This is a genomic window from Methylocystis sp. MJC1, from assembly GCF_026427715.1.
Lineage (GTDB): Bacteria > Pseudomonadota > Alphaproteobacteria > Rhizobiales > Beijerinckiaceae > Methylocystis.
Genome location: NZ_CP107559.1, coordinates 1 through 56,167 on the forward strand (window position 1 = coordinate 1; position 56,167 = coordinate 56,167).

The 56,167-nt window shown below is 59.1% G+C and carries 50 protein-coding genes and 18 pseudogenes (1 of these 68 cut by a window edge); 40 read left to right on the top strand and 28 right to left on the bottom strand.

The window, feature by feature from the left end; all coding sequences use genetic code 11:
* Positions 1 to 545 precede the first annotated feature (545 nt).
* The 3 genes and pseudogenes from OGR47_RS18830 to OGR47_RS18840 form a co-directional block, all read left to right on the top strand.
* A pseudogene (locus OGR47_RS18830) lies at positions 546 to 1,493 on the top strand (IS630 family transposase).
* Positions 1,494 to 1,580: 87 nt separating this feature from the next.
* On the top strand, positions 1,581 to 2,117 hold the full coding sequence (locus OGR47_RS18835) for a GNAT family acetyltransferase (RefSeq protein WP_206527532.1): 537 nt from the start codon (positions 1,581 to 1,583) through the stop codon (positions 2,115 to 2,117).
* Between the two features lie 305 nt (positions 2,118 to 2,422).
* Positions 2,423 to 2,788, top strand: a pseudogene (locus OGR47_RS18840) (IS6 family transposase); the annotation flags it as partial.
* 159 nt (positions 2,789 to 2,947) lie between these two features.
* On the opposite strand, the gene istB (OGR47_RS18845) reads toward OGR47_RS18840, so the two are convergent.
* Both istB (OGR47_RS18845) and istA (OGR47_RS18850) read right to left on the bottom strand, forming a co-directional pair.
* The gene (istB, locus tag OGR47_RS18845) at positions 2,948 to 3,790 is read right to left on the bottom strand and encodes an IS21-like element helper ATPase IstB (RefSeq protein ID WP_165056347.1); all 843 of its coding nucleotides are present in this window, start codon (positions 3,788 to 3,790) and stop codon (positions 2,948 to 2,950) included.
* Entirely contained in the window at positions 3,787 to 5,325 is a 1,539-nt protein-coding gene (gene istA / locus OGR47_RS18850) for an IS21 family transposase (RefSeq protein ID WP_165056345.1), read from the bottom strand. Before istA (OGR47_RS18850) ends, istB (OGR47_RS18845) begins: the two co-directional genes overlap by 4 nt.
* A 253-nt stretch (positions 5,326 to 5,578) precedes the next feature.
* Here istA (OGR47_RS18850) and OGR47_RS18855 point away from each other — a divergent pair.
* A pseudogene (locus tag OGR47_RS18855) lies at positions 5,579 to 6,233 on the top strand (IS3 family transposase); the annotation flags it as partial.
* Between the two features lie 1,052 nt (positions 6,234 to 7,285).
* Here the strand turns inward: OGR47_RS18855 and OGR47_RS18860 are convergent.
* Positions 7,286 to 7,477, bottom strand: coding sequence for a hypothetical protein (locus OGR47_RS18860; RefSeq protein ID WP_165055927.1), 192 nt, complete (start codon positions 7,475 to 7,477; stop codon positions 7,286 to 7,288).
* Positions 7,478 to 8,252: 775 nt separating this feature from the next.
* Here OGR47_RS18860 and OGR47_RS18865 point away from each other — a divergent pair.
* From OGR47_RS18865 to OGR47_RS18895, 7 genes are all read left to right on the top strand, one after another.
* Positions 8,253 to 8,390: a hypothetical protein gene (locus tag OGR47_RS18865; protein WP_253948139.1), complete on the top strand. Its 138-nt coding sequence runs from the start codon at positions 8,253 to 8,255 to the stop codon at positions 8,388 to 8,390.
* 518 nt (positions 8,391 to 8,908) lie between these two features.
* On the top strand, positions 8,909 to 9,289 hold the full coding sequence (locus OGR47_RS18870) for a PRC-barrel domain-containing protein (protein WP_165055925.1): 381 nt from the start codon (positions 8,909 to 8,911) through the stop codon (positions 9,287 to 9,289).
* Between the two features lie 445 nt (positions 9,290 to 9,734).
* Entirely contained in the window at positions 9,735 to 9,908 is a 174-nt protein-coding gene (locus OGR47_RS18875; protein WP_165055924.1) for a hypothetical protein, read from the top strand.
* 365 nt (positions 9,909 to 10,273) lie between these two features.
* A complete protein-coding gene (locus tag OGR47_RS18880; RefSeq protein ID WP_165055923.1) occupies positions 10,274 to 10,465 on the top strand; it encodes a hypothetical protein in 192 nt (63 codons plus the stop codon).
* Positions 10,466 to 10,467: 2 nt separating this feature from the next.
* Positions 10,468 to 10,779, top strand: coding sequence for a hypothetical protein (locus OGR47_RS18885; RefSeq protein ID WP_216697960.1), 312 nt, complete (start codon positions 10,468 to 10,470; stop codon positions 10,777 to 10,779).
* Positions 10,776 to 11,609: a hypothetical protein gene (locus tag OGR47_RS18890; RefSeq protein WP_165055922.1), complete on the top strand. Its 834-nt coding sequence runs from the start codon at positions 10,776 to 10,778 to the stop codon at positions 11,607 to 11,609. Before OGR47_RS18885 ends, OGR47_RS18890 begins: the two co-directional genes overlap by 4 nt.
* Positions 11,610 to 11,643: 34 nt before the next feature.
* On the top strand, positions 11,644 to 12,300 hold the full coding sequence (locus OGR47_RS18895) for a Crp/Fnr family transcriptional regulator (RefSeq protein WP_253948140.1): 657 nt from the start codon (positions 11,644 to 11,646) through the stop codon (positions 12,298 to 12,300).
* Positions 12,301 to 13,124: 824 nt separating this feature from the next.
* Here OGR47_RS18895 and OGR47_RS18900 read toward each other — a convergent pair.
* A complete protein-coding gene (locus OGR47_RS18900; RefSeq protein ID WP_246729879.1) occupies positions 13,125 to 13,346 on the bottom strand; it encodes a transposase in 222 nt (73 codons plus the stop codon).
* Here OGR47_RS18900 and OGR47_RS18905 point away from each other — a divergent pair.
* From OGR47_RS18905 to OGR47_RS21960, 6 genes and pseudogenes are all read left to right on the top strand, one after another.
* Positions 13,297 to 13,437: pseudogene (locus OGR47_RS18905) on the top strand (IS481 family transposase); the annotation flags it as partial. The gene OGR47_RS18900 and the pseudogene OGR47_RS18905 overlap by 50 nt on opposite strands.
* On the top strand, positions 13,400 to 13,567 hold the full coding sequence (locus OGR47_RS18910) for a hypothetical protein (protein WP_165055920.1): 168 nt from the start codon (positions 13,400 to 13,402) through the stop codon (positions 13,565 to 13,567). The pseudogene OGR47_RS18905 and the gene OGR47_RS18910, both read left to right, overlap by 38 nt.
* 237 nt (positions 13,568 to 13,804) lie before the next feature.
* Entirely contained in the window at positions 13,805 to 15,073 is a 1,269-nt protein-coding gene (locus tag OGR47_RS18915) for a family 1 glycosylhydrolase (RefSeq protein WP_165055919.1), read from the top strand.
* Positions 15,074 to 15,167: 94 nt separating this feature from the next.
* A pseudogene (locus tag OGR47_RS18920) lies at positions 15,168 to 15,866 on the top strand (IS630 family transposase); the annotation flags it as partial.
* Entirely contained in the window at positions 15,835 to 16,179 is a 345-nt protein-coding gene (locus tag OGR47_RS18925; RefSeq protein ID WP_165055917.1) for a hypothetical protein, read from the top strand. The pseudogene OGR47_RS18920 and the gene OGR47_RS18925, both read left to right, overlap by 32 nt.
* 772 nt (positions 16,180 to 16,951) lie before the next feature.
* A complete protein-coding gene (locus OGR47_RS21960) occupies positions 16,952 to 17,506 on the top strand; it encodes a TniB family NTP-binding protein (protein ID WP_165055916.1) in 555 nt (184 codons plus the stop codon).
* Here the strand turns inward: OGR47_RS21960 and OGR47_RS18930 are convergent.
* Positions 17,389 to 17,874, bottom strand: coding sequence for a hypothetical protein (locus OGR47_RS18930; protein ID WP_165055898.1), 486 nt, complete (start codon positions 17,872 to 17,874; stop codon positions 17,389 to 17,391). The two genes, OGR47_RS21960 and OGR47_RS18930, sit on opposite strands and share 118 nt — an antisense overlap.
* Positions 17,871 to 19,658, bottom strand: a complete 1,788-nt coding sequence (locus OGR47_RS18935; protein WP_165055915.1) for a thiamine pyrophosphate-requiring protein — start codon at positions 19,656 to 19,658, stop codon at positions 17,871 to 17,873. The genes OGR47_RS18930 and OGR47_RS18935 overlap by 4 nt, the downstream gene beginning before the upstream one ends.
* A gap of 170 nt (positions 19,659 to 19,828) precedes the next feature.
* Between OGR47_RS18935 and OGR47_RS18940 the strand changes: the two are divergent.
* Positions 19,829 to 20,053, top strand: a pseudogene (locus OGR47_RS18940) (IS6 family transposase); the annotation flags it as partial.
* A gap of 26 nt (positions 20,054 to 20,079) precedes the next feature.
* Here OGR47_RS18940 and OGR47_RS18945 read toward each other — a convergent pair.
* Both OGR47_RS18945 and OGR47_RS18950 read right to left on the bottom strand, forming a co-directional pair.
* Positions 20,080 to 20,318 (bottom strand): annotated as a pseudogene (locus tag OGR47_RS18945) (GDCCVxC domain-containing (seleno)protein).
* A 234-nt stretch (positions 20,319 to 20,552) separates the two neighbouring features.
* Positions 20,553 to 20,831: an IS6 family transposase gene (locus OGR47_RS18950; RefSeq protein ID WP_165055913.1), complete on the bottom strand. Its 279-nt coding sequence runs from the start codon at positions 20,829 to 20,831 to the stop codon at positions 20,553 to 20,555.
* A 305-nt stretch (positions 20,832 to 21,136) separates the two neighbouring features.
* Between OGR47_RS18950 and OGR47_RS18955 the strand changes: the two are divergent.
* The 8 genes and pseudogenes from OGR47_RS18955 to OGR47_RS18990 all read left to right on the top strand — a co-directional run.
* A pseudogene (locus OGR47_RS18955) lies at positions 21,137 to 21,385 on the top strand (Rieske 2Fe-2S domain-containing protein); the annotation flags it as partial.
* A 69-nt stretch (positions 21,386 to 21,454) separates the two neighbouring features.
* The gene (locus OGR47_RS18960) at positions 21,455 to 22,669 is read left to right on the top strand and encodes an NAD(P)/FAD-dependent oxidoreductase (protein WP_246729878.1); all 1,215 of its coding nucleotides are present in this window, start codon (positions 21,455 to 21,457) and stop codon (positions 22,667 to 22,669) included.
* Positions 22,669 to 23,070: a DUF488 domain-containing protein gene (locus OGR47_RS18965; RefSeq protein WP_165055910.1), complete on the top strand. Its 402-nt coding sequence runs from the start codon at positions 22,669 to 22,671 to the stop codon at positions 23,068 to 23,070. The genes OGR47_RS18960 and OGR47_RS18965 overlap by 1 nt, the downstream gene beginning before the upstream one ends.
* A gap of 65 nt (positions 23,071 to 23,135) precedes the next feature.
* A complete protein-coding gene (locus OGR47_RS18970; protein WP_165055909.1) occupies positions 23,136 to 23,759 on the top strand; it encodes a DUF2231 domain-containing protein in 624 nt (207 codons plus the stop codon).
* Between the two features lie 52 nt (positions 23,760 to 23,811).
* Complete coding sequence (locus OGR47_RS18975; protein ID WP_165055908.1) at positions 23,812 to 24,189, top strand: hypothetical protein; 378 nt, start codon at positions 23,812 to 23,814, stop codon at positions 24,187 to 24,189.
* The gene (locus tag OGR47_RS18980) at positions 24,186 to 24,452 is read left to right on the top strand and encodes a DUF1971 domain-containing protein (RefSeq protein WP_306792348.1); all 267 of its coding nucleotides are present in this window, start codon (positions 24,186 to 24,188) and stop codon (positions 24,450 to 24,452) included. Before OGR47_RS18975 ends, OGR47_RS18980 begins: the two co-directional genes overlap by 4 nt.
* A 91-nt stretch (positions 24,453 to 24,543) precedes the next feature.
* Positions 24,544 to 25,197 carry a hypothetical protein gene (locus tag OGR47_RS18985; RefSeq protein ID WP_165055906.1) on the top strand — a complete coding sequence of 218 codons (654 nt, stop codon included), beginning with the start codon at positions 24,544 to 24,546 and terminating at the stop codon, positions 25,195 to 25,197.
* 83 nt (positions 25,198 to 25,280) lie between these two features.
* Positions 25,281 to 25,412: pseudogene (locus tag OGR47_RS18990) on the top strand (IS6 family transposase); the annotation flags it as partial.
* A gap of 310 nt (positions 25,413 to 25,722) precedes the next feature.
* On the opposite strand, the gene OGR47_RS18995 reads toward OGR47_RS18990, so the two are convergent.
* The 5 genes and pseudogenes from OGR47_RS18995 to OGR47_RS19020 all read right to left on the bottom strand — a co-directional run.
* Entirely contained in the window at positions 25,723 to 28,497 is a 2,775-nt protein-coding gene (locus tag OGR47_RS18995) for a tetratricopeptide repeat protein (protein WP_165055904.1), read from the bottom strand.
* Positions 28,498 to 28,579: 82 nt separating this feature from the next.
* Positions 28,580 to 28,951, bottom strand: a complete 372-nt coding sequence (gene sdhD / locus OGR47_RS19005; protein ID WP_253948141.1) for a succinate dehydrogenase, hydrophobic membrane anchor protein — start codon at positions 28,949 to 28,951, stop codon at positions 28,580 to 28,582.
* Between the two features lie 19 nt (positions 28,952 to 28,970).
* Positions 28,971 to 29,372 (bottom strand): succinate dehydrogenase, cytochrome b556 subunit, encoded by a 402-nt coding sequence (gene sdhC, locus OGR47_RS19010; RefSeq protein ID WP_165055900.1) that lies wholly within the window; start codon positions 29,370 to 29,372, stop codon positions 28,971 to 28,973.
* Between the two features lie 22 nt (positions 29,373 to 29,394).
* Positions 29,395 to 30,233: pseudogene (locus OGR47_RS19015) on the bottom strand (succinate dehydrogenase iron-sulfur subunit).
* Positions 30,234 to 30,906: 673 nt separating this feature from the next.
* Positions 30,907 to 31,679, bottom strand: a pseudogene (locus OGR47_RS19020) (lyase family protein); the annotation flags it as partial.
* On the opposite strand from OGR47_RS19020, the pseudogene istA (OGR47_RS19025) reads away from it, so the two are divergent.
* The 3 genes and pseudogenes from istA (OGR47_RS19025) to OGR47_RS19035 form a co-directional block, all read left to right on the top strand.
* Positions 31,605 to 32,597: pseudogene (gene istA / locus OGR47_RS19025) on the top strand (IS21 family transposase); the annotation flags it as partial. The pseudogenes OGR47_RS19020 and istA (OGR47_RS19025) sit on opposite strands and share 75 nt — an antisense overlap.
* A gap of 11 nt (positions 32,598 to 32,608) precedes the next feature.
* Positions 32,609 to 33,355, top strand: coding sequence for an IS21-like element helper ATPase IstB (gene istB / locus OGR47_RS19030; RefSeq protein ID WP_165056380.1), 747 nt, complete (start codon positions 32,609 to 32,611; stop codon positions 33,353 to 33,355).
* Between the two features lie 145 nt (positions 33,356 to 33,500).
* Positions 33,501 to 33,722, top strand: a pseudogene (locus OGR47_RS19035) (hypothetical protein); the annotation flags it as partial.
* A gap of 203 nt (positions 33,723 to 33,925) precedes the next feature.
* On the opposite strand, the pseudogene OGR47_RS19040 reads toward OGR47_RS19035, so the two are convergent.
* Positions 33,926 to 35,081: pseudogene (locus tag OGR47_RS19040) on the bottom strand (IS4 family transposase).
* Positions 35,082 to 35,636: 555 nt separating this feature from the next.
* Between OGR47_RS19040 and OGR47_RS19050 the strand changes: the two are divergent.
* Positions 35,637 to 35,813, top strand: coding sequence for a hypothetical protein (locus tag OGR47_RS19050; RefSeq protein WP_165056297.1), 177 nt, complete (start codon positions 35,637 to 35,639; stop codon positions 35,811 to 35,813).
* Between the two features lie 3 nt (positions 35,814 to 35,816).
* Here the strand turns inward: OGR47_RS19050 and OGR47_RS19055 are convergent.
* Positions 35,817 to 37,388, bottom strand: a pseudogene (locus OGR47_RS19055) (ISL3 family transposase).
* A gap of 274 nt (positions 37,389 to 37,662) precedes the next feature.
* On the bottom strand, positions 37,663 to 38,034 hold the full coding sequence (locus OGR47_RS19060) for a hypothetical protein (RefSeq protein WP_253948142.1): 372 nt from the start codon (positions 38,032 to 38,034) through the stop codon (positions 37,663 to 37,665).
* 217 nt (positions 38,035 to 38,251) lie between these two features.
* Here OGR47_RS19060 and OGR47_RS19065 point away from each other — a divergent pair.
* Positions 38,252 to 38,383 (top strand): annotated as a pseudogene (locus OGR47_RS19065) (IS6 family transposase); the annotation flags it as partial.
* An 86-nt stretch (positions 38,384 to 38,469) separates the two neighbouring features.
* Here the strand turns inward: OGR47_RS19065 and OGR47_RS19070 are convergent.
* Positions 38,470 to 38,883, bottom strand: a pseudogene (locus OGR47_RS19070) (IS6 family transposase); the annotation flags it as partial.
* An 81-nt stretch (positions 38,884 to 38,964) separates the two neighbouring features.
* On the opposite strand from OGR47_RS19070, the gene OGR47_RS19075 reads away from it, so the two are divergent.
* A complete protein-coding gene (locus OGR47_RS19075; RefSeq protein WP_216697963.1) occupies positions 38,965 to 39,645 on the top strand; it encodes an IS6 family transposase in 681 nt (226 codons plus the stop codon).
* 311 nt (positions 39,646 to 39,956) lie between these two features.
* On the opposite strand, the gene OGR47_RS19080 is transcribed toward OGR47_RS19075, so the two are convergent.
* Positions 39,957 to 40,295 carry a hypothetical protein gene (locus tag OGR47_RS19080; protein ID WP_165056365.1) on the bottom strand — a complete coding sequence of 113 codons (339 nt, stop codon included), beginning with the start codon at positions 40,293 to 40,295 and terminating at the stop codon, positions 39,957 to 39,959.
* Between the two features lie 427 nt (positions 40,296 to 40,722).
* On the opposite strand from OGR47_RS19080, the gene OGR47_RS19085 reads away from it, so the two are divergent.
* From OGR47_RS19085 to OGR47_RS19095, 3 genes are all read left to right on the top strand, one after another.
* The gene (locus tag OGR47_RS19085; RefSeq protein ID WP_165056367.1) at positions 40,723 to 41,148 is read left to right on the top strand and encodes a hypothetical protein; all 426 of its coding nucleotides are present in this window, start codon (positions 40,723 to 40,725) and stop codon (positions 41,146 to 41,148) included.
* 116 nt (positions 41,149 to 41,264) lie between these two features.
* A complete protein-coding gene (locus OGR47_RS19090; protein ID WP_165056376.1) occupies positions 41,265 to 42,305 on the top strand; it encodes an IS110 family transposase in 1,041 nt (346 codons plus the stop codon).
* A 300-nt stretch (positions 42,306 to 42,605) separates the two neighbouring features.
* A complete protein-coding gene (locus OGR47_RS19095) occupies positions 42,606 to 43,418 on the top strand; it encodes an IS5 family transposase (protein ID WP_216697958.1) in 813 nt (270 codons plus the stop codon).
* A 539-nt stretch (positions 43,419 to 43,957) separates the two neighbouring features.
* Here the strand turns inward: OGR47_RS19095 and OGR47_RS19100 are convergent.
* From OGR47_RS19100 to OGR47_RS19110, 3 genes are all read right to left on the bottom strand, one after another.
* On the bottom strand, positions 43,958 to 44,629 hold the full coding sequence (locus tag OGR47_RS19100) for an IS6 family transposase (RefSeq protein WP_165056303.1): 672 nt from the start codon (positions 44,627 to 44,629) through the stop codon (positions 43,958 to 43,960).
* 796 nt (positions 44,630 to 45,425) lie between these two features.
* A complete protein-coding gene (gene lysM / locus OGR47_RS19105; RefSeq protein ID WP_216697964.1) occupies positions 45,426 to 45,866 on the bottom strand; it encodes a peptidoglycan-binding protein LysM in 441 nt (146 codons plus the stop codon).
* A gap of 536 nt (positions 45,867 to 46,402) precedes the next feature.
* Positions 46,403 to 47,266: a sigma-70 family RNA polymerase sigma factor gene (locus OGR47_RS19110; protein WP_206527527.1), complete on the bottom strand. Its 864-nt coding sequence runs from the start codon at positions 47,264 to 47,266 to the stop codon at positions 46,403 to 46,405.
* 490 nt (positions 47,267 to 47,756) lie between these two features.
* On the opposite strand from OGR47_RS19110, the gene OGR47_RS19115 reads away from it, so the two are divergent.
* Together OGR47_RS19115 and OGR47_RS19120 are read left to right on the top strand one after the other, a co-directional pair.
* Entirely contained in the window at positions 47,757 to 48,284 is a 528-nt protein-coding gene (locus OGR47_RS19115; RefSeq protein WP_165056300.1) for a Spy/CpxP family protein refolding chaperone, read from the top strand.
* A gap of 309 nt (positions 48,285 to 48,593) precedes the next feature.
* Positions 48,594 to 50,393, top strand: a complete 1,800-nt coding sequence (locus OGR47_RS19120; RefSeq protein WP_253948143.1) for an ABC transporter ATP-binding protein/permease — start codon at positions 48,594 to 48,596, stop codon at positions 50,391 to 50,393.
* A 455-nt stretch (positions 50,394 to 50,848) separates the two neighbouring features.
* On the opposite strand, the gene OGR47_RS19125 is transcribed toward OGR47_RS19120, so the two are convergent.
* Entirely contained in the window at positions 50,849 to 51,040 is a 192-nt protein-coding gene (locus OGR47_RS19125) for a CsbD family protein (protein ID WP_165056309.1), read from the bottom strand.
* Between the two features lie 200 nt (positions 51,041 to 51,240).
* Between OGR47_RS19125 and OGR47_RS19130 the strand changes: the two are divergent.
* Positions 51,241 to 52,054: pseudogene (locus tag OGR47_RS19130) on the top strand (IS5 family transposase).
* An 86-nt stretch (positions 52,055 to 52,140) separates the two neighbouring features.
* Positions 52,141 to 53,208 (top strand): AI-2E family transporter, encoded by a 1,068-nt coding sequence (locus OGR47_RS19135; protein ID WP_216697965.1) that lies wholly within the window; start codon positions 52,141 to 52,143, stop codon positions 53,206 to 53,208.
* A gap of 122 nt (positions 53,209 to 53,330) precedes the next feature.
* Here OGR47_RS19135 and OGR47_RS19140 read toward each other — a convergent pair whose 3' ends face one another.
* The 6 genes from OGR47_RS19140 to dps form a co-directional block, all read right to left on the bottom strand.
* Positions 53,331 to 53,474, bottom strand: coding sequence for a DUF3096 domain-containing protein (locus tag OGR47_RS19140; protein ID WP_165056312.1), 144 nt, complete (start codon positions 53,472 to 53,474; stop codon positions 53,331 to 53,333).
* Positions 53,475 to 53,562: 88 nt separating this feature from the next.
* A complete protein-coding gene (locus OGR47_RS19145) occupies positions 53,563 to 53,718 on the bottom strand; it encodes a DUF3309 family protein (protein ID WP_165056313.1) in 156 nt (51 codons plus the stop codon).
* A gap of 239 nt (positions 53,719 to 53,957) precedes the next feature.
* Positions 53,958 to 54,770 carry an IS5 family transposase gene (locus OGR47_RS19150; protein WP_216697966.1) on the bottom strand — a complete coding sequence of 271 codons (813 nt, stop codon included), beginning with the start codon at positions 54,768 to 54,770 and terminating at the stop codon, positions 53,958 to 53,960.
* Between the two features lie 49 nt (positions 54,771 to 54,819).
* On the bottom strand, positions 54,820 to 55,182 hold the full coding sequence (locus OGR47_RS19155) for a response regulator (RefSeq protein WP_165056225.1): 363 nt from the start codon (positions 55,180 to 55,182) through the stop codon (positions 54,820 to 54,822).
* Positions 55,179 to 55,370 carry a hypothetical protein gene (locus OGR47_RS19160; protein WP_165056223.1) on the bottom strand — a complete coding sequence of 64 codons (192 nt, stop codon included), beginning with the start codon at positions 55,368 to 55,370 and terminating at the stop codon, positions 55,179 to 55,181. Before OGR47_RS19160 ends, OGR47_RS19155 begins: the two co-directional genes overlap by 4 nt.
* Complete coding sequence (gene dps, locus OGR47_RS19165) at positions 55,367 to 55,849, bottom strand: DNA starvation/stationary phase protection protein Dps (RefSeq protein WP_165056221.1); 483 nt, start codon at positions 55,847 to 55,849, stop codon at positions 55,367 to 55,369. The genes OGR47_RS19160 and dps overlap by 4 nt, the downstream gene beginning before the upstream one ends.
* Positions 55,850 to 56,145: 296 nt before the next feature.
* Between dps and OGR47_RS19170 the strand changes: the two genes are divergently transcribed.
* Positions 56,146 to 56,167, top strand: partial view of a chemotaxis protein CheB gene (locus tag OGR47_RS19170; protein WP_165056220.1) — the beginning only. It continues 4,373 nt past the right edge of the window; the window shows 22 of its 4,395 coding nt (coding positions 1-22); the start codon lies at positions 56,146 to 56,148; the stop codon falls past the right edge of the window.

Consider the following 56,167-nt stretch of genomic DNA (forward strand, 5'->3'; position numbering starts at 1 on the left):
AGAGTTTGTGGCCATTGGAAGAACGATATACGAACGAGGGGTCGCGAATACCAATATCGCTTCTTGCCTCGTCTGCCATGGTCCCAACGCCGAAGGGTTTGAGGGTATCCCACGTTTGGGAGGGCTATCTTATTACTATCTCAAGAGGAGACTTGAAGAATGGGTTCGCGGATTTGACGCAGCTGCAGGACCCATGCCACACGTTGCAAACAGTTTGTCGCTGCGCGAGATCGAGATGCTCGCCTCTTACCTGAGTTTTATTAAATGAATCTTAGATGATTTACTGCGACTCAAATCTAAGAGCACGTGGCCAAGGCAGCGGCAACTGCAATGCGGACGTTCGCCGACGAGCAGTGGCGCCGTAAATTGGTTCGACAGAATAACCCAACTCACATCGACTGCGTCAAAGGCATAGCGTCGATCGGCGTTGTGGCCCAATGTCGTTTCGACAGCTAGAGCGGGTTCGTCATTTTCCGATTCAAGACAGGATTCCCGAATCGGCGAGAGCCTGATTCCTTGCGTCATGTGCATGACGGAGGAGAAAGATGGCTCGGGCCTACAGCCAGGATTTGCGTGACCGGGTGATCGACGCCGCGTTGAAGGGGCCTTTCGGCGCGTCAGGCGGCGGCGCGTTTCGGGGGCGGTGATGCGACCGCGATCGTCTGGGTTCGCCGCGCGCGTCAGACCGGCGAGCGCGGCGCGCGCAAACAGGGACAGCCGAAACGCTGCAAGCTCGACCCGCATCGCGAGTTCCTGTTGGCGCTGATCGAGGCGACGCCGGATCTGACCATCAGCGAGCTGTTGGAACGCGTCCTCGCCGAACGCGGGATAAAGGCCAGCCGAGCGACGCTGTGGGGCTTTCTCGACCGCTGCGGTCTGACCTACAAAAAAAGACCGCCCATGCGAGCGAGCAGGACCGGGAGGACGTGAAAGAGCGGCGCGAAGCCTGGTTCGACAGCCAGCTTGATCTCGATCCCGAAAAGCTTGTCTTCATCGACGAGACCTGGACCACGACCAATATGGCGCGCAAGAACGGGCGCGCGCCGAAAGGGGAGCGGCTGCGCGCCGGCGTTCCGCATGGGCACTGGAAGACGACGACATTCGTCGCCGGCCTGCGCCTGACCGGGATGACGGCGCCGATGGTTCTCGACGGCCCGATCAACGGTCAATGGTTCCAGGCCTATGTCGATCAGGTCCTTGTTCCGACGCTGTCGCCGGGCGACATTGTCGTGATGGACAATCTCGGGAGCCACAAGGGCGCGGGCGTGAACAAGGCCATCGAAGCGGTCGGCGCGACGCTGCTCTATCTTCCGCCCTACAGTCCCGACTTCAATCCGATCGAGAAGGCCTTCTCCAAGCTCAAAGCTCTGCTCCGCAAAGCCGCAGAGCGGAACGTCGACGCCCTATGGAACAGGATCGGCGCATTGCTGAAGGAGTTCTCCCCCACGGAATGCGCAAATTTCTTCGCCGCCTCAGGATATGAGCTGGTTTAAGACGAATCCGCTCTAACACCGATTGACCTATCAGCGAGGCTCGGCCAGGAGTCTCGTAAACAACAACGCTTCAAGGATTGAGACAAAATGATGGAAACTTTATCGCGCGCGACCTTCGCGGTCGCAAGCGTCACCTTGATGCTTCTAGCGTTGGCGCTTGTCGGATTCGGAGCGTTCGAGCTGGTCTCCGCGCTAAGCCAAAACTGGCATGAGGGCGGCGACGCGCTTCTTACCGCGATTGGCTACGTCGTTATCGCTCTGGCTGTCTTCGACGTGGCCAAATACTTCGTTGAAGAAGAGGTCCTCCGAAGTCGTTCACCCGTCACCACATCCGACGTGCGGCGCAGTCTTACTAAATTCATTTCGACTATCGCGATCGCGGTATTCATCGAAGGATTGGTCATTGTGTTTCAAGTCAGCAAACACGACGTGGAAAAAATGCCCTACCCGACCGCTCTTCTCGCGACCGCAATTCTCATCGTTCTCGGGCTGGGAGCCTACCAACGACTGAACGTCGAAGTTGAGCGTCAGCTTGGCTGTAAAGACAACGCCGAACAATTGACGGCCAACCTTGACGAAGCGGCTGACAATAGCGCTATGGCGGGCGACACGACGGCAAAATGAGGCTCGACGCAACCTTGTTGCATGGAGGGTTGGGAATCAGGATCTTAAGGAATGGCGGCGCAAAAGGCTTCCGATTTTCATGTCGGGGGCGGCTCATGCCTTTCAAGCTTCGTTCGAAGATGCGGTGCAAGAAGCGACCGGCGAGACGGGTCGAATTGATCTATGTCGATCAGGGGTACACCGGCGCAGACGCCGCCAAAGCGGCGGGGACGCGGGGGATCGAGCTATGGGTTCTGTTGCGTTAGCGGAGGCGGCGCGGTTTGGGTAAGCTGTGGGCCCGCCCAACACCGTTTAGATCGGCCCCCATGATCGACTTCAAAGGACACCGCTTTGAAAAGACCGTCATCCTGCTTTGTGTCCGTTGGTACCTCGCCTATCCCCTAAGCTACCGAGATCTGAAGGACATGATGCTCGAGCGGGGCGTTGAGGTTGACCATTCCAACATTTACCGCTGGGTCCAGAAGTTCACGCCGCAGTTAGAGGCCGCCTTCCGGAAAGGCGAGAAGCGGGCGGTCGGCAACAGTTGGCGGATGGACGAGACCTACATCAAGGTCAACGGTCAGTGGAAATACCTCTACCGAGCCGTCGACAAACACGGGCACACCATCGACTTCTTGTTGGCAGCCCATCGCGACAAAAGAGCCGCTCTGCGCTTTTTCAAGAAAGCGGTGGGGCTGTCAATGGCGGGGACAAAATGTGCATGATGGCGGCGCAAAAGTGTACCGGTCTGGTTTCGAGAAAAGGGCCCTGTGGCCCTTGTAGTTTGCGTTGCCGCGCGCGTTGAGGCGCGCGGAGCGTAGCGAAGCGCGGCTCAACGCGCGCGGCGGCGTTCAGTTCTTCGTGTCGGCGTCTCCTTTGTCGATGGCGGGCGCGTCGGCGAGATCGCGGCCGCGGCGCTGTGCTTTCCTTGCGGTCGCGAGGCGATAGCTCTCGCCGTTCATTTCCAGAATGTGTACGTGATGGGTGAGCCGGTCGAGCAGCGCGCCGGTGAGACGTTCCGACCCAAAGACGGACGTCCATTCATCAAAGGGCAAATTGCTGGTCACCAGCGTCGCGCCGCGTTCATAGCGCTGGCTGAAGACCTCGAAGAGCAGCTCGGAGCCGACCGCCGTGAACGGCACATAGCCCAGTTCGTCGACGATCAGCAGTTTGACGGTGTTGAGATGCTTTTGCAGCGCGCGCAGGCGGCGCTCGTCGCGCGCCTCCATCAGTTCGTGCACAAGAGCCGCGGCGGTTGTGAACGCGACGCTGAACCCTTTCTGGCAAGCGGCGAGCCCCAGGGCGAGCGCGACGTGAGTCTTCCCGGTCCCGGATGGACCGAGAGCGATGCAGTTCTGCCGCTTCTCGATCCATTCGCACCGCGCCAGCTCCAGCACCAGCGGCTTGTTGAGTGAAGGCTGGGCGGTAAAGTCGAAAGTGTCGAGGCTCTTGACCTGCGTAAAACGCGCCAGCCGGATGCGGCGCTCGACATTGCGCCGCTCGCGATCAATGCGCTCCAGTTCGCACAGGCGCAGCAGATAGCGGGGGTAATTGGCGCGGTCCTGCGCCGACTCCAGCGCGACTTTCTCATATTCGCGCGCGAAGGTGGGAAGCTTCAGCGCCTTGAGGTGATTGCCCAGTAGCACCTGCGGCGCGACGATCGTTTGCGAGCCCGGCTCATGCGAGGTGGTCATGCCGGACCTCCCGCGGTCGTCTCCATGACGCCCACAATGACGCTCGCGCCGGCGACGAGCCCGAGATAGGCGCGCGGATCCGTCGCGCCGACCGTGGCCGCCGGCAGGTAGGGGTAGAATGTCAGATCGAGCCGCGCGGGCCGGTTCTCCAGCTTGGCCAGCAGCAGCATCTTCACCGCGTCGAAGCTGATCGCGCCAAGACGCAGCGCCTCCGCAACCGCCTGTTCGACTTGATGCTGGTGAAAATCCTCCATCAGCCGCAGCACCTGGATGAACTCGCGACGCCCGCTATTCCCCATGCGCGCCTCCATCAGCCGCCGCAAGCGATGCACACAGTCGGCCAGACGCCAGTCGTCGAGCGGCGCGGCCTGATCGAGCGCGCGGCTCTTGTGTTCGAGCAAGGCGAGATAATGCAGCGGGTTGTAGATGAACTCGGCCTTGTCGTAGCTGCGCGCATGCACGGCGATCGTCTCCCCGCCGCAGACAATCTCAACCCGATCGACATAGCCCTTCGCCAGCACCTCCCGATGGCCGTAACGCGTCGGGACCGAGTAATCATTGTTGCGGTAGCGCACCAGCGCCATCGACGACACGCGCGTCGCGACTTTGTGGCAGGCGTCATAGGGCGCCGGCGGCGCCGGCAGGAATGCCGCCATATCCGCCTGCATGCGTTCGCCGATCGGCGTCGAATGACCACGCAGGATCGCCTGCCGGCGTTTCGTGCAGGCGTCCAGGAACCTCGCGTTCAGCGCCTCGAAACTCTCCGCCACGGGCAGCGGCGTCATGAAGTTGCGCCGGACATAGCCGACAAGCCCCTCGACCTTGCCCTTGTCGTTCCCCTTACCAGGCCGGCCAAAGCGATCGGCAAAAAGATAGTGGCTCTGGAGTTCCGCAAACATTTGCGAACGCAGACGCTCTCCACCCTTCACGATCCTCGCGACCGCGAGACGCGTATTGTCATACAGAATGGACTGCGGGACGCCGCCGAAAAAGGCGACCGCCGCGACATGGCCGTCGCAGAAGGCTTCCGCCGTCTCTGCCGGATAGGCCTTGACGAAGCAGCCGTCCGAATGCGGCAGGTCCACGCAGAAATAATGAAAGCGGACCTTCCTGCCGGCGATGTAACCGTCCGCCTCGCCAAAATCCGCCTGCGCATGCCCCGGGCGATGGCTGAGCGGAATAAACATCTCGCGCGACCGCAACTGCGCCTGCGCGACATATTCCCGGACGATCGTGTAGCCGCCAGAAAACCCTTCTTCGTCCCGTAGCCGTTCGAATATCCGCTGCGCCGTGTGCCGCTGCTTGGCGTGAACAAGCCGGTCACCCGCCAGGACCTTGTCGATCCAGGCCATATAAGGCCCCAGCTTCTTCGAAATCGGTCGCTCCCGGCGCCGATATCCCGGCGGAACCGAATATTGGAGCATCTTCGTGATCGTATTGCGGTGCACGCCAAAGCGCCTCGCCGCTTCCCGGCGGCTCAGCCCTTCCGCCATCACCGCGCGTCTCACCCGGGCATAGAGTTCCACTGTGAACATCCTTTCGGCCTCTCCATGCCAGTCGATGACATCAAGTTCGGCCTATCAGGACCGGTACAATTTTGCGCCGCCGTCACAGCTGCCCGCAAAGCCGGTTCAGTGGTACACTTTGCCGCCGCTGTTCATAGCAAGTCGACCTGAAGCGGCCGGCTTGCGCAATTGGACAGAGCCGGCCTCGCAAATTCGAACAGTAGCTTAGGTGGATTTTCTGCCTGACAGCGGCGAGGATCTCGCTGCGAATCAGGATCATTCGATGACGAAGAAGTGCCGCCGGACGCATTCTCCGGCGTTTAAGGCAAAAGTGGCTTTGGCCGCGATCAAAGGCGAGAAGACGCTGGGGGAACTGGCGCAGCAATTCGACGTTCATCCGAATCACGACGTGGAAAGGCCAGCTTCTGGAAGGCGCGGCGGGTGTTTTCGGTCAGGAGAAGCCGGAAGCGAAGGAGGCGGCCGTCGATTTGAAGGCGCTGCACGCCAAGATCGGCGAACTGACCCTGACCAACGATTTTTTGTCCGGCACGGTCAGCAAGGCCGGCCTGCTGAGCGCAAAGCGATGATCGATGGCAATCACGAGCTTCCGATCGCCCGCCAGGCAAAGCGCTCGGCGTCGCCCGCAGCTCAGCCTACTACAAGCCACGACCGGTTTCCGTCGAGGATTTGAAGCTGATGCGGCGCATAAACGAGCTGCATCTCGAATTTCCTTTCGCCAGGGCCCGGATGTTACGCGATTTACTGAACCGCGAGGGCGTCGTCGTGGGCCGTCGGCATGTGGCGACGCTGATGAAGCGCATGGGGATCGAGGCGATCTATCGGTGGCCGAACACGAGCAAGCCAGCGCCAAAGATCGAGGGGCCAATCAGGTCTGGGCGACGGACATAAGCTACATTCCGATGCGGCCCGGCTTCGTCTAAGGACACGCGTCGCATCCTGTGGTCTGACGATAAATTGTGGCTGTGGGATGCAGCGACGGGCCGGCAGATCGGCCCCGGCGATGAGGCACGAAGCCCCTTTCTGGGCGCGGCGTTCGACAAGGACGAACGCCCTATGTCGTTGAGGAGCGCAAAAAATGGTGCACTCCCGAACATGTGCAAAAGTTAAGAATTCCGGTGAAAAAGTCTCGGGCGGCGGGTCAAGGACGTCGCGTCGAGCAGGAGATGTCCGCCTGGGTCCGCGCTCTCGGATGTGCCGCCCCCCATTCATGCGCGTGCGGCGCAGAATGTGCGCGTCGATCTTACGACGGTCGAACTGAAGGGCCGTCTTGACGACAAGTCGAATGAACTTGAGATATAGATCATGCGCGCGAAAAAAACCAATTTCCGCCGATGATCTTCGCGAACTTGTGAACCGGCGGTTGTCGAGGCCGGCGTGTCACGCAATGTGGCGTCGACACCGAACGCCGCTGTCGATGCATTCGGACTGCCGCACGTCGGACGTCGCCTTGCTCGAAATAGAATAGCGTCTGGTCGAAACCTGCGGGGGTCACTTCGTTAACGCCACGTCAAAACATGCCATGGCAGAAGGTCCCCGCTAGATTCATGGTCGACCTGGCACGGACGGCCCGCCGTGTAGCGTATTGGCGGGCCGTTTCCTTACGCCTATGGGATGCCAATCCTCAAGAGCGCGAGTTCAAGATTGGGACGCCCGAAACGCATCCTAGGATGTATGGCCGTGCGGACTTACGCGCGCGAGTCTTGGTTTTTCTGGAGGACTCGAGAGTTCACCTTCGCAACCACGCGACGGTGGCCCGCGCGCCGCGCACGACCGCTTGATTTGGTCAAGGTCTGAAAGTCTAAGATCGAAACCCAGTCCTAGCTCTGAGCGCATTGCTGACGAAGATCAGGCGCTTCCAGACCTTTGCCCCTTCGCCGCGCGCTTGGCTGCTTGTCTATCATAGGCGCACTCAACGAAGAGCCCGGATACATGATCCGGGCTCTTTAACGGTCTCAAGCTAGGAAGGTCTTTACGCCAGCCGCTCGACCAGCACCGCTTTGGCGCTCTGCCGGACCCGAAACTTCATACCGTGGCGCTGGCCGAACATTTGAGCGGCACTGCGGATGCGCGCCAGCGGAACATTGTAGTAGCGCCACGCGTCGCCCAGATTGAACTCGCCGAAACCATACTTGAGACGCTTATCGGTGCTCTTCTCGCTCATAGTGAATTGTGCGCCTTTCCTGTTTGAGATTACGGAAGTTATATCTGAGTTGCATTCAACATACGCAAGCGTGGCTGTTTGGCGGCAACTTACAACGCCCGCCTCGTTCTTGGAATTCGCACTGCGCACGACATGGCAAGGACGATCCGCCTGCTGCTCTGCACCGAGAGCGGCCCCCCCAATTTACCCGCTCGGCAGTGTTGGCTTTTCATGGGTGGCCATCATCGTCCATGTCGAAGTCAGGGCCAATACGCTGGCCGCCAAGAAAGGCTTGCTGAGCCCTGAGCCACTCGCTCATCTTCTGCTAGGTGGCGTAAGCGATCGGCCGCGCCGTCCAACAGCCACATTGTTCTCCGTCAAGACGGGGGCCGCTTATTTAGGGTTCCGCGCAGGTTCATCGCGCAGAACTACGTCCCTGGCGACCAGATATTCCTCTTCGGGTTCTCGCGGGTGGAGACGACCCTCGTAGGCTTCGCCAATTCTTTTGCACTAAGCGCTCCCTCCGGGGAGCGCTTCCACCTTCTCCGCCAACGTTTCAAGGACGGAACAAGCGCTAAAACAGGAAGTTCGACTGGAGGGAGCCTGCGCCGCTGTCCGCCCCGGCGAGCGTTGTTCCAAAGGTGCCGCAACATCCGGGCGGGAGGTCGCTCGTTGGGGATAATCGCGCTGCTTGGCAAGCGATCTTCAAAGTCCAGAACATGCGTTCGGGCGTTCGCTTCGGAGGGGGCCAAAGAGCCCCAAACCCCTAGCGTAGCCATTTAAAAAACGGGAGGGCATGATGCCCCGTAGTCCTGACACCGAACACGAAAAGGGAAAGGAGAAGCCCAAGGGCGCGATGACGGTTCAGGAAGCCGGCAAGGTGGGTGGCGAGATTCGCAAGGAGCGACTGGCCACGAGGGCGGCCAACGCGTGAAGCAGCTTGTCGAGGAAGGCAAGCGCGCCGCGGAAAAAGAGAGACCGGCCAAGGACAAGAGTGGCGGACCCAAGCCGCGCCACTGACGGCCCCCCATGGTTGCGAGAGCAGACGGCTCTGGCATCTGGCTGCATACCGGTCCCTTTCTCCGCCAGCCGATCGTTCGCCCTCATGGGAGGGCAGCACGGCGGTGGCAGCCAGAGCAGACACACTGTGCGCCACATGGGACAAGCCGACGGACTGCTTACGAGCGATTTGCCGATAGGTTTCCCGTAATCCCCGATCGCTGAATGATCCTTATCTCACGCGTGATCTGAGAGGCCCGGCATAAAATTCCGGGGCTCAAGATCCGTGGCGAGGTGGTTTAGCAGCATCGACCTAGGAACGATGCGCTGGCCCGCGCGTTCACGGTGCACATGACGCTTGCCTTTGATGCGAGACGCCCAGCCCCACAAAGAGCGTGAGCACGACATATCGCAGGAAGGCGAGGGTGGCCGTCGTACGCATGGGAGAGTGAAATGGCTACCGCCGCTCCTTACTCAAAAATCAACCTGATCTCGAGCCAACACATCGATGGCGCGGCCGTCTTTGACACGGCCGGCAAGGAAATCGGCAAGATAGACCATTTCATGATTGATATGGTCTCGGGCCGAGTGCTTTACGCGGTCGTAAACTTTTGCGGATTCATGTGCCTGCATCCGGGACACCATCCGATGCCTTGGACCTCGCTAAAATTCGACAGAGATCGTCGTGGCTACGTGACGGACGTGAGCCAGGAGTTAGTTGAGGGCGCTCCGGAATATAGCGACGAAAGCTGGACGGACCGTGAGTGGGAAACACGGGTGCATCAACATTATCGCGCTCGGCCTTACTGGGAGGCATCGGCGGCCGCGCAGTAAAATGCTGTGCCGCGCCGCGACGAGAGAGCGCTCGATCGCGTCCAATGACTCCTTGCGACTGTAGGAAAAGCGCCCCGCCGTTACCTCCACGGTCGGGCGTTTCGCTTAGTCAGACAAGCTGCCTCATCCCGCTCCCCCATCCTGCGATCCCGCAAGGAACCTTCGGTGCAGACGGGGAAAGAACTCAAAAAGGTGCCCGGCGAAATCGTCGGGCTAAGTCGGGAGGAAACCGCTGGGAGGGCTCCTGACTACCAACCCAACTGCCAAGCGAGGACATTGTTCCGGCGTCGCGCCGTCCCGCCCGGTGGAACACCACATAATTCCAGCGGTTTGCTTAATGCGGCGTGGCGGTGGCGCGGTCTCCCCTGTTCCGCTCCGCTTCCGCCTCGGGAGCAGCCTTGCCCGTTTTTCGCCGGCTCACGAAGAAGAAACGGAGGATTTGGAAATGTCACTCGCAGTGCATCAGACATCCGAGATCGGCAAGGTCGCCTTGATTGCGATCGGGCTCGTAGCGTTTGTCGTGCTCGCGCTGACCTGGGTCCCAGAAATGATTGCGCCATCAGGAGATAGCGCGCAAGAGGCGCCTAGCGTGGGTAAGACCGTCAGAATGATCCAGTGATCGGCCCGCGACGCTGGAGATGTTTTTCTCCAAGCAGCACACGCCCCACACTTAACTTTTGGGCTCGGCGCGTTTGTTGTCTTGGGTTCTTGGTACCTGTACCAGTCGATTATCAGCGTGTCTTTGGCGATAGCAAAGCGGTCAGGCGTCCCTTTTCAACCCGCCTTGCTCTCCGCGTGTTAATTTCCGCCAGGTGTCTGGGTCGGCTATGCCGCGATCGCCTTTCGCTCTCGGCCTCTTCGAATTCGCGGTCTTCATCTTCGACGTTCTGGTCGCCGTCGACGAATATTATCTTTTCAGGGCATGTTCAGCAGAACCGTGCCACTTATTTTCATCATTGAAGGGGCTGGACACGGAGAACTGAAATGAAACGTACTGCTCTCTTCGCCTTCGCGCTTCTAATCGCCCCAGCTATCGCTCAACCCAGTTTTGCGGCCACTAGCGGCAATGAACCTGCCGCCGCCTCCGAACCAGCAAAGGCGAAACCAGCTAAGCATAAACACATGCATAAGCATGAAAAGCATACGTCCAATACAAAGACCCACAAGGCGACCTGACTTTGCGATATCAGGTTAAGGACCTAGGGCATGAACGCGCCCGCAATTTTTTCGGTGGCGGGCGCGGGAATTCAGGCTTGGCATGGAAACGTTTCAGCGGGCAATCTCCTAATCAACAGCAAGAAACGAACGATCGCATGGTGCGCCGATCGCCGGCGCAGATCGGAGAGATGCGCCGCATCGACACGCTTTTCAAGGTTCTCCGACCAACAGAAGAGGAACAACCTCGCGCGCAGGATGTTAAGGTTAGGGGAACGTCCGGCCTATCTTTTCCGCTCCTGGGCGAGATGGCGTTGGTTGGAGCGACCCTTTGAAGGATGCCCCCTCGAAACCTGTTGGTTCAACGCGCGTCCGTTGGCTAGAGTTCCTGAAGCTCTCGCTTAGGTTCTGGACAGGCCGGACGCGGCGGCGGGCATGGCTGATAACAACCTCGGTCGTCCTTTTGGTCGGCATTCAGCTCGCGACGCAACTTGGGGTCAATTTTTGGAGTCGCTCCTTTTTTGATGCGCTCGAGCGCAAGAACTCCTTGGATCTGGAATGGGCAATCCTCGCCCTCCCCCTCCTCGTTGCTTGCAGCGGCCTTGCGGCAAGCGGTTCGCTCGTAGCCAGCATGAGATTGCAAATGCGTTGGCGAGCCTGGCTGACTGAAACAATCGCAGGCTGGTGGCTCAAGGATCAACGGTACTATCGTCTGGCCATAGCAGTCGACGACATTCACACGCCAGAGTATCGCCTAGCCTGTGATGTGCAGCTTGCAATTGAACTGCTCGTAGAGTTTGCGATCGGTCTTCTCACGGCTATCACCACAGCATTCGCCTTTGTAAGCGTCTTATGGAGAGTTGGTGGTTCGATCGACCTAAGCTTCCCTGGATCCAACGTCGTCGTCATCCCTGGCTATCTTGGGGTGGCCGCTGTCGCCTACACGGTCATAACCGGCTCTCTCGCTTACGTCTCCGGGCGCGGGCTGGTTCGAGCTGTGGGGCAAAAAAACGAGGCCGAGGGGCAGTTTCTAGCTGAGCTGACACGCCTGCGGGACGCCGAAAGCATCGCGCTTATCCGTGGCGATCACCGTGAAGCAAGCTCTATCACGCAGACGTATAAAAAGGTGATCTCTGCATGGGTTAAACAGATACATCACAATTAACTCATCGCGAATGTGCAGAGCGTCAACGGCGTGCTTGTGCCCCTCATTCCACTGGTGCACCCCCCGTAAGGGCCAAGCGATCTTTGCTCAGGGTGACCCTGCCAATGCGCTGTTGTATATTCAGAAAGGAAAAATCAAGGTCACCACTGTCTCAAGGCACGGCAAGGAAGCCGTGGTGGCAATCCTTGGCGCCGGCGATTTCTTCGGGGAAGGATGTCTGACCGGACAACCCCTTCGCATCTCAACCTCAACGGCGATACTCGATTCCACGATATCTCGCCTCGACAAGCCAACGGTGATCCGCGCCCTCCATGAGCAGCCTGCTTTCACAGAGCGCTTCATGGCTTATTTGCTGGCGCGCAACATTCGAATGGAAGCAGACCTCATCGATCAGCTTTTCAACTCGAGCGAAAAGCGTCTCGCTCGGCTCCTTCTTCTTCTCGCTAATTTCGGCAAGGAGGGTAAACCGGAGCCGGTGGTGGCGGAAATCAGTCACGAAACTCTTGCCGAGATGATCGGCACAACTCGATCTCGTGTCAGTTTCTTCAAGAATAAGTTCCGGAAACTGGGTTTCATCGATTATAATGGGCACCTCCAGGTGCACAGTTCCTTGCTGAGCGTCGTGCTGAACGATGGTCCGCGCTCCGTTCGTGGTTACAAAAAAGCTAGCTCCGAACGCGACCTTCAGTGAGGACGCGCACCATCTATGAGCTGCTTTGCACAGACTTTGTCCCTAACGCTTCTTACTTTGCGACTCGATGCAGACGATGCTTCCTCGTGGCACGATGCCCCCTGCTTGCGGACCAAAGCTGACTGGCAGGCGTTTCGTCCCAAGCAATGCCGCGCCGTCTGACGCCTGGTTTGACTTCCTCCTCTCGGACCAGGCGCAACCAAGTTCAACCAAGGGAGCCGAACATGGTAATAGCGTGGCACATGTAAGTTTCTCTCGATCAGGCGATCGACATTCATGCCGGAGTGCTGAAATACTGGTATGACGACAGAGCCCCACACGAAGCGCACACAAAGGCGCTTGAATGCAAGACGGCGGGAGATGTTGAGGGGTTTCATGCTTGGGCAAGAGTAGGCAAAGTCTGTGAGGCGCTCGGCCCCATCAATCGGCCTGCGATTTCCGAAGCTGATAATCCGGCTCGGGTGCATATTCCGTGAATGGATGCGAAACGGCGTTTGGTCGTTCACTTAACAAGGCGGCATGCATGGCGGACCAAATTTCCGGCGCAGTCTTGCCTGCTACTCGAAACCTGCTACTCGAACCTTACCCAATGCGCACTGACGTTTCCGAATCCGTTGCGTGAGCTCGACGCCAGAGATGTGATTGACGCATTACGAAAATTCTTGAAGCCGAGCATTGGGCCCAAACGGAGCTTGATGATCTGTGATCCTGCTCCACCGATTTGTTGAGGTATTTGGACGATCGCAGCTCCGTCCGCGCGCCACCCTGATGTTCAGCGAGGAATTCGCGGGCCGGAGCATTTTCATGATAGATCCGATCAGGCCTTAGCTCTGGCGCAAGGCCACTCGAAAAACCGTTCGCAGAATCAGGGCGATCTCGATCGCCAGATCGGGATAATGGCGCTGTCCACCCAGCGTTGTTCGAGGCTGAGCCTTCCAACCTGCAATCGCTTCCGGCGTAAACCAAATTGTCAGACTGCCGCGACTACGCGACCAGAAGACGATCGCCAAGTGGAAGAAGCGGGCGTCGGTTTGCGACGAGCGCACGGGGCCTAAAGGACCCAGATCCACAATTCTCACGATCGAGGAGGAGGCGATCATTGTCGCCTTTCGCCGTCACACATTGCTGCCTTTGGATGTCCGACGAAGAAATCCAGGACATCGTAATGACCGTCAATCTGACGCCAAGAAAATGCCTCGGCTTCTTGACCCCCTTCCAGGCCATCACCAAAGAGCTTGGAAAAGACGTGCAAATCCGCTTCGCTTAAATCCGTTTCGCTTCGCTCAAGATTCCGCTTGGTCCACAGATGACTCTAAATCTCGACAAATGGCTCACCGCCGTTCTGAACCATCGTCGCCGGTGTGGCAAGAAGGCGGTGCCGCCAAAATGAACGGCAGAGGCTAAAATTGATCCGACCGCAAACGTTCGTGATCACCCTCAAGATGTAAATCGGTCTGAGGCTCCCTAGCTAATCCATTAAAAGGCCAATCGTGGAGTTGGGCGAATGTCGCGCTTCATGTTCAGCACAGGTATAGAAAACAGCAGCCCAACCATTGAGAACGGTCGGAAGCGTATCGACGAGATGGCCACCTGTAAACACTATGACTTGTGGCGTGAGGATTTCGCGCTCGTCCAAGAAGACTTAACAATTCGAACCCTTCGCTATGGGCCGCCACTCTACAAGACCTTTCTGGGTCCCGACCACTTTGACTGGGAGTTCACTGATTTGGCGTTCGGGGATATGAAGGCGCGCGGCATAATCCCTATCGCGGATTTGTGTCACTTCGGTGTGCCAGACTGGCTTGGGAATTTTCAAAACCCCGACTTTCCCAGGCTTTTCGCCTCCTATGCCAGAGCATTCGCGCAACGATTTCCTTGGGTCCAGCTCTACACCCCAATAAATGAGATGTACGTCTGCGCAACCTTCTCCGCCGCCTACGGCTGGTGGAACGAGCAGTTGCGAAGCGATATCGCATTTGTAACGGCGCTAAAGCACATCGTCAAAGCGAACATCCTTGCGATGCACGAGATTTTGACCGTACGCTCGGATGCGATTTTCGTCCAAAGCGAATCCTCGGAATACTTCCATCCTGTTAATCCAAGGGCGATACAGCCTGCGGAGCTTTTGAATGAACGCCGCTTCCTCTCTCTAGACTTAAATTACGGATATCGGGTCAACTCCGAAATGTACCGGTTTCTTATGGACAACGGCATGACGCCTAGGGAATATGATTTTTTCATGAGCGAGCACCTGAAGAGCCATTGCATTATGGGAAACGACTATTACGAAATGAGTGAACACGACGTCGACGCGGACGGACGAACCGCATCCTCTGGTGAGATCTTCGGATATAACGAAATCACCCGACTATATTACGAGCGCTATCGTCTGCCCGTCATGCATACGGAAACGAACACCTGCGAAGGACCGAAGGGCGATGAAGCGGTTCGTTGGCTTCGCAAGGAATGGGCGAATGTTCTCAGAGTCCGTAATAGCGGAATGCCGGTCGTCGGCTTCACATGGTATTCCTTAACCGATCAAGTCGACTGGGACATTGCCTTGCGTGAGGATAGGGGACGCGTTAATCCGCTTGGCCTTTATGACCTCGAGCGCAAACCCCGACCCGTCGGAGAGGCTTATAAGCAACTGATCAGGGACTGGCGGGAGGTTCTACCAGCGCATAGCGTCTGCCTGACAGTTCCATTGGCGGATTACCCTCCGCCCGCCCAGAGAAGTGAAAGCCAAAAGCAGGAGCAGTCTGAGGGCAAGTAATCCCATTTGCGTGAGTCCGCTAGTACCCACTATCGATGATTGATGAGTCATGATTCAAGGCTGCATGAGCAGCCAATTGAAAGCGACGCCGATGAAGGTGCAAATCGTGCTCATGGCGGCCGAGGGCGCCGGGATCCGGGCGATTGGTCGCGCGCTCAGATGCTCGACCGGCACGGCGTCAAAATGGTGCGTGCGCTACGCCGAGGATCGCCTTGCTGGTTTTTCGGAAGTCGGCGAGCGTGGCGCGGCGCCTAAATACGACGAGGAAACCGACCGGCGCATCCTGGCCTTGCTTAATCGCAAACCGCCGGAAGGCTACGCCAACTGGACTGGACCGCTTGTCGCCAAAGCGCTCGGCGACGTCAATGCCCAATATGTCTGGCGCTTTCTACGCAAGCACAAGATCGACCTGTCGGGCCGAAAGTTGTGGTGCGTCAGCAACGACCCTGAGTTCGCGGCCAAGGCCGCTGAGATTGTCGGGCTCTACATGGCGCCGCCCGAGAACGCCATCGTGCTCGCAGTGCACGAAAAACCGTCAATCCAGGCACTGGAGCGCTCACGGGGCTATTTGAAGCTGCCGAACGGACGCGCCCTGATCGGTCAATCGCACGATTACAAAAGGCATGGAACGACGACGCTGTTCGCAGCGCTCGATCTCGAGAGTGGCAAAATCGTCGATAAACATTACAACCGCCGCCGTCGTGTCGAGTTTCTTGACTTTATGAACAAGGTCGTCGCCACCTATCCCGAGAAGGAAATCCATGTCGTTCTCGACAATCTCTCTACCCATAAGCCCAGGCGCAAACTTTTCCTTCGAACGGATCGACCCATCTTATGTCGATAACGCCCGAACCATCGGCCAAACGCCAGGCCATGCGGTTATCGCCGGCAAGAACTACGGGCAAGTCTCCTCGCGCGAGCATGCCGCCGCGGCGCCGCGCTATCTGGGTCTAAGAATGGTGATCGCGAAGAGCTGCGCCCGAATCCATCGCCAAAATCTCATCAATTACGGTGTTCTCCCCCTCGTCTTTATCAATGAGAGAGATTACGACGGTCGCAGTCGGCGATACGGTGTGGGTAAGAAAGACTTGCGAAAAACGCGCTGACAAGCAGCAATAGGATCATGTTGAGATCCGCGAACTCCGCGATTGAGGCGTGTCATGGTCTGACATCCGATCAAGTCGAGTTTATACTCGCCGGGGGAGATCGTGAATCTCCCTCGAGGCAACATGAACGAGGAACGGGAGAGCGTCGTGCTTACACGACTATCTAGGATCTGAGCAACCTTTCCCGGCGGTGCCGTGAACCGCTCGGAAACCTCTCAGCGCCAGCCCCTCGATGTGAAGGGTCGTTTCAAAACGCAGAGACCGGCACTGCAACTGAGACTGACGCAAGAAAACTTGGCAGTCAAATGGGATTAATCGACATCGACCGTAACGTCGGGGGATGGATTTCGACCGCATTGAACCACAAGACGCACGACAGGAAGCCCCGGAAGCGCGAGAGAATTTTCTCCGTCAGCTTCTTCGTCGGTCCAATTGGAAAGTGATGGTCGAAGTCGTGAAATTAGCGCGAACACAACTCGGGATTCCAAGGTCGACGCTTTTTCGTATGGCGTCACGGTTTTGGGCACACGACTTACTTCGAGCCTCGCACAACAACAGCGTGGAACGCCTGATGGCGTATTTCGGCTCGCACCCAAGATTCAGCGTGTTATCGCCGAGCAGATCGAACACTTCTGGCTCAGGAAGGAGAAACTGAAATTCAGCGCCTTAATGGAGCGCATCCGCGAGACCTGCCTTGCCGAAGGCTTACATCCCCCACACTACAGAATGGTACGGCGACGGGTGATGGATTTGACCTCAAATCCTCAAACTGTTGCGATATCTGAGCAACGAACTCGAAACGTCGCTCGTATGCCTCGGCGTGATGGATGCCCGCGTTGCTATCGCAGGCGATACTCAACTCTCGCGGCATCTCGATCAGATCGTGCTGCCGCGATGGAAAGTGGACGAAGAATTTCACGAGCTCGTCAGCGCAGTTTGCGGAGTTTGCCCATCAAGCAACCTACGGCCCTATCAAGCCAGGGCTTGCGTCATCTGCCGCGCATCAGCGACGGGGTCACTGCGCGCGTTTTCGCCATACTCAACGAATTGGCAATCGAAGCGATCCGAGCGGGCGCGGAGCCCATCACCGATGTGGACATCGAGTCATGAAAACATGTTCTTGAGAAGGAAACCATGTTCGCTTGACGGCCCGGCCGAAAAAGGCATTTCAAACGAGACTCGGTCCAAAATAGCCTCACGTGAAATGCCTCAGATCGGACCATTCATCCCGAGTCCCGGATTGAAGTGCCAATCGACAGCTGGGATAAGAACGACCTGGAAAAGCCCGACTTCTGCGACAGTGCCGCGCCTTTTGAAGATGTTATAGACATGGAAGGAGAGACCGGCCACGCCGACGGAAAGACGGAATGAATTCCGCCTGAAATCACACGTCTCCGGCGACGCAACGGCTACGCCCTCGACGCCGGCGGTAAGCGCCAGAGGCGAACTGATCAAGGGCGCGAACATGCCGGGGTTTTCGAATGATCGCCAGTAATGCTCCATGGCGGCATCGGCGAGCACGGACGCGGCGAGCAGAGCGGCCGAACAGTGGAGCGCGCGCGCTTCCGGAACGGCTCGCCGCGCGAGACAGGCCTTCCCGTTTCCTCCGGCGTCTATCGCGCGGCGCCAGGCCGATGCGCAGACAGCGCCCAACACGAGGGCGCCGAACAGGGCGGGAACCGGCTTCGTTCTCATTCGCTCTCGCTCGGCAGAATGCGCGCGAAGACCTGTCGCACCGCGCCGACGATAAGCGCGCCCTCGTCGGGGTCACCCTTGAAGAGCGTGGCCGCAAAGTTGCGCGCCTGTTCGAACGAAATATGCGCGGGCAGCGGCGGCACCTCTGGGTCCGTCTTCACCTCCAGCACGACAGGCAAGTCGGACGCCAGCGCCTCGTCCCAGGCGCTCCCGACGCGGGAAGGGTCATCGACGAAAATGCCCTTGAGACCGATCAACTCGGCGAAGCGGTGATAGGGAACGTCAGGAATATTTTGGGTCGCCTCATACTTTGGATTGCCCTCCATGACACGCTGTTCCCACGTCACCTGATTGAGGTCTTCATTGTTGAAGACGCAGCAAATCCATTTTGGACTCTCCCAGTCCCCCCAATATTTCGAGACCGTGATCAGTTCGGCCATATTGTTCATCTGCATGGCGCCGTCGCCCACGAGCGCGATCACCGGCCGTCGGGGATGGGCAAATTTCGCTGCGATGGCGTAAGGCACGGCTGCGCCCATGGAGGCGAGCCCGCCCGAAAGCGAGCACATCATCTCGCCCCTGATTTTGAGATCGCGCGCATACCAGTTCGCGCAGGAACCGGAATCACACGTAATGATCGCATCTTCCGGAAGGCGGGGGGAAAGCTCCCATGCAACTTTCTGCGGATTGACCGGATTCGCCGGCGCGAGTGCGCGGTCTTCGAGCAGCTCCCACCAGTCGCTGACTTTCCGCTCAATCCAGCCCCGCCAGCGCACATCTGTCTTTTCGTCGAGGCGAAGCAGCAATTCACGCAATGTGGCGGCCGCGTCCCCGTGAAGATTCACTTCCATGGGATAACGCAGGCTGAGCATGGAGGCGTCTATATCAATCTGAACGCCGCGCGCTTGCCCCTCCTGCGGAAGGAACTCCGAATAGGGGAAGCCGGAACCAATCATCAGCAGCGTGTCGCACGCCATCATCATGTCATAGCTCGGCTTGGTCCCCAGAAGGCCGATAGAACCCGTGACCCACGGCAGCGTATCAGGCGCTGCGCCCTTGCCCAGGAGCGCCTTGGCGACGCCGGCCTTCAGCTTCTCCGCGACGGCGATTACTTCTTCTCTGGCGCCAAGAGCGCCGGCGCCGATCAGAATCGCCACTTTTCGCCCGGCGTTGAGCACGTTGGCGGCGCGATGGATATCCTGAGAACAAGGAACCACCAGCGGACGCGAATAGCCAACGCCCGTTTGCACGGCCCCGTGCTTGCGCGGTGGCTCCTCATAATTGAGATCCTGCAAATCGCCCGGCAGGACAATGACGGAAACAGCGTTTTGCGCCTTTGCGATCCGCACCGCGCGGTCGGTGAGCATCCGCACCTGCGAGGGCGTCTCCGCCTCCTGCACAAATGCCGCGACATCGGAAAACATGCGATCGAGATTGAGTTCCTGCTGATAATGCGCGCCTCTCGATGCGCGCGGCGCCTGGCCTGTGATGGCGAGCACCGGCATGTGGTCGCATTTGGCGTCGTAAAGTCCGGTGATGAGGTGCGCGGCGCCTGGGCCGCCGGTCGACAGGCATACCCCGAGATCGCCCGTGAACTTGGCGTGAGCCGAAGCCATGAAGGCGGCCATTTCTTCATGACGCACCTGAACGAATTCAATCTTCTCCTTCGCGCGCTGCAAGGCTCCGAGCACGCCATTGATGCCATCGCCCGGATATCCGAAGATCCGGCGGACGCCCCATTCATAGAGCCGGTGCACAAAGAAATCGCCGACGGTGTTGCTCATGGTGGGGGCTCTCGATTGGCGAAGAAAAAGCGCGACGAGGCGCGACGCTTGGTTGAGATAACAGGCGGGATAGCCCCTCGTTCCAACTGTGAACGCCGTCAGTCGGGCGATATCACGTTACCCGTCGGATAGGGTTCGGTGCGCCATTTCGGCATCATGAACCCTCGCCCGTGAGCTACAAGCGCCACCGCTTCCCCCTGCAGATCATCGCCCACGCCGTGTGGCTGTATTTCCGGTTCCCACTCAGCCTTCGTGTCGTCGACGAAATGCTGCTCGAACGCGAGATCGTTCTCTCCTATGAAATCATCCGCCGCTGGGCCATGAAATTTGAGACCGATTACGCCCGCCGCCTGAAGCGCAAGAAGCCCGATCGGCGCGACGTCTGGCATCTGGACTGGTGATTCCGATTGATGGCGCCCCCCTAAAACGAGATGAAGGTGCCGCAGCCCGCCGGACGGGTCATGCCTGGCGTGACGTGACCATGCTCTCTCGCCTCCTGGATCGGCGGGCACGGCAGGTCCCCGTAGGAGCAGAAGAGCAGCAGTCCCAAGCCTTTGACTTGAGCAGTGCGCCGCAGCCCTCGCACTCATAGAAGAACTGGCAGGCATCGGTCGGCGTCGTCTCAGCCGATTCGTGTCCGCAGGATGGGCAAGTGTCGATATGAACTGAGGCGGTCGTCGAACGCCATCAGCAAGAACAACATGCCGAGGACCCGCATGCTGTTGAGGCGTGAGGGCCGCCTCTTCTCGAAGAGGATAGGTCACCGCAGAGCATAGTCAAATTGGCTCGGGAGGCATACGAACGGGCCTCGGAGGGCGGTCCTACGGACATCGGCGTAAATTTTCGGACCGACAACGGCGCGTCTCAGCCGATAAGGTCCAAATTCAGCAGTGATCAGGGTTGTGTGACGTCGCGCCAGCCTTGTCGACCGCCCGAAGACCCGATCGCAGGCTTGCAAGCACGGAACTGCTGTTCCAGCAAGGGAGTGCATTTGACCACCCAGCGATTGAGCGCCGAGTGGTCGACCTCGACGCCGCGCTCTTCCATCATCTCCCCAAGTTGCCGATAACTGATCGGATGGGCCACATACCAGCGGACGCCCCACTGGATCACGTCGCGTTCAAAATGCCCTTGAAATCGATCATCGCACTCGCTCGCCGGACTCGTTTCCATCGATCATAGCCCGGGCGCTGGTCGCGTAAAGTGTGCGACGAAGCCAACGGACGCCTCGTTGCGGCGTTGCTCCATTAACCTGACCGTGCCCCCGCACCCCGATATCGGCGGTTCTGGAACTGTCCGCCAGCGCTGGGCGTTGGACTACCAACGGGACGGGTCGCTTCTTCGGTCCCGGAATGACAACATTTTTGCCGGCATTTCTATGCAGGCGCGGCGGTGTCGACTCATTGAAAAGTAAGCGGCCTGCGACAGCTACAAGTTCTCTAGACCGATCCAGAACAAAAGACGCGACATGGGCTCCTATGAGCGAAGAAAACGCAAAGCTGAGAGGACAGAACCTAACGCCTGCCATCGAGCTCTCGACCACCCCTGATGGAGCCCTGCTCCTGGGGCACCCCGAACGCGAGCCCGTACTCCTCGCTGGGCGTGGCGATGAGATGTTCGTCATCGGCGCAATCCGCACGCACTACGATGCTCCGCTTGAACAAGGCCTTCTCACTGGCGACACCGTCCGATGCCCTTGGCATCATGCCTTCTTTCGCCTCCGCACCGGCAAGGCTCTCCGCCCTCTCCGCGCGCCCGCGTTAGACCCAGTTTCCCGCGGGCGCGTCGAGGCGGCGGTGCGCGACGTGACGCGCCAGTTCATCCCCGTGGACGAGCCGGTCGGTGCCGTGTTCGCTCGGGAAAAGCTGGAACCCTGGAAGCCGCAACCGCAGCGGCCATCAGTTGGCCTGCCCAAATCCTCGAGGGCTATACCGGCGAGCGCCGGCGAGACGCTGCCCTGCGACCGGCCAAACCTTTCGAAAGCGTATCTCGCCGGCGCCCCGCCCGACGCGTCGAACGTCCTCCGGCCGGCGAAATTCTGCACGCAGCACGACATCGAATTGCGCTTGGGCGCCTGCGTCCCCGAGGTCGATACGGCAAGCCGGCGCGTGCACCTCGCCGATGGCGGTCTCCACGACTATGATGCGCTCCTGCTCGCCACCGGTGCCGAGCCACTCCGCCTCGACATTCCCAGCGCCGCCCTTCCTCATGTGCGCTACCTACGCATGTTGGCGGTCAGTCGCGGGCTCGTCACCGAGGCGCTCGTCATCGGCGCGAGCTTCATCGGCTTGGAGGTGGCGGCGTGGCTCCGTGGCCGGAACATCGAAGTGCGGGTGGTCGGGACCGAGACGGCCCTGATGGAGAAAGTCCTCGGATCAGGGGTGAGAGATTATCTCCGGAGCCTCCATGAGAACCATGGCCTGACGTTCCACCTCGGCACGACCGCCACCGCGATCAATGACGACGCCGTCACGATGAAAAGCGGCGAAAACCTCCCGGCCGACCTTGTCGTTATAGGAATGGGCGTCTGGCCCACAATCTCGTTGGCGCAGGAGGCGGGGCTCGCGAGCAATCGTGGTGTTGCCGTCGACGAATATCTGGAGACGCGCGCCCCTGGGATTGTCGCCGCCGGCGACATCGCCCGCTGGCCGGACCGGCTTTCCGGCGAGCACATCCGGCTCGAACACTGGGTGGTCGCCGAGCGCCAAGGGCAGGTCGCGGAGCACAACATTCCGCGCCGTCGCGAGCGCCCCGACTACGTTCCGTTCTTCTGGACCGAGCAATACGACTTCAGCCTCGCCTATGTCGATCGCGCGGAGCGATGGGACGAAGCGGAGATCGAGGGCTCGCTCGAAGTGAGGAACTGCCGGCTCGGCAGCCGGGAGCTTGCCAACGCTTTTGTTCATCGGGACCACGACGGGCTGCGCGCGGAGCTCGAGTTTGAGCAGACGATCGCGGCCGGCGAAGTCGACTCGCAAGGCACAGCCTCCTACTCGACGGAGCGCCGCTAATGGCCGCAAGAATACTCGCCGCCAATGTTCGCCTGAAGCGAGCCTACGAACCCGTGGACGCCGAAGACGGCACGCGAGTCCTTGTCGATAGATTGTGGCCGCGTGGGGTGTCGAAGGTAGATGCGGCTCTGGATCAATGGATAAAAGAGATTGCTCCCAGCACCGAGCTACGAAAATGGTTTGGCCACGACCCAGCTCGCTGGGACGAGTTTTGCCGCCGCTATAGTGCGGAGCTGCACCAGAATACCGAGCTACTGAGCCAGCTGCGTTCGCTCGCGCGACAGGGTCCCCTCACGCTTGTTTATTCGGCCCATGACGAGGTTCATAACGACGCGATCGTGCTCAGGGAGGTTATTCTAGGCCGCCAGATACCGCATCCGCCTGAGACGGCGCCTAGGTAACCTAGACCGCGCGAAGTAGGACCAGAGCGTCGTCGGTTTCGTCGCTCATTCGAGGAGGCTACACCATGGCGATACGCCTGCAACAGATGCATCCCGCTCTCGTTCACCTGCCCATCACGCTCCTACCGCTGGCGGTGGGCGCCGACGTTGCTGGGAGCGTGACTGACAAAGAGTCCCTTCTGTCCTTCGGGCAGAAGGCGATCTGCGTTGCCGCAGCAGGCGCCGTAGCCTCCGCTGTGACCGGGTTGATCGCCGGGGAGGAGGTCAACGTGGAGGGCGCCTCGCAGGATATGCTGATCACTCACCGGAATCTGAACTTCATCGCCACCGTCGTCGCCAACAGTATGGCGCTGTGGCGACTCAATCATCGAAAGCCGAATGCGGCCTATCTCGGCGTTGGCCTCGCGGGCGTGGGCGTCCTGGCCTACACCGCCTACATTGGCGGGAAACTCGTCTATGACATTGGGGTCGGCGTTGAGCCAGCCCACGGAGTTTACAGGAGCGATGCGCCGGCGCTGAAGTCCGGGCAGGTCGGTTCGTTCCTTAAAACGGCGGGAACGGATCTCGTGCATGGCGTGCAGCACATGGTCCAGGAGGTGGCGAAGGGTCGACTGGTCCCCACGATCATGGCCTCGCTTCGTAAGCAGTCGGAGGTTCCCGAACGGTCAAAGGTCGGAACGCCGGCGTGAGCCGATCGACAGGGCGCATCGACGTCCTTTCCTTGCTCCAGGAAGTTTCTCTATGCCCAACCAAAATCCAGGCATGCAGAGTGCTTCAGAACTACGCTTGAAAGCACTTTCACGGTGGGACAATGAGGGAGGTGCGGGAGCTGACGGCCCGAAGGAGGAAGAAAGCACCGTCAAACTCCCGCCCGAAATCCCCAACCTGACTGACGCCGAGCTGATTCAGCTCCGCATCCGCGTGATCGCGCTCGAAAACTTGCTGATCATGCTCCTCGCGGAAGGGCCCGATCGGCAGTTGGAGCTCGCACGCGAAATGGCGGCCTACATCTCTCCACGATCGGGATTCACCCATCACCCGCTGACCACGCAGGCGGCGAAGCATATGGTCGATCTCGTCGATCGGGCTATCCATTACCGAACTGTAGACCCCTCATGACCGCGCCGCCTGCACCCACGTCCGCAAAGCCCGCCGGTGTTAAACGAGGTCACTTTTTCCGCCGGACTGCGCCGCGAACATCGCACCAAGTCGGGCGCGAGGGCGTCATCGGCGTGCTTGAAGGATGCCTGCGCTATCAGGTCCTCGACCCGAGCTCCGAGGTGATCCTCGAGCCCGGCTGTCCGGGGCTGATCCCTCCCCAGCAACCCCATCTCATGGAGCCGCTCCGCAACGGGTGGCTCACCTTGCATTTCTATGGATGACCGCATGCCGATTTGAGAGCTTGCCAGGATGGGAACATCCGCATCACGATGAAGGAAGCAGCCGCATACCATGGATCCGAAGGAGAGCATCGTGAAACTTCAAAAGCACTCGTTGGCCGTCCTCGGTTTCGCTGGTGTTTTGACCGGCATTGCGGGAGCGTCCGGCGTCCACGCCGCCACGGTGGATGCAACTTACAAAGCCGAACTATTACCTCTCAACGAGAAGATGACCGGGTCCGACGCCCGCGGAGACGCGACCTTCACGATATCCGGTGACCGTCTGACCATTCGGGTGACCGCCAAGGGCGTGGCCCCGGAGATGGAGCATCTCCAGCACTTCCACGGATTTAATACTGGCGACAGAACGTCCCGATGCCCGTCGTCGCGCGATGATAAGAATGGCGATGGGGTCATTGATATGGTCGAAACCGAGCCCGTCGCAGGGACGACCATGGTGCCATTCCATGATGATCCGGCGAGCATGACGATCGTCAACGACACATATCCTAAGGCTGGGTCAAACGGGTCCTATTCTTATGAGAAAACGGTTTCCCTGAAGGCGCTGGAAGCTGCATTCGCCAAAAAATTTCCCGGCCAGCAATTGGACCTCGACCAACGCGTGGTCTTCCTTCACGGCGTTTCGACGGCAACGAAATTGCCTGCAACAGTCGCATCGCTTGACGACATCCCAGCGCAGGTGACGCTACCAATCGCCTGTGGGCCGATAAGGAAGATCGCGGAATGACCTGCCGTTCGGGTGGGACGGCTCGAGTGCGAACGGCGTGAGCGGCGCATATGAGGGGAGAGACACGAAGACGGGCGGCCGCGATGCTGAGTGTGGACGATCTTTTTAAAGGTCGCCATTTTGACCGGGAAATCATCGTGCTCTGCGTGCGCTGGTATCTCCGATATAAGCTCAGCTACCGGGATCTCGTGGAAATGATGGCCGAACGCAGGTTGCCCGCCGCCATTCGCCGCGCGCATCGCGCCGGCGCCTTAGCCGCTTGACGCGAGATCTCCCGACCCGACCTCGCCGCATGAAGGCCGTGCAATTCGCGCCCACGTAACCCAAATGCATTAACTTGACGGTTCCTTTTTAACCGAAACTCACTGACCGCGCTTTCTACGAAGGCGGTCGAAATCGGCGGCCCGCCATGGCTCCCAGGACGGGTGCGGTTCTGCACCATGCCGGCAATCGAGGGTGCCTCAAGCGCGCTTATTCTCCAGCAAGTTGACAGTGCCTTTAATCCATCGAATCGTTCACGAGCGATCAGATCGGCATGCGGTAGCCATAGAATTCATGGTCTTCATTATAGCCGCCCTGACCTGCGCCAAGGTCGACGAAGTCGTGCACGAATTCAATCGCCGTGATCCACTTGACCATCTTGAAGCCCAGTTCATTCTCGCATCGTAGCCGCAAGGGCGCGCCGTGCGGGACGCTGACCGGCGCCCCGTTCATCTCATAGGCGAGAATCGTCAGCGCGTGGCGCATGTTCTCAATTTTGTGGACGTCGTAATAGCGGCCGCCATCGGCGCCATCAGCCAGCGAGAAGAACACCGCATAGCGGGCCTCAGGCATCGGCTTCACTAGATCCAGGATCTCGCGCATGGGAACGCCGCCCCACTTGGCGACGCCCGACCAGCCCTGGATGCAGAAATGCGTTGTGATCTGCTCCTGTTTTGGCATGGCCTTGAGGTCGACTAGGGAGAAGTCCCGCGGGGCCTTGACGAGGCCGCCGATCCGCAGCCTGTAGCTGGCGAAGCCGTCCGCCACGAGATCATCGAACTCTTTGGAATTGGGCATCGTACCGTTCAGCCAGAAGTAGGGCGATATGTCCTTCTCGGTGAGCTGCGAGCGCGGGTCCCAGCCTTCGGCCAGCCCCTTGATCCAGCCGATCATGAACGCTCCGGCGCGCTGCACCAGACGGGCGTGCCTGATGGTGTAAGGCGAGGCCGCGAGCCAGGACGCCGCCAGAATGGCCATCGCCAGCACGAACAGCGGAAATCCTTTCCAGGATGCGTCGTCAACGCCCCCGAACATATGATTGGTGTTCTGTCTTATGCCGGTGACGAAGACCATCGCGCCATGCGCCAGGATGAAGGCTACGAACCAGGCGAAGGAGATGAAGTGCACCGACCGCATCGCCTGCCGGTTAAACAGCCGGCCAAACCAGCCCAGCGTATTGGAGATTGCTGGACTCTGCATCAGGCCGGTCATGATCGAGACCGGCGCGGCAACGAATATGGTGATGAAATAACTGAGTTGCTGGAGACCATTGTAGCGGGTCCAGCTATGATCGACGGGGAAGTTCAGCGACGCATATTGGATGGCCGTTGAGAGCGCGGCCGGGAACACTTCCCAAGTCAGCGGCACCACCCTGCGCCATTGATCGGTTGTAAACAGCAGCGCGTAAAAGATGACGCCGTTGACTAGCCACAGCAGGTTGATCGAGAGATGCCACCATCGCGCGAGCCCAATTGTATGGCGCAGGCCCGGAATGCCGAGCCACATCGGCAACGTGACGGAGTCATCCTTGGCGGTCCAGATGCGCCCCTTCGGCACGGGAACCTGGAACCGAAACCAATCGGTGCTGGGGGTGCAGTCGCGGCCCCAGTACAGCCGCGGATGGTCGGCCAGGATCTGGAGGCCGGCCCGCATGATGAAAAGCATGAAAAACATGTTCAAGAAGTGCTGGAGCTGCAGCCACCAGGGGAAGCCGGAGTCGACCGACGGCGCCGACTGCGCGATGCCGGGATGCTGCTGGATGAAGGCCGCCACGCCGGGAAGCTCGCGCAGGCTCTGAGCCAAAGCGATCAGGCAGAGCAGCGCGGCGGCCGCAATGGGCAGGCCCCACAAGGTATTGATCCAGCGGCGGCCGATTCGGATCCGTGGCGCGATCCCCTGTTGTGGGGCCATCCAGTGGTTGAGGCGGATGCGATCGTCGGCATCACTGAGCTTCGCGCGGAGGGGCTCGGGTAAGCCAGACGTGGAAATGGTGGGCGCTGCCTCTGCCGCATGCAATTCCGATTTCGTGCGGATGCCTCTCATTCGTTTGAACCAAAAGAACCAGATGAGGAAGATGAAGGCGATTAGAGCGAGTCCGCCGACAATTACGATCAAGCGAGCCGAAGACGTTTTCGCCGCAGGCGCGGCCGGGGTCGTCGGAGCCGCGGCGGTTGGAGGCGCGGCGCTCTTGGCGATGAGCCTGTTCACTTCATCAAGGGCTTCTTTCGCCGAGGCAAGTCGCAGATCGAGCTTCAGCGCGGCTTCGAGGTCTTGCCTGGCGTGCTCGAGATCCTGCTTGCCGCGATAGGCGTTGGCCCGGTTGAGGAACGCTTCCGCAAATTTGGGATCGAGTTCGAGGGCTTTGCTGAAATCGACAATGGCGCGGTCGAGGTCGCCCCTGGCCTGATAGATGACGCCGCGATCGACACGTAACGAGGCGGATTTCGGGTCGAGCTGTACAGCAGCGTCGAAATCGGCCAAGGCCTTATCAAGATTTCCCTCGGCCCGATAGGCCCTGGCGCGGCCGCCATGAGCTGCCGCCAAATTCTTGTCGAGCCGCAGCGCCTTGTCGTAATCCGCGACAGCGCGCTGGAGATTGTTCTTCGCTTGATACGCTTCGCCTCGCCCATAAAAGGCCGCTGCGGATTTCGGCTGCACCGCGATGGCCGCGTCATAATCGGCGATCGCGTGGTCGAACTCGCCTTCTGCGCGATAGACCGACGCGCGCTCGATAAGGGCGAGAGTCGATTTCGGATTGAGGTACAGCGCCCTCTCGAGATCAGCGAGGGCGCGATCGAAGTCACCCTTGATGCGAAAGGCGGCACCGCGGTTGATATAGGCTGCGATCTGGTTGCGCTTGGTTTCCCGTTTCCGACCGGCGATGACCTCAGTGCAGCTGGCGATCCGCGCATCGAGATCGGCGTCGCGACATCTTGCCCAGCGATCGCTCTCGGCGAAAGCTGCCACGCTGAGAGAAACGCAAAACAACCCAGCGAGCGCCGAGCAAGAGAATGATTTGCGTGACGTTCTCGAAGTCATGATGCAATCCTCTTCGGCAGAAAGAAGCGCATCCTATTGGCGTTGCGAACGAGGGTTGACGGTGTCACGTGACGTCTTTCGATCAACCGATAAAAGCGATGTGCAGGGTGGCCATGATACCCGTCACGGCGAGCGCGAAGCAGCCAAGACGCACCGCCACTATCGCTACGAATTTGGTCCTCGAATGGACGTAATCCTCGATCACGACCTGTAAGCCAAGCGCGGTGTGATGGAACAGAGCGATCAGAAGCAGGATCATCAGGGTGGCGGCGAGAGGTGTCCTCAGCCAGGCGATGAAAGCGGCGTAATTGCTGCCAGTATGCGCCATGATCGACGCGGCGAACCACAGCGCCAGGGGCACGAGGGCGACGGCTGAAACGCGCTCCGCCCACCAAGGTCCGGCCCCCTCCTTAGCCGAGCCGAGACCAATCGCACGAGCGAGGGGCGAGCGCATGCTCCGATGGTCCATGGCTCTACCCTGCCATCAACAAGCTAACGGCCCAGGCCGCCATGGTGAACGCGATGCTCGCCGCCACCACCACCCATCCCGAAAGGTAGATCGATCGAAGCTCGAATCCGTGGACAGTGTCCCAGACCAAATGACGGATGCCCCCGCAGAGGTGTAGGAAAAAGGCGAAGGTGGCCCCGAGCAGCATGATCTGGCCGATCCCGGACGCGATGGCCCCCTGGACAGCGGTGTAGGCCCGCGGTCCCGTCGCAGCCGCCACGAGCCAGATCACCAGCACAACGGCACAGACGCTCAAAATATTGCCGGTGATCCGATTAAGGATAGACAGGACCGACGTGAGCTGAGGTCGATAGATTTGCACGTTCGGAGAAAGCGGTCTGGGCCGTTTTGCCGTCGGACTGGACATTTGTCGATTTCTCCCCTGGCGGTCAGCTTCGGCGCTCGATCATCATCTTCTTGATCTCGGCGATTGCCTTTCCGGGTTCAGGCCCCTCGGACAGGTCCGGGTGCAGTTAAGTATAGTGTGGCACCGATATAGCCGGAACGGATCTTCAAGGTCGTCGAGCCGCGCGCCAGTCGCCTCGTCTCGACTGTCAGCTAGCCAGCGCCAAGCTTGCAGGAGTACGGCGGGTCCTAGAAAGCGATCCCCGTTCCACCAATGGCTTGGACAGCCTGACGTGCAGCAGAAGCAGAGAATGCATTCGTAGTAGCCATCTACCTTGCTACGCTCCTCCGGCGACTGGAGCCGCTCCGTCTCGGGCTCCGGCGTCTTCGACTTGAGCCAAGGCTCGATCGCCGCATATTGGGCGAAGAGGTGCGTCAGATCGGGGACGAGATCCTTGATGATCTCCATGTTCGCCAGCGGAAAGATTGTCGCCGGGGTGGCCAGGTCGGAAATGAACCGCGTGCAGGCAAGCCAGTTCGCGCCATCTATGTTCATCGAACAGGAACCACAGATGCCCTCACGGCACGAGCGGCGGAAGGTCAGCGTCGAGTCGACCTTGTTCTTAATCCAGAAGAGGGCGTCGAGGACCATTGGCCCGCAATCATCGAGATCGACTTCGAACGTATCGAGGCGCGGGTTGCGGTCACAGTCCGGATCGTAGCGATAAATTTCGAATTTCTTTACGCGCTTTGCTCCTGCGGGCGCCGGCCACGTTCGTCCTCGCTCGATGCGTGACTCGAGGGATACGCCGAAGTTTTTCGGTATCGGGAACCGCTTCAGCAGGGTGGCGCGTGGCACTTGATCCGAGAACTCGATAATCATGCATTTCGCTTTCGCTGGGCCGCAGTTAATGGGCCGAGCTTGCGCACGATACGGGAACGTAGCGGCCGAAGAAGTCATTCGACGGATGTTGAATCGAGTTCTCGCCGCGTCACGACATATGGGCGCGCGCCCGCAATGCGTCAATTTCGTGATTCCTGCATGGACGCCTCCCGCAGGCCTATGGGGGATGAACGACAAATCTATCGGCGGTGTTCATCACTACTGACCGCAGCCGAGCGCAAACAGCAATACAGAACGGCGGCTTATCTTGTGCGAATGGGTGATCCGCATTAAAGCCGCGTCATCGTTCTTTTCAAAGCCAACTCAATCACTCGCCATCAGCCTTGGCATCAGGCGAATTCGCCAATTCGCGCCAATATCATCCAAGATGTCGATATCCAGTCGGGTGAAATTCCAGGCTAGAGCTTACGACTTTGAGATCAGCGATAAGCGATCGTGGCGCAAACGTCGCCAGGGCGGCCGCTCGCAAGGCTTTGCTGCTCTGCGTAGGCATCGATCGCGGCGCAGGAGGCGCCCTCAGTCCGATGTTTGATGATGGAATGTTGGAAGTTCTGTCGCAAATTTTGCGTGAGGGCGAGATGGAGGACAGCAGCCCTCTCGAGGCTTACGCTGCGTATTACACCGAAACGGATGCGGCGCCTCGCTGGGCAGATCAGCTTCCTGAGCCGCCATGCCCAACCATTGTTCTTGGGTCGACGATCTCGTCGAACCGATTCTCGTCGATGGCCCCAGAGCGCAGCGCAGCCTCCTTGAGGGTTAGCCCCTGGTCGTTGGCCTTTTCCGCGATCGTGGACGCCTTGTCGTACCCGATCACGGGGGCGAGCGCCGTCACGAGCATCAGCGAGCGACCAAGCATTTCATCGATACGATGACGATTCAGCCTGGTCTCCTCCACCGAGAAGCGCCGCAGCTTGTTACAGGCGTCGCCGAGGATGCGGGATGAGTGGAGAAAGTTGTTGATGATGATGGGGCGCATAGCGTTAAGCTCAAATTTCCTTGGCTTCCGGCGAACGCGACCGCATTATCCTCGCCGATAACCTGTATGCAGACCATCACCATCGCCTCCTGCTGGGTTGGGTTGACCTTGCCGGGCATGATCGAGGAGCCTGGATCGTTCTCGGGCAAGATTAGCTCGCCGAGGCCGCAGCTCGGACCCGAGGCAAGCCAGCGCATATCGTTGGCAATTTTCATCAACGCAACTGCGAGGCTGCGCACAGACGCCATCGCGTGGACCATCGCGTCCAGAGATCCTTGCGCCGCGAACTTATTGGGCGCCGTGACGAATGGACGACCAGTGAGCTCGACGATCTTCGATGCGATCTCCCGGCTGAAGTTTGGCGGCGCGTTTGCTGGACGCAGACGCTTCCCGACTGGATCGACGCCCACGTCGGCGCGCTCGAGGCGATCGGCGGCGTCCCGCAGCTCATCGTGCCGGACAACGCCAAAACCGCCATCGTCAAAGCCTGCTTCTACGACCCGCAGGTCAATCGCACCTACGCCGACATGGCGATGCATTACGAGACGGCGCTTTTGCCGGCGCGACCCAGAAAGCCGCGCGACAAGGCGAAGGTCGAATCCGCGGTGCTGATTGTCGAACGCTGGCTACTCGGCAGAGTGCGCCGCCGGACCTTTTACAGTCTGGCGGAGGTCAACGCGGCGATCGCCGAGATGCTCAAAAATCTCAACGAGGAGCGGCCCCTCCGCCGGCTTGGCGTCACCCGCCGCCAATTGTTCGAAGAGATCGACCGCCCGGCGCTGAAGCCTCTGCCAATCGAGCCCTATGAATATAGCGAATGGCGTCTGCGCCGCGTCGGCATCGATTATCACGTCGAGATCGACGCGCACTATTACTCCGTGCCCTATCGCTTCGCCCGGGCGGAGGTCGAGGCGCGGCTGACCGTCCGCGGCGTCGAGATTTTTTGCAAGGGCGAGCGCATCGCCGTCCATTTGCGGATGAGCGGCAAACGCAAGCACACGACAATTCCCGAGCACATGCCCTCCAGCCATCGACGCTATGCGGGCTGGACGATCGAGCGCATTCGCGAGGACGCCCGAAAGATCGGCCCGGCGACAGCCGCGCTCTGCGAGCAGATTTTGGAGGCGAGGCCCCATCCCGAGCAGGGCTATCGGGCCTGTCTCGGCGTCGTCCGTCTCGCCGGCTCGTATGGGATCGAGCGCGTCGAGGCCGCAGCCGAACGCGCCATCGCGATCGGCGCCAAGACCTATGGCTCGATCAAATCCATCCTCGACAACAAGTTCGATCGGAAGCCCGCGCCAAAGCGCGCCGCGGACGCGGCCCCGATCCTCCATCAAAACATCCGTGGCCCGCGCTATTATCATTAGGAGACGCCGACTTGCTCAAACATCCGACGCTCGACCAGCTCCACGCTCTCGGCCTTTACGGAATGGCCAAGGCCTTCGCCGAACTCGCTGAGGCGCCTGAAGCGAATGGACTCGACCGCAACGACTGGCTCGCCCTACTGCTGGATCGGGAAGCCTCCCTTCGGCGCGACAAACGGCTGACGGCGCGGCTGCGCGCCGCCAGGCTCCGTCAACAGGCCAGCGTCGAAGACGTCGACTATCGCACCGCGCGCGGGCTCGACCGAACTCTGTTCCAAAAGCTCGCCGAAGGCCAGTGGATCGACGCCCACGACAATTTGGCCCTGGTCGGTCCGAGCGGGACCGGGAAGAGTTGGCTCGCCTGCGCCATTGGCCAGAAGGCCTGCCGCGACAATCGCTCCGTCGTCTATCACCGCTGGCCGAAGCTCTGCGAGGAACTGGCCCTCGCGCGCGGCGATGGGCGCCATCCGCGCTTGCTCAAATCCCTTGGTCGCGCCGATCTCTTGATCCTCGACGACTTCGGCCTCGAGCCGCTCGACGCTGGCGCCCGCCACGATCTCCTGGAAATCCTCGAGGAACGCTACGGGCGTCGATCGACGATCGTCACCTCCCAGCTTCCTGTGACAGCCTGGCACGACGTCATTGGAGACCCAACTTACGCCGACGCCGTTCTGGACCGCCTCGTTCACAACGCGCATCGTATCGAACTCGCCGGCGAAAGCTTACGCCGCACGCGCGGCAAACAGGCCAAATCGGCTTGACCCAAAACCAGAACAGGTGAGACAAATCTCGTAGGTCAACGAACGCGGCGCCCGGGCGGGATCATTCCGTTACCGGGGGGGCGCCATTATCCCGGAATCCCCGGGCGGCATTATCCCGTTACAGACGGGCGCCTTCGTCGGAATCCGCATGCTCATCATCAGCGCGAGCTCGGTGGTGCGTTGGGCCGCGGGAAAACGAGCGCCTGCGGGTTCGTGGCTTGCGAGCATGATCGCACGCAAGCCAGCGATGCTGGTGAGAGTTGCATTGGCTAACAAAATGGCCCGCTTCATTTGGGCGCTGATGAACTTACCGAGCTCCGGTCGTGGTGTAAACTTGCTCACGATCGTGGGGCTGCCGGAGGCGTAGCAGGTCAAACGGAAAGTATGGCGCAATAATCGGCGAGATGGGATCGGAAAAACCAGTTTGCGACGGAGTGTTTAAAAGCAGCGGTTCTGATTTGGACTCGATCCGTGAACTCCCATACGGGCCCGCGGCGTGTGAACCGCTGCATTTGCGAGGCCGGACAAATGGCTGCCGACTACGCGCCATTGCGATCCTCAAGCATCCCCTCATTTTTGTCCCACGGCGAGCACGGCGGCAGTCACAGAGTTTTCCATGATCAACGCCTGGAAGCGCTCGATGAGCGCGAGCAAGCGCGGCTCGGGCATGTTGGGGATGGCGTCGTAGTAGAGGCAGCCCTGGTTGAAGAGGGAATGCACGCGCCGCTTGACCGTGTTGCTCTTGAGCAGACGGTCCATGCCGAGCGCTTCGCCAGCGCCGCCGAGCAGCGTCAGCAGCATCACCGCGATGGCGCTGAGGAGCAGCAACCGGTCGCGCCGGCAGGGATCGCCGACGCGCGCCGTGCTCAGGCCCATGCCGAAGCGAAGGTCCTTCGTGTCTCTGAACCGGGGTTCTATGCTCCAGCGACGAGAGTATAGGTTGACGATCGCGCTCGACGTCGCCTGACCGTCGCTCGCCGCCAGATGCCAGGCGTCCTTCATGCCCTTGGCGTGGACGCAGACGACCGCGCCGACCTTTTGCTTCTCCCGCGAGATCTCGGCATTTGCAAGCTTGCGCGCTCGCCCACCGGCGTTGACCCAGTCCTTGGCGCGGCGCGTCTCGCCGTTGGCCGCGGTGACATAAGTGTCACCGCGAAAGCGGATCACGTAGCCGAAGCAGAGTTCCTCGAGAAAGCCGAACAGCTTGACGTTGCCAAAGCCGCGGTCGGCGAGGATCGTCACCGTCGTTCCCTCAGGCAGCAACTGCTTGAGCCGCACGAGACACGAGTCCTCGATGTCGTTGCGCGTTCCTGAAAGCTCCGCCTTGAACACGGAAAGCCACAACAAAGGCTGCGCCCGTCCGTGCCGTGACGAGGCTCAAGACAAGCGTCGACTGATCGTCGGCGTCGAACTCGGTCCAGTCCATGGCGATGGCGAGATCTCGGCTCGCGCCGACCGCCTCTTTAATCCAAAGCGGGAAAAGTTCTCAGACGTCTATGCCTTGGTTGCTCAACAGACGGTCGACCTGCTTGATCGCATGCTTTGCGGCCTTGCCCCGCGCCTGCGCAAGCGCCTGACCGACGAGCGCGACCGCGAGCGACGCGCTCGTCATGACGCCGAGCACGGCGTTCGATACAGAGCAGACACGCTTGACGTGCAGGTCCGAGCCGAACACGGTGGCGAGGTAGTTCTCAATGAATTCAAGCCGTTGCGTCGCCGCCCGCATGCCCCGCGATCTCCTGTCGATTCGTTAACGAACCGTTTCGCGAGCCCGCACGGCAAAATTTAGTCGGCTCCAAAAATGAGGGGATTCATGAGATTGCGATCCAGAAGATATTCCTTGCGCCGAAGCGGGCGTCCACACATGTCCCAAATTTTTTCTTGGCCGAGACAAGCTGTTATTGCCGCTTCCTTTGAAGGGCTTATCTACATCTTGTCACTCGCGTGATCAGGTGAAGTCCTCAAGGGAGTCGGATATGTTTACGAAAATTCTATCAGCAACTTTGGTCGCCATCGCTGTGGCTTTGGTCCCAGCTGCAGCATCAGCGCATGGGTGCCATCATCACCATCACCATCACCATGACATGGATAACAATGGCAAGACCGATAACGGTAGCAAGTGATGCCACTCCGCCGCTGACGACGGATTAGGCAAGGGATAGACGATGCCCGTCGCCAGCGGTTGCCCCACGACTTGAATAGCCTCGCAAAGTTCAATGCTGTCCTAGACCAACAGGCCCGACCTGGGTTTTTCAATCTCCTGTATGGCGCGGCAATCTGGATGAGAGTGGCGCGACAAACAGGGATGATGCTTTTCCTGCACCATGTCGACGCCACCATGCTGGAAACGGTGTTCTACGCGCCCAAGCGCGCCGCCGTGCCCGGGGTGGACGGCATGACGTGGAGGGCCTACGAGCAGGACCTCAATCTGGTTCTTCCTCACTTTCTGTTGCAGTGACGGCTACACAGGAAGCAGGCGGGCCCGGAGGAGTTCTGGCCCCGCTCGTCCATACATCGTTCGTTTGAGTGCCTTCAGGCGATTGATCTGTCCTTCTGTCTGGCCGTTGCTCCACGGCTCAGTGTTCGCATTTCTTACCGCGTCGATGTCTCTCTGCGCCGTGCGAGAGAAACGCTGCATCGCGTACATACCCGATTTCTGCGCGTCTTTCAGCACGCGCCGAGCTTGCTGGCGCTCTTGCTTTTAAGCTTGCCCCTAAAGCGCATGGCGAGTCGACGCATCGTCGCGAACTCTGGCCAGTCCTTTCCCATCGCATCGACTTTTGCAGCTTGATTGACGGTCAACAATCCAGGCGACTTGATGCAGAGCGCCGCAGCCACAATCGGCGAGATTGAACGTCCAATTGCGGGATCGACAGGTCGCGGATTCGGAACAGCCGATGTTGCCCTCGCCGTCTTGCATTTCGGACTGCACCATTTCGCAAAAACCGCTCGAGGTTTGAAAAACTGCTTGTGTAACCGCGCACGTTGATTTCTGGAAAAGGTGACGGCCGCGCACGCAACCTTCTGACCACCGGCGTGATAGAAAATCTTCGAAATGCCGCGGGGACGTCGTCTTTGGCGCGGCAGTGCTCCGTTCGGGAAGCGCTTCGGCACGAATCCATTTCGCAACCGTGCGGCGATCGAACCCCGTCTGTCGCGCAATATCCATCACATTTCGACCCTCCTTGTGTAGCGCGCGAACCCGATTGAAAGCCGCTTGCCTTGAACGCTCGTTCGCTACTCTGGTGAGGCGGCGGTGCTCAGCGCCGCCGTACTTATCTCTCACGCTGGCGACCTCTCCGCCGTCCGTCGGCAACAATGGACGCGCGGAAAACCCTGCTGTACGGCCGAGTTGCGCCTGAACGGCATCCCGCAGGTTCTGCCGGTTCTGCAGGATATGAAAGCGGTCGGCGAATTTCGGCGAATTGCCGCGCCTGCGGCGCGCCCTCGTGCGCGCCTTGGGCGAACGAACCGCAGCGATCTCGGCTGATGATCTCGATGCCAGGATGCCGCTTGAGCCAGTCGGCGGTCATGCCTGCGGCGCGTTCGGGAAATAGATCGAGCACCTCCCGTCGCTCCAAGTCCACGAAGATGGTCCCGTAAGTGGAGCCCTCGCGCCACGCCCAATCTTCCACGCCCACGACGCGCGCCGTCTCCTCCGAGCCGCGCGCCTTCACTCGTCGTTTGAGACAGCGCAGTATCGTGTCGTCGCTGGTCGGCATGCCAATTCGCTTGATCAAGCGCTCTCCGGGACGCCCGCCGACGCCATGGCCCAGAAGATAAATGATTTCGGTAGCCCGTTCGGTGCGGCGCGCTCGAGGCGCCGCGACCTCGGACAGTTGCGCGGTGAACGTCTTACGCTCGCAGGCTTCGTTTCGACACAGCCAGCGCTGGAGGCGAAGCTTCACAGCGACAGGGGCGCCTTGCGCGGGCAGATCTTGTAGATGGCGCTCGTGCCAGCCGTGGCGGCGTGTTGATCGCCTTCCACAGTCTGGACAGAGACACCAGACCCGACGGCCGCCGCCGAAATCACCCATTGGCTGCCGAGTCGCTTGGCGTCCAAAATGCGTATGCCCTGCCCGAGGGACCAAATCGATTTTCTAGCCACGCGGCCAAGCTATGGCCTCTCACCCAGTCGATGAAGAGCGCAACAGAAAGTGAGGAAGAACATTGAAGTGCCCCAGCAGGCACTTCAGTCTAATCTACGCCACTGAAATATCTTTTGAAAAGATGAGCTGTTATTTAAAAGAGCTACCGACCCGCGCCGCTCGCAATGGGGCGATAATTGCGGGTCGGATGTCGTTTTATTAGCAGCCCCAGACCCAACCAGCACCGGGGTCCCACTGCCAGCAAGAACTGCCGCCATACCCACCGCCGTAGCCGTAGCCCGTGGCCCCTGCGATTCCCGCGCCCAGAACTCCAGCTGCGGCACCCGCAACGCCAGCCGCGGCACCAACCGCCGCGCCAGGGAGGCCGTAGCCGCGGCGATAATAACCACCGTAACGTGGATAATAACCCCGGCGATAGCCCCTATAGTAAGCTTTTTCGAGCGACGCATTTACGCCGACGCTCGTTGGACTCGCGGCGCTCATGGGGCCGCCAAAAACTTCGGCCGGTAGAGCCGCGAGCGCGGTCGCTCCGCACAACGCGGCAGCGACAATTTTCACACTCTTACGCATTTTCGACCTCCGTTTTTCGGGCGCGCGCTGGGTCGATCCCCTGCCCCCCGTGCGCAAGCCGAGCGCTGCCTCTGTGTCCGAAACTGGATAACTAAGCCCAAACCTGAAGCTGTCGAGACCCAAGCCGACACAAGTCCCTTTAGTTTTCCGGGATCCGTCGCAAATTTTTTCCTGGCCGAGGCTTGGCATACAATCGCCAAAAGATATTTGGCGAGGCTTTCCTCTCAGCTTGCGCATAGTCGAGAAAATGCTCGCAATGCGTGGCATTGACGTAACTCACGAAACGATACGGCGATGGGCCGAGAAATTCTGCCGCGATATTGCCGGTGAGATTCGTCGCAGCGGGGCGGCAAATGGCCGATGTCAGATTAACTCAAGCGGGTCGCAATTGTCCGGTACCGGTCGTTATTAAGCTGCGGGAACCGCGACGGACCTCTACTCCGCCATCGCCGTGAGGCGATGCAGATGAGCGGCGATTGCGGTGCGGCGTGATGGTGGGGAGGGAATGAAGAGGTTGCGGACCGCGGAGAAAATCTCGACGAATCTTTGCAGTACGCTCCACGATCGAAAGCCTTGCATCGCTCGTTCTCGCTTTCGAATAGGAACATGCGAATTTTCAGCCCGGTTGTCGAGCCCCTTGTGCTGACGATGTTGGACTGTCGGCATGATCTTGCGCCCGGCGGCGCCGTAGGAGGCTAGTTTGTCGGTGACCATACGTTTGGGAGGACAGCCTTGCTTGCGCAAAAGCCGTTCCAACAATCGCTTGGCGGCCCGTGTGCTGCGGCGGATTTGCACGATTTCGTCGAGGACATAGTCGTCTTGATCGACAGCGCGCCAGAGATAGCGCTTTTCGCGGTTCTGTTGCGTTAGCGGAGGCGGCGCGGTTTGGGTAAGCTGTGGGCCCGCCCAACACCGTTTAGATCGGCCCCCATGATCGACTTCAAAGGACACCGCTTTGAAAAGACCGTCATCCTGCTTTGTGTCCGTTGGTACCTCGCCTATCCCCTAAGCTACCGAGACCTGAAGGACATGATGCTCGAGCGGGGCGTTGAGGTTGACCATTCCAACATTTACCGCTGGGTCCAGAAGTTCACGCCGCAGTTAGAGGCCGCCTTCCGGAAAGGCGAGAAGCGGGCGGTCGGCAACAGTTGGCGGATGGACGAGACCTACATCAAGGTCAACGGTCAGTGGAAATACCTCTACCGAGCCGTCGACAAACACGGGCACACCATCGACTTCTTGTTGGCAGCCCATCGCGACAAAAGAGCCGCTCTGCGCTTTTTCAAGAAAGCGGTGGGGCAACACGGTCTGCCGGAAAAGATCACGATCGACAAGAGCGGGGCCAATGCCGCAGCCATCGAGGCGCTCAAGGAGGAAACGAGCCAAGAGATTGAGATGCGGCAGAACAAATACCTAAATAACATCGTCGAACAGGACCACCGAGCCGTCAAGCGAGTGGTGCGGCCGATGCTCGGTTTCAAATCATTTCGCTCGGCCCGAACCACCTTGCAAGGTATCGAACTCATGCACATGATCAACAAACGCCAGATGATTTCCAATGCGGGCGAAAATCTTTCCGTCGCAGAACAGTTCTATTCGCTAGCCGCCTGAAACACCCCCGAGGAGCAACCTGACTACACTCTAAGGAAATTAACGCAACAGAACCGAGCCCTTGTGCCAAGCCCAATCATCGACGCCCACGATCCGCGCCGTCTCCTCTCGAGCCGCGTGCTGATCAAGCGAATTGGCATGCCGATCAGGCTGTGTGATATCAGACAACAACTCTGCGGGCCTGGATCTTGTTGCGAGCTCGGACGCGAAGAGGCTCGAAAGCCGAAGCGCGCTACGCTGCGCAACCCCAACAGCCATTATGGCTCCCCCGGGCGAACCCGGGGCTAGCGAGACCGAGCAGCCTCGCCGTATCATTTTTTCCGGAACGGGCACCAGTTTTCCAGTATCCCGTGGAACGAGTGGAGCATCTCAAAAGTGTTGACTGTTTTGCCGTCAGGAGACTTGGCCGCAATCTGCTCCAGGACCGGGCCTATTTTGCTAATGGCGTCTTGCTGCACCTCGCTCAAGGCATCTTCAAGAGTCGGCCATGGTTCCATGCCCGAAGGCAAACGCCAGCCAGGATGTGGATCATAAACAATCCCGCTCAAGGCGGCGACGATGATCTGTCTGCCCTGTTCAGATATCTTCCCATCCGTGCAAGACTGCCACTTGCTAATTTCCGCATGGATTCTCTCTGAGATATCGGCCACGGCGCCACTGTTGGTCAGAGTGGATAGACGCTAGTCGCCACGCCCAGCGACGACGAGCGCGGATTATCTGAAGCCCCCAGATAAGTCCGCTAGGGAGTTGTGGGCGCGTGGCCTAAACCATTTGAGGGGGAGCCACAACCTATGCAGAATGGACCCTACCTGAGCTTTCCCGCAACTCCATAAGAACAAAGCAGCATTAGTGCGGCTTTGTTTCGTGCTGGGGATGAAATATTGCGCTTCGGTCAAAGGTTGGTGATCGCTATCCCTCTCTTCAAGCCAGGGCCGACCCTCGGAACGGTGGAATGGGCGAAGGGGACTCGCGTTCTCCCTGGCGCCCTGGAGGCGACGCAAAGGTTGCGCGGAGACACGCATGAAACGGGGACTTAGACGACCCCTCGGGAAAAGGTCATTGCCGCGAGGCTAACGCGTGAGTTTGCAATGCTACCAAAATGTCAGGGATGAAAACGATCTACGCAGCGCCATATTAAATCGCATGACGCAAACGAAAAGACCCGTAATCGACGCTAACCCTAAAGCTGTAGAAAGTTGGGACAACGAGGGTGGCGCTCCGGCTTCCGGTGACCGATCCTCGGAATTTGCGACGGCGGAGCCCAGCGGCTATGGACAAATCAAGGCGGATATCGAGGTGAGGAAGATCGAAGAACACCCGAGTGGACGACTGCTTTACATTATTTGTATGCAAGCCCCCGATGGAAGGATAGAATTTCCGATTGCGGTATCGAATGAAGGAATTGCGGCTCAGAATGAAGCAGCTGCCCTTCGATCCGCGCTTCGTCTCGCAGAGAATCTAGCTGAATCCGTTCGGCGGCGTCTTGGATTAGAAAACATCTAGATGGCGTAACGGGCCGCCGGAGGCTGAGGCTTCGCGGAGGAGTGGTCATCCCCCAGAATGGTGGTGTGAGACGGAGTCCGGCTTTCGTCGGCTCCAAGCATCATTGGAGGATGACCATGGACCATTATGCGGGGATCGACGTGTCTTTGGAAGCATCGAGCGTTTGCGTCGTCGATGGCGCCGGGCGAATCGTGCGGGAGGCGAAGATCTCCAGCGAGCCGGCGGCGCTCATCGGCTGGTTGGCGTCGCTCGGGCTGGATTTGGCGCGCATCGGCCTCGAGGCAGGGCCATTGTCGCAATGGCTTTACGCGGCGATGCACGAGGCGGGCCTGGCGGTGGAGTTGCTGGAGACGCGGCATGTGCGCACGGCTCTGCAGACGATGCCAGTCAAGACCGACCGCAATGACGCGCGCGGCATCGCGCAATTAATGCGGCTTGGTTGGTTTCGTCCGGTCCACTGCAAATCCTCGGCAGCGCAGGAGACGCGAGCGCTGCTGACGGCGCGCAAACTGGTTCAATCGAAACTCTATGACATTGAGATGAGCCTGCGCGGGATCTTGCGCGGCTTCGGGCTAAAGGTCGGGCCGACGACGCCGAAGCGTTTCGCACGGCGCATCCAGGAGCTCGTCGGCGGGTATAGGACGCTCGAGATCGTCGCAAAGGCGCTGCTTTCAGCGCATGCGGTCTTGCTGCGCGAGTTCGACATGTTCGAGAAGCTTGTGCGGGCGATGGCGCGCAAGGACAAGCGCGCGAGACTGATGATGTCGGCGCCGGGGGTCGGCGCGATCGTGGCGCTGACTTACGTTTCGGCGATCGATGATCCGTTGCGATTTTCCTCGTCGAAGCGGGTCGGGCCGCATTTCGGCCTGACGCCGAGGAAATATCAGTCTGGCGAAACGGACGTTAGCGGGCGGATTACCAAGATCGGCGACGCTGGCGTGCGCACGGCGCTTTACGAAGCCGCCAACGTCATACTAACGCGGCCGGTGAAGGGCTCCGGCCTCAAAAGCTGGGCGATGAAGCTCGCCCGGCGCGCCGGCATGAAGAAGGCGAAGGTGGCGCTGGCGCGCAAGCTCGCCGTGGTCTTGCATCGGATGTGGATCGACGGGACGCCGTTCGACGCCCGCAAGGCGACCTCGACTGTCGTGGCGGCGTAGGAGAGGAAAAGCAGGGTTTCGGGCGGGGCCAAACACCAGCCTTTCCCGAAGCGTTCGTCCCTCGCCGGGACGATGGATGGGTCAGACCGCAACACGCTCCGTGGGCTCAAGACCACGCGCAACTAGATTGGCCGGCCTCATCCTCATCTTATCCCATCAAGTGGCGGCCATCATTCTTGGCGCCGACCACGGACAGAAGAGTGAACCGGCGAAGGAAGAGCGTTGGGGATTGACAACGAAGCGCCCGTTACAGAAGAGGGTGTTATGTACTTTGGTGGTTGATTGTCTTAATGGAATCGGATGTCTCCGATTCGCAAACCGTATCCGTCTGATGTCAGCGACGAGGAATGGTCGCTGGTTGCGCCGTATCTGACGCTGATGGACGAGGGCGCTCCGCAACGTCAGCATTTGCTTCGTGAGCTTTTCAACGGCCTGCGCTACGTTCTGCGTTACGGCATAGCATGGCGCGCCATGCCCAACGATCTGCCGCCCTGGTCCGCAGTGTATCAGCAATCGCAGCGCTGGCTGGCGGCGGGCGTGTTCGAAGAGCTTGCGCAGGACCTGCGCGCCTTGTTGCGCGTCGCCTCCGGTCGCGCCGAGGAGCCAACCACGGCGATCATCGACAGCCGCACGCTGCGCTCTACGCCGGAAAGCGGTCCACGGGCCGGCTATGACGGCGCCAAGCGCAAGCGCGGCTCCAAGCTGCACATGGCGGTCGACACGCTGGGGCACTTGCTGGCGCTGCACGTTACGCCGGCGAATGTCGACGACCGCGCCGAGGTCGGCAAGCTCGCCGCCGCTGTGCAGGACGCCACCGGCGAGAGCGTCGAGCTTATTTATGTCGATCAAGGTTATACCGGCGAGAAAGCCGCCGAGGCGGCCAAAGCGCAGGGCGTCGAACTCTGCGTGGTCAAACTCTCCGAAGCGAAAAAAGGCTTCGTGCTGTTGCCCAAACGCTGGGTTGTCGAACGATCCTTCGCTTGGGCGACCCGATGCAGGCGGCTGGTCAAAGACTACGAACGCTACGCCGACACACTCGCTGGCCTCCACGTCGTCGCTTTCGCCTGCCTCATGCTCAAACGCGCAGCCGACTTCATAATACAGAGTGCATAACACCCTCTAGAGTGCAGCTATGAGGCCAGGGGGGAGCCGTTAACAGGTTGAGGAGATTGTGCCTACGCGTCCCTGTTGCTGTTCTGTCGATTTCCACCAGTCGCGCAGCCGCACTTCACCGAGCGCTATGACGCGAATAAGCGATGAGGTGGCCTGAGAGCGGGAATGTGTTTCGTGTGTGGACACTCCGTGGAATGCAAGCTGTTTTTCTTTGGCTTCTAGCATGTGGTCAGGCTTGTTCGCGTGTCCGACCTCATAATGCGGCCGTTCACTCGCCACGGGCTCGTGGAAGTACGCGGATCGGGTCCAAATCGGCGTGGCGCGCTCGAAGCGCTCCGAAACACTCTGGTTTTCCCGCCCCCGTCTCATTGACCGTTTGCCCTTACCCCCTGATCGACCTGCTCTCATCCCCGACGACCCGAACCCGGACGACGCCTTACGCGGCGGCCGCGTTCGAAGCTCGATAGATCCCTCCCTTTGTCATTAAGGTTCGCAAATTTTGCATGAGGGCGAACGCAGGACGGCAGGCCTCTCGAGACTTACGCCGCGAGAGCGTAGAACTGCTTCGCTGGGCGCAATTTAGCCGTCGTTTGCAACTGCCCTTTTCGGCTCATATGCATGAGCTCGACGCCGGTGAGCGTCGCCGCGGCTGAGCGAAAGGATTTGAACCCCAGCGTCGGCCGCGCCACCCGCTTGATCGCTCTGTGGTCCTGTTCGACGATGTTGTTGAGATATTTCCTTCGCGGGATTTCGATGCCCGCCTCGTGCTCTGCGTTGTAGCTCTCGATCGCCGCTGTGTTGGCGCCGCTCTTGTCGATCGTAATCTTCTTTGACGCGCCATTTTGACCGATCGCTCGTCGCAGGAACCGAACCGCCGCTTTGCGATCCCGTTTGGCCGTCAGCCGGAAGTCCACCGTGGCGCCGGCTTTGTCGACGGCTCTATAGAGATATCGCCAGGAGCCTTTGATCTTCACATAGGTCTCATCCAGCCGCCAGCTGGAACCGATCGGCCGGTTGCGGGAACGGAACCGACGGTCCAGCTCGAGCGCGTATTTGACGACCCAACGATTGAGCGTCGAATGGTCGACCTCCACCCCGCGCTCTTCCATCATCTCCTCGAGCTGCCGGTAGCTCTTCGGGTAGGCGACGTACCAGCGAACGCCCCACAGGATTACGTCACGTTCAAAATGGCTGCCTTTGAATTCGATCATCTGCTATTCGCGCCGGCCCTCCGAGGCAGAATAACGCAGGCCGAACGTTTGCGATAGAACCAAGTTAAGCCGTGTTCTGCGGCATGCGGAAATGAACGCGCACGGCTTTCGCCCCCTCGCCGGATCAACGACCGCGTGCTTCGCTTACACATACTATGGAAACCCAATATCAGATGCCCATATATAGGAAAACCGCGCATCCGCGATCGCGAGCGCGCGCAGAAAATCATGGGGTTCTCTAATGAATGTCAAAAACGCAATGCTCGCTGTTGCTTTCAGCGGAGCCTGTCTTATCACTAGCGCCTCGGCATTGCCGATTTTGAGTGTGCCGGGCGTTACGACTGCAACACAGGTGCGCGACGACAACGCAGGTGACATCGCCGGTAGGGTTATTCGAGGCCTTGGGGGCTCTAACAGGCACCGAGACAGCGATTACGACGGGCGTCGCTACCGGGACCGCGATTATTATGGACGTCGCGATCGTGGTTATGATCGCCCTCGCTATTAGACCCTCGAAATCGTGAACGAGAGTGTCGCCGGGCTTCGGCGAGAATGGCTTGCGCTGATCGTATAAATCACTCTCGGGCGCGGGCGAGGCTTACTTTAGCCCGGGTTAGCGGATCTCTGGCGTGCGCCGCCGGATCGGCCGGCGGAGTGGTGCGTGCAGCCTTCCTGGGCCACCTTCCAGAACCCTGCGCGCCAATTCGTCCGAACTCCGGTGGAAAGGCGAAGCTTCGCAACTCCCTTCCTCCGTTTCCGTTCGGATGGACCGCCTATTGCAAGCTCACACCTTGGCTCAGGGGATGCGGAGCCTTTGCCCCGGATAAATTTTATCGGGGTCCCTTAGCAGTTCTTTATTCGCCTCGAAGATCTCTTTATATCTCGCGCCCTTTCCGTGGCCATAATGCGATTCAGCGATCTTCCAGAGCGTATCGCCTCGTTGCACGGTATAGAATTTGGATTCGGCGTTGGCGTTTACAGCGACAATGTTGTTCTCAACCCTAGCCACCCCCTTGGCGGTGTCGACGGCGCGAACAATCTTATCCACATCTGCCGCCGTGGGTGCGCTGCCGCTGAGCGTCACCCTGTCGCCATCGATCTTAATGTCGATCTTGGATGCATCGACACCCTGCTTGGCGATTTCTTTCTTCAGATCTTCGACAGTAACCGGAGTGATGGCGCCTGTTGTGGGGGGCGGGGCTTTACCCTTGCCGGTTATAAAATCCAAAAGGCCCATTTTGCTCTCCTCTGACACGCACAGGCAATTGGCCTTGCACAGCGCCGATATCACCGGCATTTAGCCACGGGCATCAACTCTAGGGACCGTGAAGTCGTTCCTGGACAATCAGGCCAGAGGCCGTGGGCTGGCTCCCAAGCTCTTCTCTTTCATCGTTAGCTTCAGCGAGACTTTAGCTCAAAGCCGTCAATCGCAGCCCACACCTTGACTCGATCGGCTCCATGGTCTCCTCCGTCCGGTGCCGGACTCCCGTTCACGGAGGGCTTAGCTCCGCAAACCAAACCCTCCTGGATGTGAGCATCCGCTCCATCAACACATTTTGGAACTTGCGCACGGTGCCGACTCGCAGGGTTTGCATGAGGTCAGATGATGCAGCGAGCAAACCGTTACCCAAGGGGACGAGTTATTCGGTGAAGTGAACGCTAAGAAACAGCTATCGTAACGCGCGTTGAAAGGACGATAGCTTCGGTCTACCGTAACGCTGAGAGCATTGCATCGCAGGATACCTTCCGAATAGCTGCTTTTTCGCCAGCCTGCTAATGGCGAAGCCGACTTTGAGTCCTTTTGTGCTCCCCCTGTGCATCTTCGATGAAGACGAAGCCCATTGCATGCGCTTCGGGGGGCCGCTCCTCGATGTGCGCGAAGCTCGCGCGAACCTCCCGCTGAACCTTTCCGAACGCGCGCATCTCAATTTGTCGGATACGCTCGCGCGACACACCAAATTCCCCGGCTAGAGTTGCCAGCGTCACGGGATTATCTGCAAGCCGGCGGGCCTCCAGAATTCGACGCTCTCGCGGATTCAGAACCTTGAGCGCGGTCCGCAATGACATCTGCCGATTGTCGCCTTCTTCATGGTCGACAAGAACATTCTCCTGATCATCACTGTCGTCGACAAGCTGCTTTACGCCAAGGCGGGTGGCCATCGTCCCGACGTTCTCAGGGCTGAGGTCGCCTTCCTCATATGCCAAAAGGCGGCTCTTGGCGTGACGGAGGTTGAAGAATAGCTTCTTCATGTTCGCGCTTGAGCCCATCCTCACCAGAGACCAGGACCTTAGAACGTAATCTTGAATCGAAGCCCGAATCCACCACCTCGCGTAAGTTGAGAGGCGGAAACCACGATCTGGTTCGAAGCGCTTGACTGCTTGCATGAGTCCGAGATTGCCCTCTGAGATAAGGTCCCCGACGGGGAGACCATAGCCGCGGTAACCGATGGCCATTTTGACGACGAGGCGTAGATGCGAGGTTATGAGATCGCACGCGGCCTGTGAATCCTCGTGCTCACGCCACCGTCGCGCTAACATCTGTTCCTCCTGCAAGTCCAGCATGGGGAACTGGCGGATTCGAGATAGATAGCGGATAAGTCCGCTTTCGGGGGAGAGCATGGTTATGGTAGCCGGCATTATCTGCTCCTCGTGAGAGATTCTCGCATAGCGAAACCGAAGCAACATTGACTTGTGTCGTCATAGAAATTCCAACGCGTTCCAAAGGCGAACAACCACATTAGGCCAGGTACGATCGTGCGCTAGCCCCGGAAATTACCCATTCGCCGCGCTGCGGCTTCCCATCAACTGCAGAGCCCCAAGCTTGAAACGCGTTATGCGGTTGAAGGCGCGCGGTGGCATTGTGCGTTGGATTTCGATGGTCGGCCGCCCATCATCCGCCAATCGCCTAGGCGCGCCTCCCCCTTGCCGGCATCTACACACCGCTCCCTTCGAGTTCGATTAAAATATCGATCAAGCCCGACTTCAGCGGCCGTAGGTAGATTCCGAGGCTGAAACCGTCACTTCGTCGTCGGCTATGTTGAAACCGATCCTCCTATGTCTGGACCGATGGCGAAGCCGTCTTTTTTGCAGTGGAGGATATCGATTCCTCTCAGTCAGGTGAACCTTAATGAACATACGAATTCTGATTGCGACGACCGCAGCGGCCTTACTCTTGCCTGGACTTTCCTTGGGGGCCTCCGCAGCGCCGCGCGAAAAGGCCGGAGAACAAAATCAGCTTTCAGCGGATCATATGGCCGCCTTTACGGACGCGCGCATAGCCGCTCTGAAAGTCGGGTTGAAGCTCACGGCAGCGCAGGAAAAGAATTGGCCTGCGCTGGAATCGACGCTTCGCGATGTAGCCAAAGATCGAGCCGCGCGCACCCTCGAGTGGCGCCAGAATGCAAAGGATCGTCACGAGAAGGGCGACGTCATTGAAGGGTTGCGACTGCGCGCCAAAGGGCTCTCAACACGCAGTGTGGAGCTGGAAAAGATCGCCGATGCAGCGAAGCCCCTCTATGACAATCTAGACGATTCTCAAAAGCTCCGTTTCGGCGTGCTTCTCCATGAGGTCTTCAAACATCACGACCATCAATGGCATTGGGGCATGCATCCCGACGAGCATCTGGACGAACCTGACGATGCCGAGAACAAGTAACGTGCGTCAGTCATTGTCTTGGGACATAACGATGCGAGAGCGCTAACACATTGCCGGTCTCAGACCGTCAGCAGGACCCTCCTTTATAAGGAAAGCTCCTGCTGACGGGTGAAAAACGGATTGGATAAGTCGCGCTGTCAGCCGTATCAGTTGGCCTCCGCTGTATCGCATTTGCAACGAGCGATAGAGGAACGGAAACAAGAATATCGCTATTGAGAGTCTTATCGAGGCTCCGCCACCGCAAGCGCCGCATGATAACCGCTGTCGAGTTTACGATTTCACCAATGCATCTAGCGTTGGAGGTTCTCCATGGCTGAAGCTCTTCGTCCAACAGCTGACGCACGGCTTTTACGTCACTTCGCATATCTCTCGTTCGGCTTCTGGACGGGACCAACACGCAGCAAGGCTGCCCTTTTTGTCCTTGGCCTCTTTGGCTGCCTGGTCTTGAACCTCATCCCTGCTATCGCCGTGAACCGATGGAACAAGTTTTTCTTTGACGCGCTGCAGAGCAAGGACCAGCGCCTGCTCCTTCTCGGCATAAGCCTTTTCCTGGCGCTAGCCTTGACCTCGTCAATGACGAGCGTTGCGCTGCTGCAAATGCGCATGCGCTTCCAGTTGCGCTGGCGAGAATGGCTGACGCGAACGCTTGTGAGGCGCTGGATGGAGCGCCGTCGCTTTTATCAGCTCAGCGTCCTTCGGCTTGTCGATAATCCGGAAGCGCGCATCGCCGAGGACGGGCGGATTGCCATTGAGCTCTTCGTCGATTTTGCGACCGGCGTCACGAATGCTCTGCTCATGGCGGCCTCCTTCGTCAGCGTTTTGTGGTTCATCGGCGGCTCTTTAACCCTCTGGGGCGTAACGGTCCCCGGTTATCTTGTGATTGCCGTCGTGTTCTATTCCGCATGCACGTCCTACGGCATGTTGCTTTTGGGGGGACCGCTCGTCTCGCGCGTCGAGGCGAAGGCTGTTGCTGAGGCAGATTTTCGCTTTGAGCTCTCGCACACGCGCGAGAACGCCGAAACGATCGCGCTTATAGGCGGCGACGATGCGGAGCGGGAGCGCCTCTGCACGCGATTTGATCAAGTCGCACTGCGCTGGGTAGCGGTGATTGGACGGCAGGCGCGCATGTTATTCTTGTCGAGTGGCAATAATGTTCTCGCGCCCGTCATCCCGCTCATGCTGGGGGCGCCCAAATATCTCGCCGGCGACATCTCGCTCGGCGACCTCATGCAAGCGGCGGCGGCCTTTATACAGGTTCAACTAGCGCTCAATTGGCTGGCCGACAACTCGATGCGCCTCGCCGACTGGTTCGCCTCGGCGCGACGCGTCGCGGCCCTCGACCTCTTCTTCGACAACCTCGACAAGCTCGCTATCGGAGCCGAGGCCAAGATGATCGATCTCGCTTTCAGCGACGATGGCGCATTGCATCTCTGCGGACTATCGATCGCCCAGCATGATGGCACGCAGATGCTCGCTGACACCGATGCAGTGATTAGACGTGGCGAGAAGATACTTGTGAAGGGAGAGTCGGGCACCGGCAAGAGTACGCTGATTCGCGCAATCGCCGGACTGTGGCCTTGGGGCAGCGGCCGCATTCTTCGTCCGAGGGATGCGCGCGTCGCATTCATGCCGCAGCAACCATACATGCCGCGGGGAACTCTGCGGGATGCGCTCGACTATCCCCATGACGCCAACCCGCCGGACCCGGCGCGCATCGAAAAAATCCTCGTTACCTGCGGGCTCGCTCATCTCGTTTCGCGATTGGACGAGGAACAGAGTTGGTCCGATATGCTTTCAGGCGGCGAACAGCAGCAGCTTGGTTTCGCACGTGTACTGTTGAGACCTCCCGACATCATCATCATGGACGAACCCACCTCGGCCCTCGACGATCTCGGCCAGACCCGTCTGATGGAACTGCTCAGCGAAGAGGCGCCCAACTCGACCATCATCCACGCCGCACGACGAAACGTCGACCAACGCTTCTACGACCGCGAGATTCAGCTTAAGGCGAGACCGGCGTCGAATGGTCAAGGAGTGGTAGATTTTCGTCGGGCGGCTGTCATCCGACGTATCAACGAATCTAGGCAAAGCGCCGAACAGCTAGAATGAACGAAGCCTTCCTGCTTACCGCGAACGACATCATAGCCGGAGTGTATGGGCGGAGGTGATAGGGTGAGACAAGCGAGGGGCCAATGGCGGAGCAAAAGGCAGTCATTAAGACTTGGCCGCTGAGGTTAAGCATGGCTCGGGAAAAAATTGCTCACCTGGTTGCGTCATCCCTTCCTGTGCGACTCAACGCAGGCCGAGGAAGGAAAGAATGGCCAGGATGATCACGATGAGACCGACGAGGTAAATAATGCCGTTCATAGGATCCTCTATAAGTTTGTCAGTTATCGGATCCGCTTGCGAGGTAAGTTCAAGCCGGCGGGGCGCTGACGCCCTCCTCAGGCCTTCTCCACAGCCGAGTTGAAGCATGGCGGCGGGACAGTATCGTTGCGCCCTTCAAAGCCGGCCTGCTCAGTCCGCTCTGAAAGGCGTTTTCTTACTTGAGCCGACAAGGCAAATCAGGCCTTGTCGATGATTTTCTTAACGGCTTCCTTGGCGTTACCGACAGCCCCTTGAGCCCCGCCCTTGAGCTTCTGCGCGGCGCCCTCGATCTCGAGGCTCGGATTGCCGACGGCCTTGCCGACAGCCTCTTTGACCGCGCCGGCCGCTTCATTTGCTGCGCCCTTGATCTTGTCTTTTGTACCGCTCATAGGTCGTCTCCTAATGGAAAAGATGACAATGCATTGATCGGCACTGCACCGGCATTGCATCAGTCGATTTCTTGTTCGACGACAAAATTGTATCTGGGAAGGAGAGGCATCGGATAGCTTCGGAAAACACCTACGAAGAAATCAGGCGCATTCTAGAGGGTGTTATGTACTTTGACGATTGATTGCCTTAGTAGAATCGGATGTCTCCGATTCGCAAACCGTATCCTTCTGACGTCAGCGACGAAGAGTGGTCGCTGGTCGCGCCTTATCTGACGCTTATGGACGAGGGCGCGCCGCAGCGCCAACATTCGCTGCGCGAGCTGTTCAACGGCCTGCGTTACGTGCTGCGCTACGGCATTGCATGGCGCGCCATGCCCAATGATCTGCCGCCGTGGTCCGCCGTGTATCAGCAATCGCAGCGCTGGCTGGCGGCGGGCGTGTTCGAGGCGCTGGCGCAGGACCTGCGCGCCCTGTTGCGCGTCGCCTCCGGTCGCGCCGCGGAGCCGACGGCGGGCGATCATCGACAGCCGGACCTTGCGCTCGACGCCAGAGAGCGGCCCGCGGGCAGGCTATGACGGGGCAAAGCGAAAACGCGGCTCGAAGCTGCGCATGGCGGTCGACACATTGGGCCCTTTGCTGGCGCTGCATGTCACCCCCTCCAATGTCGACGATCGGGCCGAGGTCGGCAAGCTCGCCGCCGCCGTGCAGGAGGCGACGGGCGAGAGCGTTGAACTCATCTATGTCGATCACGGCTATACCGGCGCAAACGCGGCCGAGGCGGCAAAGGCGCAGGGCGCCGAACTTTGCGTCGTCAAACTGACCGAAGCAAAGAAGGGCTTCGTGCTGTTGCCCAAGCAATGGGTGGTCGAGCGTTCATTCGCCTGGGCGACACGATGCAGGCGGCTCGTCAAAGATTACGAGCGCTATGCTCAGACCCTCGCAGGCTTCCACGTCGTCGCGTTCGCATGCCTCATGCTCAAGCGCGCTGCAGAATTCTTGCTCCAAGGTGCATAACACCCTCTAAAGAAGCAAACCTTCACAGTCAACTTTCGATAAAGTGTCTGCTATACAAGGTCACACGGTGGTGACGGATCACGCGAATGCGCGTTATTGAAGACACAGCGTTTTTGGCCTTGACGTTGGCGGTATCCGCCGCCTTCGCTTGGATACTTTGGCCCTTCTACGGAGCGATACTCTGGGGAACCGTGATCGCAATCGTGTTTGCGCCAATGTATCGACGCCTTTCGAATGCATTGCAGCAAAGACGAAATCTTGCCGCCGTCGCGACGGTGATGATCGTTGTCTTGGTGGTGATCCTTCCATTGAGTCTGCTCGCAGCGTCAATGGCGCAAGAGGCATCCGGTGTATACGATCGAATCCAATCAGGCGATCTAGACCTCGTAAGCGTTTTTCGACAACTCGTCGACGCCTTGCCTTCATGGGCCGCCGATCTCCTGCGGCGCTTTGGTCTGACTAGCCTAGGAGAAGCGCAAGAAAGGTTGTCCGCCGCCCTTATCAAGGGAAGCCAGTTTTTTGCGGCAGAGGCGCTCGTCATTGGACAAAGCGCGCTGAGCTTCATCGTGAGTCTTTGCGTGATGCTCTACCTCTTGTTCTTCCTGCTACGCGACGAAGAGGTGTTGGCTCGCCAAATCAGGGACGCGATTCCGATTCGCCTTGAGGAGAAAGGCGCTCTCTTCCGCAAATTCGCGGTCGTCATTCGGGCCACGGTCAAGGGGGATCTACTTGTGGCGCTCCTGCAAGGAGCGCTCGGCGGCCTCATTTTCTGGATCCTCGGAGTCAGCGCCCCGCTGTTATGGGCCGCATCGATGGCTCTTCTATCTCTGGTCCCGGCAGTAGGCGCTGCCTTGGTTTGGGGTCCGGTCGCCATCTATTTCCTGACGACGGGCGCAATTTGGCAGGGTATCGTTCTGATTACTTATGGCGCATTCGTAATGGGTCTTGCGGATAATGTTCTTCGTCCGATTCTGGTGGGCAAAGACACCAAGATGCCTAACTATGTTGTGTTGATTTCCACACTGGGCGGCATCGAAATGTTTGGTCTCAACGGCTTTGTCATCGGGCCAGTGATCGCGGCGATGTTCATCGCGGCTTGGGATATTTATTCCTCAACGCGGCAGGGAGCGCACACAGCGTCTGCCAACCGATGATTTCCACAATATGTCTCGGCCAGTCGGATTTGTTAACCGAACGTTTATAGCGAGATGGCAGCCCCAGGGAGCGCCTGACGGCGACGGGGCTCCCGCCTCTTTCCGCCGACGTTAAAGTTTGATCATTTGATCAGCCCGAGGCCCAATATGCCCGAGACGATCAAAAAGACCGCTACGATGTAATTGAGCAATTGCGGCATGATCAGGATAAGGATGCCGGCGATCAAGGATACGATCGGTTGAAGGTGCGCTAAGCCTACAGTCATAATCTTTCTCCGCAGATTGGAAGATTCGATTTATAGAGGGAACATGGCGTGGCTTTGACGCGATAGCCTTTCAAGTGAGCCGTCACTCCTAAATTTTGCCGAGAAGAACGAAGATCAGGACGACGATGAGAACGGTTCCCAATGTCCCGGAAGGGGCATAGCCCCAACTCGCACTATGCGACCAATTCGGAAGTGCGCCGACGAGCAACAGGATGAGGAGCACAAGGACGATCGTGCCAAGCATGAGAATACCTTTCTGTTTGTTGCCTGTCGTAATGCTCGGGCGAATCTGACTTCGCTCAGCGTGACCGCCGAAATTGAACCCCGAAAAGAGCGCGGCCAACGGTCTTTTGAGTCGGCATGATCGATCCCTGATGTGCAGGCCGACAAGATTCGGAATATACTCATTGACCGGCGCCGCGACCTTATGCCGCCTAACTACGTTCCAAGTCTGGAGAAAGTGTCATATTCGTCTAGAGGGTGTTATGCACTCTGTATTATGAAGTCGGCTGCGCGTTTGAGCATGAGGCAGGCGAAAGCGACGACGTGGAGGCCAGCGAGTGTGTCGGCGTAGCGTTCGTAGTCTTTGACCAGCCGCCTGCATCGGCTCGCCCAAGCGAAGGATCGTTCGACAACCCAGCGTTTGGGCAACAGCACGAAGCCTTTTTTCGCTTCGGAGAGTTTGACCGCGCAGAGTTCGACGCCCTGCGCTTTGGCCGCCTCGGCGGCTTTCTCGCCGGTATAACCTTGATCGACATAAATAAGCTCGACGCTCTCGCCGGTGGCGTCCTGCACAGCGGCGGCGAGCTTGCCGACCTCGGCGCGGTCGTCGACATTCGCCGGCGTAACGTGCAGCGCCAGCAAGTACCCCAGCGTGTCGACCGCCATGTGCAGCTTGGAGCCGCGCTTGCGCTTGGCGCCGTCATAGCCGGCCCGTGGACCGCTTTCCGGCGTAGAGCGCAGCGTGCGGCTGTCGATGATCGCCGCGGTTGGCTCCTCGGCGCGACCGGAGGCGACGCGCAACAAGGCGCGCAGGTCCTGCGCAAGCTCTTCGAACACGCCCGCCGCCAGCCAGCGCTGCGATTGCTGATACACTGCGGACCAGGGCGGCAGATCGTTGGGCATGGCGCGCCATGCTATGCCGTAACGGAGAACGTAGCGCAGGCCGTTGAAAAGCTCACGAAGCAAATGCTGACGTTGCGGAGCGCCCTCGTCCATCAGCGTCAGATACGGCGCAACCAGCGACCATTCCTCGTCGCTGACATCAGACGGATACGGTTTGCGAATCGGAGACATCCGATTCCATTAAGACAATCAACCACGAAAGTACATAACACTCTCTAGCTCATGCTCTTGGGCCTTCGAGCGCACGCTGTATGGCGTATATGAGGTCGGCTTCGCGGAAGGGCTTTTGAACCGCAACGGCGGCGGGCCTGGACGCCTTGATTCTTGAAATATCCCCGCTGACAAAGAAGTGAGGGATAAATCCGGCGTCGCATATTTGATCAACTGCGGAGACGCCGCTTCCATCGCGCAGCAATGCATCAATAATCATCAGTTCTGGTTTGCAGCGAAAAGCGGCGGCCACTGCGTCCGCTTCGGAGCTCTCAATGCCGCAAACCTCGTGTCCCATCGTTTCGAGCGTTTCGGCAAGCAGCTCGCCGAGCATGGAGTCATCCTCGACGAGAAGGATGCGAAGTGCTTTCATCGGTTCACCTCGCCTCCCGCTCCGCCTTCGTTCAACCAGATTTCGATCCGATCGTTCAGCTCCAACGGCGAGCCGCCGGTCACAATCAAAGGAAAGACCGGTGCGGGAACGAGTATCGCACGAGCTTCCTGCACTGAAACGATCGGGCCGCTTTCGGGAGCGGTTCGACGGCGGGGACGATTCTTCACTTTTTCGGCGCCAAATGAGATTCCACGAACCACAGTTGCTGGTCGACGCCCCGAGAGATTTCGGTAAACACGTCCGCCGTGTCCGCATCGCCAAAGGTGCTTGCCAGATTGATGGCTTCTCGTGCCGATTGGCCGAATGCCGCAAGGGTTCCAGAAACAGCGAATACGTGTTCTTGCACAGCGGCGATGTCGAGAGGATAGGGAACGAGGAAGGAGCGTTCCGCCGCTGCCTGAACTGTGCCGTGCGCGGCCCCGCCGAGAGCGCCGACGCGCTCGGCGATGAGGTCGGAAACCTTTTCTACCTCTACCGAGACCTTGTCGAAGAGCTCGTGGATCGCAATGAAGCCAGGTCCGCGCACGTTCCAATGCGCCTGCTTCACCTGGGCGTGCAGATCTATTGCCGCCGCCAGATGCTTGTTGAGGAGTTCAATGGATTGCGCCCGAATGATTTCGGATAATGTGTTATGGGTCTGGTGCACAGCTGAAGCTCCACGAGCTTGCGAAGGGAAGACCGCTGAATGACTCGAGCCCAGGGCTTCAATGGCCAGATCGCAAGTCTTAAGTCTCGATGATAGCCGAAGGTCTTGGGCCAAGAGAAGGCACGGAAACTACTCAGGCTATCGCCCGGCACTCCAATCCGGCCACTTGGAGCCAACGCCAACTTCAGCGATCGCCTGCCTGCTTCAATGGACGCGCCAGACGTTCAAAATCGACCCAAAGGATGAGGCATGATAAGCATAAGCAGTTATGTCGTGAGGTAAAGTCAGAAGAGCGAATGCCGAAAAGCTATCCGCAGG

Bases quoted from the DNA above. Each gene is read 5' to 3' on its own strand.
- OGR47_RS18950 (WP_165055913.1), bottom strand. From the start codon at position 20,831: ATGGAAACGAGTCCGGCGAGCGAGTGCGATGATCGATTTCAAGGGCAT.
- OGR47_RS19095 (WP_216697958.1), top strand. From the start codon at position 42,606: ATGTCTCCGATTCGCAAACCGTATCCGTCTGATGTCAGCGACGAGGAA.
- sdhC (WP_165055900.1), bottom strand. From the start codon at position 29,372: ATGTCCAGTCCGACGGCAAAACGGCCCAGACCGCTTTCTCCGAACGTG.
- OGR47_RS19145 (WP_165056313.1), bottom strand. From the start codon at position 53,718: ATGCTTGGCACGATCGTCCTTGTGCTCCTCATCCTGTTGCTCGTCGGC.
- OGR47_RS19050 (WP_165056297.1), top strand. From the start codon at position 35,637: ATGAGAGTGGCGCGACAAACAGGGATGATGCTTTTCCTGCACCATGTC.
- OGR47_RS18870 (WP_165055925.1), top strand. From the start codon at position 8,909: ATGGCTACCGCCGCTCCTTACTCAAAAATCAACCTGATCTCGAGCCAA.
- OGR47_RS18880 (WP_165055923.1), top strand. From the start codon at position 10,274: ATGAAACGTACTGCTCTCTTCGCCTTCGCGCTTCTAATCGCCCCAGCT.
- OGR47_RS18935 (WP_165055915.1), bottom strand. From the start codon at position 19,658: ATGAGCAACACCGTCGGCGATTTCTTTGTGCACCGGCTCTATGAATGG.
- OGR47_RS19075 (WP_216697963.1), top strand. From the start codon at position 38,965: ATGATCGACTTCAAAGGACACCGCTTTGAAAAGACCGTCATCCTGCTT.
- OGR47_RS19155 (WP_165056225.1), bottom strand. From the start codon at position 55,182: ATGAAAGCACTTCGCATCCTTCTCGTCGAGGATGACTCCATGCTCGGC.
- istB (WP_165056347.1), bottom strand. From the start codon at position 3,790: ATGACCACCTCGCATGAGCCGGGCTCGCAAACGATCGTCGCGCCGCAG.
- istA (WP_165056345.1), bottom strand. From the start codon at position 5,325: ATGTTCACAGTGGAACTCTATGCCCGGGTGAGACGCGCGGTGATGGCG.
- OGR47_RS18980 (WP_306792348.1), top strand. From the start codon at position 24,186: ATGACCGCGCCGCCTGCACCCACGTCCGCAAAGCCCGCCGGTGTTAAA.
- OGR47_RS19135 (WP_216697965.1), top strand. From the start codon at position 52,141: ATGCGCGTTATTGAAGACACAGCGTTTTTGGCCTTGACGTTGGCGGTA.
- OGR47_RS18915 (WP_165055919.1), top strand. From the start codon at position 13,805: ATGTCGCGCTTCATGTTCAGCACAGGTATAGAAAACAGCAGCCCAACC.
- OGR47_RS19125 (WP_165056309.1), bottom strand. From the start codon at position 51,040: ATGAGCGGTACAAAAGACAAGATCAAGGGCGCAGCAAATGAAGCGGCC.
- OGR47_RS18875 (WP_165055924.1), top strand. From the start codon at position 9,735: ATGTCACTCGCAGTGCATCAGACATCCGAGATCGGCAAGGTCGCCTTG.
- OGR47_RS18975 (WP_165055908.1), top strand. From the start codon at position 23,812: ATGCCCAACCAAAATCCAGGCATGCAGAGTGCTTCAGAACTACGCTTG.
- OGR47_RS19100 (WP_165056303.1), bottom strand. From the start codon at position 44,629: ATGATCGAATTCAAAGGCAGCCATTTTGAACGTGACGTAATCCTGTGG.
- OGR47_RS18995 (WP_165055904.1), bottom strand. From the start codon at position 28,497: ATGACTTCGAGAACGTCACGCAAATCATTCTCTTGCTCGGCGCTCGCT.
- OGR47_RS18970 (WP_165055909.1), top strand. From the start codon at position 23,136: ATGGCGATACGCCTGCAACAGATGCATCCCGCTCTCGTTCACCTGCCC.
- OGR47_RS19060 (WP_253948142.1), bottom strand. From the start codon at position 38,034: ATGCGTAAGAGTGTGAAAATTGTCGCTGCCGCGTTGTGCGGAGCGACC.
- OGR47_RS19120 (WP_253948143.1), top strand. From the start codon at position 48,594: ATGGCTGAAGCTCTTCGTCCAACAGCTGACGCACGGCTTTTACGTCAC.
- OGR47_RS19140 (WP_165056312.1), bottom strand. From the start codon at position 53,474: ATGACTGTAGGCTTAGCGCACCTTCAACCGATCGTATCCTTGATCGCC.
- OGR47_RS19110 (WP_206527527.1), bottom strand. From the start codon at position 47,266: ATGCCGGCTACCATAACCATGCTCTCCCCCGAAAGCGGACTTATCCGC.
- OGR47_RS18965 (WP_165055910.1), top strand. From the start codon at position 22,669: ATGGCCGCAAGAATACTCGCCGCCAATGTTCGCCTGAAGCGAGCCTAC.
- OGR47_RS18930 (WP_165055898.1), bottom strand. From the start codon at position 17,874: ATGAGAACGAAGCCGGTTCCCGCCCTGTTCGGCGCCCTCGTGTTGGGC.
- sdhD (WP_253948141.1), bottom strand. From the start codon at position 28,951: ATGCGCTCGCCCCTCGCTCGTGCGATTGGTCTCGGCTCGGCTAAGGAG.
- OGR47_RS18860 (WP_165055927.1), bottom strand. From the start codon at position 7,477: ATGAGCGAGAAGAGCACCGATAAGCGTCTCAAGTATGGTTTCGGCGAG.
- lysM (WP_216697964.1), bottom strand. From the start codon at position 45,866: ATGGGCCTTTTGGATTTTATAACCGGCAAGGGTAAAGCCCCGCCCCCC.
- OGR47_RS18865 (WP_253948139.1), top strand. From the start codon at position 8,253: ATGATGCCCCGTAGTCCTGACACCGAACACGAAAAGGGAAAGGAGAAG.
- OGR47_RS19115 (WP_165056300.1), top strand. From the start codon at position 47,757: ATGAACATACGAATTCTGATTGCGACGACCGCAGCGGCCTTACTCTTG.
- OGR47_RS18835 (WP_206527532.1), top strand. From the start codon at position 1,581: ATGATGGAAACTTTATCGCGCGCGACCTTCGCGGTCGCAAGCGTCACC.
- OGR47_RS19090 (WP_165056376.1), top strand. From the start codon at position 41,265: ATGGACCATTATGCGGGGATCGACGTGTCTTTGGAAGCATCGAGCGTT.
- OGR47_RS19150 (WP_216697966.1), bottom strand. From the start codon at position 54,770: ATGTCTCCGATTCGCAAACCGTATCCGTCTGATGTCAGCGACGAGGAA.
- OGR47_RS18925 (WP_165055917.1), top strand. From the start codon at position 15,835: ATGTCGTTCTCGACAATCTCTCTACCCATAAGCCCAGGCGCAAACTTT.